This window comes from Streptomyces dysideae, assembly GCF_001514305.1.
Lineage (GTDB): Bacteria > Actinomycetota > Actinomycetes > Streptomycetales > Streptomycetaceae > Streptomyces > Streptomyces dysideae.
Window position 1 is genome coordinate 25,610 of record NZ_KQ949099.1, and the last position, 55,803, is coordinate 81,412.

53 protein-coding genes, 6 pseudogenes and 1 riboswitch (1 of these 60 running past the window's edge) are annotated in these 55,803 nt (G+C 72.7%); of the genes and pseudogenes, 27 read left to right on the forward strand and 32 right to left on the reverse strand.

The genetic code is table 11. From position 1 onward, the window contains the following. Positions 1–16: 16 nt before the first annotated feature. On the reverse strand, positions 17–874 hold the full coding sequence (locus tag AQJ91_RS31630; RefSeq protein ID WP_067028344.1) for a DMT family transporter: 858 nt from the start codon (positions 872–874) through the stop codon (positions 17–19). A gap of 106 nt (positions 875–980) precedes the next feature. On the opposite strand from AQJ91_RS31630, the gene AQJ91_RS31635 reads away from it, so the two are divergent. Together AQJ91_RS31635 and AQJ91_RS31640 are read left to right on the forward strand one after the other, a co-directional pair. Then, positions 981–1,553: an XRE family transcriptional regulator gene (locus tag AQJ91_RS31635; protein ID WP_067028346.1), complete on the forward strand. Its 573-nt coding sequence runs from the start codon at positions 981–983 to the stop codon at positions 1,551–1,553. Positions 1,554–1,597: 44 nt separating this feature from the next. Next, positions 1,598–2,155 carry a YbaK/EbsC family protein gene (locus tag AQJ91_RS31640; RefSeq protein WP_067028348.1) on the forward strand — a complete coding sequence of 186 codons (558 nt, stop codon included), beginning with the start codon at positions 1,598–1,600 and terminating at the stop codon, positions 2,153–2,155. 1 nt (position 2,156) lies between these two features. On the opposite strand, the gene AQJ91_RS31645 is transcribed toward AQJ91_RS31640, so the two are convergent. After that, a complete protein-coding gene (locus AQJ91_RS31645; protein WP_067028350.1) occupies positions 2,157–3,203 on the reverse strand; it encodes a cation diffusion facilitator family transporter in 1,047 nt (348 codons plus the stop codon). Between the two features lie 61 nt (positions 3,204–3,264). Between AQJ91_RS31645 and AQJ91_RS31650 the strand changes: the two genes are divergently transcribed. Next, a complete protein-coding gene (locus AQJ91_RS31650) occupies positions 3,265–3,624 on the forward strand; it encodes an ArsR/SmtB family transcription factor (protein WP_067028352.1) in 360 nt (119 codons plus the stop codon). Positions 3,625–3,630: 6 nt separating this feature from the next. On the opposite strand, the gene AQJ91_RS31655 is transcribed toward AQJ91_RS31650, so the two are convergent. The 3 genes and pseudogenes from AQJ91_RS31655 to AQJ91_RS31665 form a co-directional block, all read right to left on the reverse strand. Next, the gene (locus tag AQJ91_RS31655; protein ID WP_067028354.1) at positions 3,631–4,854 is read right to left on the reverse strand and encodes a 4-hydroxybenzoate 3-monooxygenase; all 1,224 of its coding nucleotides are present in this window, start codon (positions 4,852–4,854) and stop codon (positions 3,631–3,633) included. A 79-nt stretch (positions 4,855–4,933) separates the two neighbouring features. Beyond that, positions 4,934–5,554: pseudogene (locus tag AQJ91_RS58765) on the reverse strand (SUMF1/EgtB/PvdO family nonheme iron enzyme); the annotation flags it as partial. Between the two features lie 105 nt (positions 5,555–5,659). Continuing rightward, a complete protein-coding gene (locus AQJ91_RS31665; RefSeq protein WP_067028356.1) occupies positions 5,660–6,067 on the reverse strand; it encodes a CoA-binding protein in 408 nt (135 codons plus the stop codon). 81 nt (positions 6,068–6,148) lie between these two features. Next, positions 6,149–6,335, forward strand: a riboswitch (cobalamin riboswitch). 71 nt (positions 6,336–6,406) lie between these two features. On the opposite strand from AQJ91_RS31665, the gene AQJ91_RS31670 reads away from it, so the two are divergent. The 9 genes from AQJ91_RS31670 to AQJ91_RS31710 all read left to right on the forward strand — a co-directional run bounded on the left by AQJ91_RS31670 (position 6,407) and on the right by AQJ91_RS31710 (position 16,038). Then, entirely contained in the window at positions 6,407–7,429 is a 1,023-nt protein-coding gene (locus AQJ91_RS31670; RefSeq protein ID WP_067028358.1) for an ABC transporter substrate-binding protein, read from the forward strand. Then, positions 7,426–8,442, forward strand: coding sequence for a FecCD family ABC transporter permease (locus tag AQJ91_RS31675; RefSeq protein WP_067028360.1), 1,017 nt, complete (start codon positions 7,426–7,428; stop codon positions 8,440–8,442). Before AQJ91_RS31670 ends, AQJ91_RS31675 begins: the two co-directional genes overlap by 4 nt. A gap of 179 nt (positions 8,443–8,621) precedes the next feature. Continuing rightward, positions 8,622–9,344 (forward strand): ABC transporter ATP-binding protein, encoded by a 723-nt coding sequence (locus AQJ91_RS31680; protein ID WP_067028565.1) that lies wholly within the window; start codon positions 8,622–8,624, stop codon positions 9,342–9,344. A 27-nt stretch (positions 9,345–9,371) separates the two neighbouring features. Beyond that, complete coding sequence (locus AQJ91_RS31685) at positions 9,372–9,776, forward strand: DUF190 domain-containing protein (RefSeq protein WP_234383128.1); 405 nt, start codon at positions 9,372–9,374, stop codon at positions 9,774–9,776. Between the two features lie 55 nt (positions 9,777–9,831). Next, positions 9,832–10,551 carry a hypothetical protein gene (locus AQJ91_RS31690; protein ID WP_234383130.1) on the forward strand — a complete coding sequence of 240 codons (720 nt, stop codon included), beginning with the start codon at positions 9,832–9,834 and terminating at the stop codon, positions 10,549–10,551. Next, complete coding sequence (locus AQJ91_RS31695) at positions 10,548–11,096, forward strand: SixA phosphatase family protein (RefSeq protein WP_067028362.1); 549 nt, start codon at positions 10,548–10,550, stop codon at positions 11,094–11,096. Before AQJ91_RS31690 ends, AQJ91_RS31695 begins: the two co-directional genes overlap by 4 nt. Before the next feature lie 32 nt (positions 11,097–11,128). Further along, the gene (locus AQJ91_RS31700; protein WP_067028364.1) at positions 11,129–11,755 is read left to right on the forward strand and encodes a YigZ family protein; all 627 of its coding nucleotides are present in this window, start codon (positions 11,129–11,131) and stop codon (positions 11,753–11,755) included. A 129-nt stretch (positions 11,756–11,884) separates the two neighbouring features. Beyond that, a complete protein-coding gene (locus AQJ91_RS31705) occupies positions 11,885–13,048 on the forward strand; it encodes an exonuclease SbcCD subunit D (protein ID WP_067028366.1) in 1,164 nt (387 codons plus the stop codon). Next, positions 13,045–16,038, forward strand: coding sequence for an AAA family ATPase (locus tag AQJ91_RS31710; protein ID WP_067028369.1), 2,994 nt, complete (start codon positions 13,045–13,047; stop codon positions 16,036–16,038). The genes AQJ91_RS31705 and AQJ91_RS31710 overlap by 4 nt, the downstream gene beginning before the upstream one ends. Here AQJ91_RS31710 and AQJ91_RS31715 read toward each other — a convergent pair. After that, on the reverse strand, positions 16,032–16,478 hold the full coding sequence (locus AQJ91_RS31715) for an Lrp/AsnC family transcriptional regulator (protein WP_067028371.1): 447 nt from the start codon (positions 16,476–16,478) through the stop codon (positions 16,032–16,034). The two genes, AQJ91_RS31710 and AQJ91_RS31715, sit on opposite strands and share 7 nt — an antisense overlap. 95 nt (positions 16,479–16,573) lie before the next feature. On the opposite strand from AQJ91_RS31715, the gene AQJ91_RS31720 reads away from it, so the two are divergent. Continuing rightward, the gene (locus AQJ91_RS31720; protein WP_067028373.1) at positions 16,574–17,059 is read left to right on the forward strand and encodes a rhodanese-like domain-containing protein; all 486 of its coding nucleotides are present in this window, start codon (positions 16,574–16,576) and stop codon (positions 17,057–17,059) included. Between the two features lie 7 nt (positions 17,060–17,066). On the opposite strand, the gene AQJ91_RS31725 is transcribed toward AQJ91_RS31720, so the two are convergent. Then, positions 17,067–17,855 (reverse strand): ATP-grasp domain-containing protein, encoded by a 789-nt coding sequence (locus AQJ91_RS31725; protein ID WP_067028375.1) that lies wholly within the window; start codon positions 17,853–17,855, stop codon positions 17,067–17,069. A gap of 77 nt (positions 17,856–17,932) precedes the next feature. Between AQJ91_RS31725 and AQJ91_RS31730 the strand changes: the two genes are divergently transcribed. Beyond that, on the forward strand, positions 17,933–18,451 hold the full coding sequence (locus AQJ91_RS31730) for an immunity 21 family protein (RefSeq protein ID WP_067028377.1): 519 nt from the start codon (positions 17,933–17,935) through the stop codon (positions 18,449–18,451). 41 nt (positions 18,452–18,492) lie between these two features. Then, positions 18,493–19,326: an SDR family oxidoreductase gene (locus AQJ91_RS31735; protein ID WP_067028378.1), complete on the forward strand. Its 834-nt coding sequence runs from the start codon at positions 18,493–18,495 to the stop codon at positions 19,324–19,326. Positions 19,327–19,342: 16 nt separating this feature from the next. On the opposite strand, the gene AQJ91_RS31740 is transcribed toward AQJ91_RS31735, so the two are convergent. Together AQJ91_RS31740 and AQJ91_RS31745 are read right to left on the reverse strand one after the other, a co-directional pair. Further along, a complete protein-coding gene (locus AQJ91_RS31740) occupies positions 19,343–21,031 on the reverse strand; it encodes a DUF885 domain-containing protein (RefSeq protein WP_067028381.1) in 1,689 nt (562 codons plus the stop codon). Between the two features lie 32 nt (positions 21,032–21,063). Next, positions 21,064–21,558, reverse strand: coding sequence for an Lrp/AsnC family transcriptional regulator (locus AQJ91_RS31745; RefSeq protein ID WP_067028383.1), 495 nt, complete (start codon positions 21,556–21,558; stop codon positions 21,064–21,066). Positions 21,559–21,618: 60 nt separating this feature from the next. Here AQJ91_RS31745 and AQJ91_RS31750 point away from each other — a divergent pair, with 60 nt between their 5' ends. Next, positions 21,619–22,785 carry a trans-sulfuration enzyme family protein gene (locus tag AQJ91_RS31750; protein WP_407696955.1) on the forward strand — a complete coding sequence of 389 codons (1,167 nt, stop codon included), beginning with the start codon at positions 21,619–21,621 and terminating at the stop codon, positions 22,783–22,785. Between the two features lie 216 nt (positions 22,786–23,001). Here the strand turns inward: AQJ91_RS31750 and AQJ91_RS31755 are convergent, their stop codons facing one another. The 5 genes and pseudogenes from AQJ91_RS31755 to pdxR form a co-directional block, all read right to left on the reverse strand. After that, a complete protein-coding gene (locus AQJ91_RS31755; protein ID WP_067028387.1) occupies positions 23,002–23,232 on the reverse strand; it encodes a hypothetical protein in 231 nt (76 codons plus the stop codon). Positions 23,233–23,356: 124 nt separating this feature from the next. Continuing rightward, on the reverse strand, positions 23,357–24,760 hold the full coding sequence (locus tag AQJ91_RS31760; protein ID WP_234383132.1) for a GNAT family N-acetyltransferase: 1,404 nt from the start codon (positions 24,758–24,760) through the stop codon (positions 23,357–23,359). A gap of 161 nt (positions 24,761–24,921) precedes the next feature. Then, positions 24,922–25,444: pseudogene (locus tag AQJ91_RS50350) on the reverse strand (DUF6493 family protein); the annotation flags it as partial. Positions 25,445–25,596: 152 nt separating this feature from the next. Beyond that, entirely contained in the window at positions 25,597–27,171 is a 1,575-nt protein-coding gene (locus AQJ91_RS31765; RefSeq protein ID WP_067028389.1) for an alkaline phosphatase D family protein, read from the reverse strand. Positions 27,172–27,309: 138 nt separating this feature from the next. Then, a complete protein-coding gene (gene pdxR, locus AQJ91_RS31770) occupies positions 27,310–28,743 on the reverse strand; it encodes a MocR-like pyridoxine biosynthesis transcription factor PdxR (protein WP_067028391.1) in 1,434 nt (477 codons plus the stop codon). Between the two features lie 47 nt (positions 28,744–28,790). Between pdxR and AQJ91_RS31775 the strand changes: the two genes are divergently transcribed. After that, complete coding sequence (locus tag AQJ91_RS31775; RefSeq protein ID WP_067028393.1) at positions 28,791–29,732, forward strand: DMT family transporter; 942 nt, start codon at positions 28,791–28,793, stop codon at positions 29,730–29,732. Here the strand turns inward: AQJ91_RS31775 and AQJ91_RS31780 are convergent. Continuing rightward, complete coding sequence (locus AQJ91_RS31780; RefSeq protein WP_067028395.1) at positions 29,729–30,565, reverse strand: alpha/beta fold hydrolase; 837 nt, start codon at positions 30,563–30,565, stop codon at positions 29,729–29,731. The two genes, AQJ91_RS31775 and AQJ91_RS31780, sit on opposite strands and share 4 nt — an antisense overlap. A 116-nt stretch (positions 30,566–30,681) precedes the next feature. On the opposite strand from AQJ91_RS31780, the gene AQJ91_RS31785 reads away from it, so the two are divergent. Then, positions 30,682–31,578: an RNA polymerase sigma-70 factor gene (locus AQJ91_RS31785; RefSeq protein ID WP_067028571.1), complete on the forward strand. Its 897-nt coding sequence runs from the start codon at positions 30,682–30,684 to the stop codon at positions 31,576–31,578. Between the two features lie 678 nt (positions 31,579–32,256). Continuing rightward, positions 32,257–32,646, forward strand: coding sequence for a hypothetical protein (locus tag AQJ91_RS54650; protein ID WP_199848072.1), 390 nt, complete (start codon positions 32,257–32,259; stop codon positions 32,644–32,646). Here the strand turns inward: AQJ91_RS54650 and AQJ91_RS58445 are convergent. Both AQJ91_RS58445 and AQJ91_RS31795 read right to left on the reverse strand, forming a co-directional pair. Further along, on the reverse strand, positions 32,549–32,866 hold the full coding sequence (locus AQJ91_RS58445; RefSeq protein ID WP_199848069.1) for an FAD-dependent oxidoreductase: 318 nt from the start codon (positions 32,864–32,866) through the stop codon (positions 32,549–32,551). The genes AQJ91_RS54650 and AQJ91_RS58445 overlap by 98 nt on opposite strands. Continuing rightward, on the reverse strand, positions 32,863–34,107 hold the full coding sequence (locus tag AQJ91_RS31795; protein WP_234383134.1) for an amidase family protein: 1,245 nt from the start codon (positions 34,105–34,107) through the stop codon (positions 32,863–32,865). The genes AQJ91_RS58445 and AQJ91_RS31795 overlap by 4 nt, the downstream gene beginning before the upstream one ends. Between AQJ91_RS31795 and AQJ91_RS31800 the strand changes: the two genes are divergently transcribed. After that, on the forward strand, positions 34,058–34,582 hold the full coding sequence (locus AQJ91_RS31800; protein WP_234383136.1) for an Lrp/AsnC family transcriptional regulator: 525 nt from the start codon (positions 34,058–34,060) through the stop codon (positions 34,580–34,582). The genes AQJ91_RS31795 and AQJ91_RS31800 overlap by 50 nt on opposite strands. A 123-nt stretch (positions 34,583–34,705) precedes the next feature. Next, positions 34,706–35,467 (forward strand): GntR family transcriptional regulator, encoded by a 762-nt coding sequence (locus tag AQJ91_RS31805; RefSeq protein ID WP_067028399.1) that lies wholly within the window; start codon positions 34,706–34,708, stop codon positions 35,465–35,467. An 807-nt stretch (positions 35,468–36,274) separates the two neighbouring features. On the opposite strand, the gene AQJ91_RS31810 is transcribed toward AQJ91_RS31805, so the two are convergent. The 3 genes from AQJ91_RS31810 to AQJ91_RS31820 all read right to left on the reverse strand — a co-directional run bounded on the left by AQJ91_RS31810 (position 36,275) and on the right by AQJ91_RS31820 (position 39,377). Beyond that, positions 36,275–37,432 (reverse strand): ROK family transcriptional regulator, encoded by a 1,158-nt coding sequence (locus AQJ91_RS31810; RefSeq protein WP_067028401.1) that lies wholly within the window; start codon positions 37,430–37,432, stop codon positions 36,275–36,277. Positions 37,433–37,542: 110 nt separating this feature from the next. After that, positions 37,543–38,205: a response regulator transcription factor gene (locus AQJ91_RS31815; RefSeq protein ID WP_067028403.1), complete on the reverse strand. Its 663-nt coding sequence runs from the start codon at positions 38,203–38,205 to the stop codon at positions 37,543–37,545. Positions 38,206–38,219: 14 nt separating this feature from the next. Next, positions 38,220–39,377 carry a sensor histidine kinase gene (locus tag AQJ91_RS31820; protein ID WP_067028405.1) on the reverse strand — a complete coding sequence of 386 codons (1,158 nt, stop codon included), beginning with the start codon at positions 39,375–39,377 and terminating at the stop codon, positions 38,220–38,222. Between the two features lie 108 nt (positions 39,378–39,485). Here AQJ91_RS31820 and AQJ91_RS31825 point away from each other — a divergent pair, with 108 nt between their 5' ends. From AQJ91_RS31825 to AQJ91_RS31835, 3 genes are read left to right on the forward strand one after another with little or no spacing between them, the layout of a single operon-like run. Then, entirely contained in the window at positions 39,486–40,406 is a 921-nt protein-coding gene (locus tag AQJ91_RS31825) for an ABC transporter ATP-binding protein (protein WP_067028407.1), read from the forward strand. Positions 40,407–40,408: 2 nt separating this feature from the next. Continuing rightward, positions 40,409–41,131 (forward strand): ABC transporter permease subunit, encoded by a 723-nt coding sequence (locus tag AQJ91_RS31830; RefSeq protein WP_067028409.1) that lies wholly within the window; start codon positions 40,409–40,411, stop codon positions 41,129–41,131. Positions 41,132–41,187: 56 nt separating this feature from the next. After that, entirely contained in the window at positions 41,188–41,601 is a 414-nt protein-coding gene (locus AQJ91_RS31835) for a hypothetical protein (RefSeq protein ID WP_067028411.1), read from the forward strand. A gap of 4 nt (positions 41,602–41,605) precedes the next feature. Here the strand turns inward: AQJ91_RS31835 and mug are convergent, their stop codons facing one another. The 7 genes and pseudogenes from mug to AQJ91_RS31870 all read right to left on the reverse strand — a co-directional run bounded on the left by mug (position 41,606) and on the right by AQJ91_RS31870 (position 48,166). Continuing rightward, positions 41,606–42,151 (reverse strand): G/U mismatch-specific DNA glycosylase, encoded by a 546-nt coding sequence (gene mug, locus AQJ91_RS31840; protein ID WP_079085360.1) that lies wholly within the window; start codon positions 42,149–42,151, stop codon positions 41,606–41,608. Beyond that, positions 42,148–43,590: an adenylosuccinate lyase gene (gene purB, locus AQJ91_RS31845; RefSeq protein WP_067028415.1), complete on the reverse strand. Its 1,443-nt coding sequence runs from the start codon at positions 43,588–43,590 to the stop codon at positions 42,148–42,150. The genes mug and purB overlap by 4 nt, the downstream gene beginning before the upstream one ends. Positions 43,591–44,123: 533 nt before the next feature. Continuing rightward, positions 44,124–44,906, reverse strand: coding sequence for an SGNH/GDSL hydrolase family protein (locus tag AQJ91_RS31850; protein ID WP_067028417.1), 783 nt, complete (start codon positions 44,904–44,906; stop codon positions 44,124–44,126). Between the two features lie 61 nt (positions 44,907–44,967). Further along, the gene (locus AQJ91_RS31855; protein ID WP_067028419.1) at positions 44,968–45,990 is read right to left on the reverse strand and encodes a hemolysin family protein; all 1,023 of its coding nucleotides are present in this window, start codon (positions 45,988–45,990) and stop codon (positions 44,968–44,970) included. Then, positions 45,987–47,318, reverse strand: a complete 1,332-nt coding sequence (locus tag AQJ91_RS31860) for a hemolysin family protein (protein WP_067028421.1) — start codon at positions 47,316–47,318, stop codon at positions 45,987–45,989. The genes AQJ91_RS31855 and AQJ91_RS31860 overlap by 4 nt, the downstream gene beginning before the upstream one ends. Before the next feature lie 162 nt (positions 47,319–47,480). Further along, a pseudogene (locus AQJ91_RS31865) lies at positions 47,481–47,723 on the reverse strand (GNAT family N-acetyltransferase); the annotation flags it as partial. Between the two features lie 23 nt (positions 47,724–47,746). Beyond that, a complete protein-coding gene (locus AQJ91_RS31870) occupies positions 47,747–48,166 on the reverse strand; it encodes a GNAT family N-acetyltransferase (protein WP_067028423.1) in 420 nt (139 codons plus the stop codon). An 88-nt stretch (positions 48,167–48,254) separates the two neighbouring features. Here AQJ91_RS31870 and AQJ91_RS50365 point away from each other — a divergent pair. Next, positions 48,255–48,434: pseudogene (locus AQJ91_RS50365) on the forward strand (copper chaperone); the annotation flags it as partial. A 466-nt stretch (positions 48,435–48,900) separates the two neighbouring features. On the opposite strand, the gene AQJ91_RS31875 reads toward AQJ91_RS50365, so the two are convergent. Continuing rightward, a complete protein-coding gene (locus AQJ91_RS31875; RefSeq protein ID WP_067028425.1) occupies positions 48,901–50,454 on the reverse strand; it encodes a pectate lyase family protein in 1,554 nt (517 codons plus the stop codon). A gap of 44 nt (positions 50,455–50,498) precedes the next feature. On the opposite strand from AQJ91_RS31875, the gene AQJ91_RS31880 reads away from it, so the two are divergent. Further along, positions 50,499–50,708, forward strand: coding sequence for a hypothetical protein (locus AQJ91_RS31880; RefSeq protein WP_067028428.1), 210 nt, complete (start codon positions 50,499–50,501; stop codon positions 50,706–50,708). 613 nt (positions 50,709–51,321) lie between these two features. Here AQJ91_RS31880 and AQJ91_RS56240 read toward each other — a convergent pair. The 4 genes and pseudogenes from AQJ91_RS56240 to AQJ91_RS31895 form a co-directional block, all read right to left on the reverse strand. Beyond that, positions 51,322–51,399, reverse strand: a pseudogene (locus AQJ91_RS56240) (GNAT family N-acetyltransferase); the annotation flags it as partial. A gap of 28 nt (positions 51,400–51,427) precedes the next feature. Next, positions 51,428–52,006, reverse strand: a pseudogene (locus tag AQJ91_RS31885) (TIGR03621 family F420-dependent LLM class oxidoreductase); the annotation flags it as partial. 46 nt (positions 52,007–52,052) lie between these two features. Beyond that, the gene (locus AQJ91_RS31890) at positions 52,053–54,617 is read right to left on the reverse strand and encodes an ABC transporter permease (RefSeq protein WP_067028430.1); all 2,565 of its coding nucleotides are present in this window, start codon (positions 54,615–54,617) and stop codon (positions 52,053–52,055) included. Between the two features lie 4 nt (positions 54,618–54,621). Next, the gene (locus tag AQJ91_RS31895; protein ID WP_067028431.1) at positions 54,622–55,497 is read right to left on the reverse strand and encodes an ABC transporter ATP-binding protein; all 876 of its coding nucleotides are present in this window, start codon (positions 55,495–55,497) and stop codon (positions 54,622–54,624) included. 195 nt (positions 55,498–55,692) lie between these two features. Between AQJ91_RS31895 and AQJ91_RS31900 the strand changes: the two genes are divergently transcribed. Beyond that, positions 55,693–55,803: the beginning of a toxin-antitoxin system, antitoxin component gene (locus AQJ91_RS31900; protein WP_067028433.1), read on the forward strand. It continues 165 nt past the right edge of the window; 111 of the gene's 276 nt are visible here — the first part of the coding sequence; its start codon is at positions 55,693–55,695; the stop codon falls past the right edge of the window.

Consider the following 55,803-nt stretch of genomic DNA (forward strand, 5'->3'; position numbering starts at 1 on the left):
CGCCGGTCAGCCAGGCTCACCCCGTCGCCAACAGCAGCGTGCCCATCAGTGCCAAGCCCGCGCCCGCCGCCTGCACGGCCCGTAGCCGTTCGCTGAGGAAGCCGCGGGCGGCCAGGGCCGTTACCACCGGGTAGAGCGAGGCGAGTACGGCCGCCACCGTGACCGGGCCGTGCTGGGCGGCGACCACGTATGTGCCGTTCGCCGCGACGTCGGCCAGGCCGACGAAGGCCAGTGCCGGAAGCGAGTGCCATGGGAAGCCGGCGACCGGGAGGGCGGTGCCGCCTCGTCGTACGGAGGCGTACAGGGCGAGGCCGCCGGCCGCGACGTTGACCACGCGCTGGACGAAGAGGGCGAGGAACAGGCCGGTGACGGTCGTCGACGCCTCCGCGATCAGCGCGAACACCGTGCCGAAGCCGAAGGCGGCGATGAGTGTGAGCAGGATGGCCTGCCGTTGCACGGGTGCGCCCCGTAGTTGCGGTCCGCCCGCGAGCGCGACGCCAAGCACGGCGACCGCGATCCCCGCGAACTGCATCAGGCCCGGACGCTCGCCCAGGAGGAGCCCCACACCCACCGGGACAGCCACCCCTACCGTGCCGAGTGGGGAGACCACGCCCATCGGGCCCAGTGCGAGTGCCTTGTAGAAGCAGAGCAGGGCGACGGGGCCGACCAGGCCGGCCGCGACCGCGAACCACAGTCGTGGGCCCGCCTCGCTCCAGCCGCCGGTGGCCACAACCACCGCACCCAGGACGACCGCGGCGATCAGCTGCGACACGACCACCACCGTGAGTGCCGGGGTGCGCCGGGTCAGCAGTCCGCCGCCGAAGTCGGCCAGCCCCCACAACAGGCTCGTGGCCAGGGCGAAGAGTGCTGTCACGGGTCGCCTCGCAGTACAGTTCGGTGCACGATCAGGTGCACCACACCGTAGTGCAGTGAACTGAACCCTGTCATCCAGAATATTGGCCTCACCTTATGGATGGAATGTGTCGGACCTCGAACTGCTGACCCAGTCCCTGGCGCGCAACGTCAAGCGCTGGCGCACCGAGCGCGGCTTCACCCTGGACGCACTCGCCGCCCGCGCCGGAGTCAGCCGCGGCATGCTCATCCAGATCGAGCAGGCCCGCACCAACCCGAGCCTCGGCACGGTGGTCAAGATCGGCGACGCGCTCGGCGTCAGCATCACGACCCTCCTCGACTACGAACAGGGGCCGAAGGTACGCGTCGTCCCGGCCGAGCAGGTGGTACGGCTGTGGCACACCGACGCCGGCAGCTACAGCCGGCTCCTCGCGGGCACGGAGGCGCCCGGCCCGCTGGAGATGTGGGACTGGAAGCTGATGCCGGGCGAGGGCAGCGGATCCGACCCGCACCCCGTCGGCACGGTCGAGATCGCCCATGTCACGGCGGGTGAACTGACCCTGACCGTCGAGGGCGTGGAGTACCGCGTCCCGGCCGGCTCCAGCGTCACTTTCGAGGCGAACGCCCCGCATGCGTACGCCAATCAGGGCGACGTTCCGATGGAGATGATGCTGACGGTCTCGGTCCCGTTCGTGCACTGAGACGCCGGTCCCACGGAGCCCGGCGGTGCTGTTAGCGTGCGGCCATGGACGCACCCATCGGACACTTCGACACCGCCCTCGCCGCCCCCGACTGCCTCGACGAGCTGATCGGCCCGGTCGCCGACGCCGTACGCCACTGGAGCGGCAGCGTCCCCGCCGACCAGATCGTCTACGTCGAGACCGATCCCCAGTGGGCCGACACCGCCGTCTTCGTGGAGCACTACGGCCGGGAACTGCTCGAGCAGTCCGCGAACTGCGTGGTCGTGGCGGGCAGGCGCGGCGGCGAGACCACGCTCGCCGCGTGCGTCGTCCTCTCCACCACCCGCGTCGACGTCAACGGCGCCGTACGCCGCCAACTCGGCGCCCGCAAGGCCTCGTTCGCCCCGATGGACACAGCGACGGGGGAGACCGGCATGGAGTACGGCGGCATCACCCCGATCGGACTGCCCGACGGCTGGCCGGTGCTGGTGGACTCGGCCGTCGTCGACCTGCCGTACGTCCTGGTGGGCAGCGGGCGCCGACGCGGCAAGCTGCTGGTGCCGGGGAAGGCGTTCGCCGAGCTGCCCGGGGCCGTCGTACTGGAGGGGCTGGGGGTCGCGTAGGTCAGGCCGTCGTGTGGTGGGCCAGCACCAGATGCGGGTCCGCCTCGCCCGGCACCGGCGCCGGGTCCGCGTGGACGAGGGCCGCGGTGAGCCGCGGAACGGCATGCAGCAGGGCGTGTTCGGCGTCCACGGCGATCGCATGAGCCTGACGTACCGTCACCTCGCCGTCCACGACGACCGCCACCTCGGCGCGCAGTCGGTGCCCGATCCAGCGCAGCCGCAACTCGCCCACCCCGCGCACCCCGTCGACCTCCCGGAGCGCGTGCTCGGCCCGGTCCACCAGGGCCGGGTCGACGGCGTCCAGCACCCGCCTGAACACCTCCCGCGCCGCGTCCCGCAGTACCAGCGTGATCGCGGCCGTGATCGCCAACCCCACGATCGGGTCGGCGAGTTGCCACCCCAGCGCCGCACCGCCCGCGCTCAACAGCACGGCCAGCGAGGTGAATCCGTCCGTACGGGCGTGCAGCCCGTCCGCGACCAGCGCGGCCGAGCCGATGGACCGGCCGACCCGGATCCGGTACCGGGCCACCCACTCGTTCCCCGCGAACCCGACGAGCGCGGCCACGGCGACGGCCGGAAGATGCTCCACCGGCCGCGGATCGAGGAGCCGCTCGACCGCCGTCCAGCCGGCGAACGCGGCCGACGCCGCGATCGTCAGCACGATCACGATCCCGGCCAGATCCTCCGCGCGCCCGTAGCCGTACGTGAACCGCCGGGTCGCCGCGCGCCGGCCCAGCACGAAGGCGATCCCGAGCGGTACGGCCGTCAGCGCGTCCGCGGTGTTGTGCACCGTGTCGCCGAGCAGCGCCACCGACCCCGACACGGCCACCACGACCGCCTGCGCCAGGGCCGTCACGCCGAGCACGGCCAGCGAGACCCAGAGGGCGCGCATCCCGCGGGCCGAGGACTCCAGGGCGGAGTCCAGCTTGTCGGCGGTCTCATGGGAGTGCGGGGTGAGCAGATGGGCGAGGCGATGACGCCAGGGTGCCGGGGAGTGGTCGTGGTGATGGTTGTGGTGCTCGTGCTCGTGCTCGTGCCGGTCGCTCACGGCGGGCCCCTTCCGGTGCGCGGGAGTGGACGCGGGACGCCCACGACGCCATTATGTGCGTATGAGCGCACGCATGCACCTGTCACCTGCACACGATGCGCACCCGCGCACCCCGGGCGAGGAACAGTTCGTGCTCGCCGCCGAACTCCTCGCCCTGCTCGGCGACCGCACCCGCCTCGCGCTGCTGCACGCCCTGGCCGCGGGCGAGGCCGACGTCACGACGCTCACGGAGGCGTGCGGCGCGGCGCGGCCCGCCGTCAGCCAGCACCTGGCCCGGCTGCGCCTCGCGGGCCTGGTGAACACCCGCAAGGAGGGCCGCCGGGTGATCTACGCGCTCCGCGACGGCCATCTGCGCAGACTGGTCGACGAGGCCCTGAACGTCGCGGACCACCGGCTCAGCGACCGGCCCCCGCACGACTGAGATGTCTCAGTAGTCGGCGTTCTTGCCCAGGTACTGCTCCGCGAACGCCATGCCCGCCGCGGGGGAGCCGAACAGGCGGCGGAGCCGGGCGAGGGTGGTGCCCGCGCGGTACGGATCGCCCGAGGACGTGCCGTGGTACACCTCGGACAGCCACATGGAGAACTCCTGGTAGTCCCAGACCCGGCCCAGACAGGCCGCCGAGTAGCCGTCCAGGCCGGTCCCGTCGCCCTTGGTGAGATACGCGACGAGCGCGTCGCCGAGCAGGAAAGCGTCGTTCAGGGCGAGGTTCATGCCCTTGGCGGCGATGGGCGCGGTGAGATGTGCGGCGTCGCCGGCCAGGAAGAGACGGCCGAACACCATCGGTTCGATGACGTAGTTGTGCATGTCGAGGACGCGCTTCTCGATCAGCCGTCCCTGCGTCAGGGGCGGCCGGTCCTCGACTCCGAGCCGTGCCTGCAGTTCGGTCCAGACGCGGTCGTCCGGCCAGTTCTCCGGGGCGTCGCCGGGCGGGCACTCCAGGTAGTAGCGGGTCACCTCGGGGCTGCGGGGCATGTGCCCGGCGAACCCGCGCGGATGCATACCGAACAGGACGCAGTCCGAGGACGGCGGCGCCTCGGCGAGCAGGGCCAGCCAGCCGATGCCGTAGTCCTGCCGTGAGATGTGGGCCCGCTCCGGCGGCAGCGCGGTGCGTGTCACCCCGCGCCCGCCGTCGCAGCCCGCGACGAAGTCGCAGCGGACCACCTGCTGTTGACCGGTCTCGGGGTCGGTGTACGTGACCGAGGGGTGGTCGGTGTCCAGGTCGTGCAGCGCGACGTCGCGCACCTCGAACCGGACGGCCCCGCCGCGCACGTCCGCGTACTCCCGTACCAGGTCGGTCACCAGCAACGGCTGTGGATAGACCCAGTGGTGAGTGCCCGTCAGCTGGGCGTACCCGAACCGGTACCGCCGCCCGCCGAACCGGAACTCGCACTCGGTGTGCCGTTCCGCCCGCGCCAGCAGGTTCGTCGCCAGTCCGCGCTGTTCGAGCCCGCGTACGGCCCACTCCTCGATGACCCCGGCCCGCGGGCGCCGCTCGATGAACTCGCGGGTCTCCATCTCCAGGACCAGGCAGTCGACGGACGCCGCCCGCAGGATGTTGCCGATGGTCAGCCCGGCGGGCCCGGCACCCACGATGACGACCGGAAAGTGTTGCGGGGCACCGGAGTCGGGGTGGAGGGTGGGGGAAGTCACCCGAGCATTATGGAGGCCGTCCAGGCGCTGGGGGGGAGGACCGGGTCCGGGATCGCGGACGCAGCGGAAGCCCGTGTGAGCGGTACGCGCCGCCGGGATCGAACTCGTCGCCCCAGGGGTGGCGCTTCTGCTCCAGGTCGCCGCGCGCCGCGTACTCCCACTCGGCCTCGGTGGGCAGCCGCTTGCCCGCCCTGGCCGCGTACGCCGCGGCATCGTGCAAGGACACGTGCACCGCCGGATGGCCGCCCCGGCCGGCGAGCGTGCTGCCGGGACCCTCCGGCCGGTTCCAGACCGCCCCCGCGACCGCGCACCACCAGGGCGTCTCCTCGGGCCGCGGAGCGTCGCGCCGCGGCGCGCCGGGCAGGAAGCCGGCGAAGACATACGGCCACCCGAGGCGCTCGGCGTCGGTGACGTACCCGGTGCCGGCGACGAAGGCCGCGAACCCGTCGTTCGTCACCGCGCATACCTCGATACGGAACGGGTCGGGTCCAGCCGCACCGCCCGCACCGCCCCCTCACCGTCGCCCGGAAACCCCCTCCGGGTCCTCGGCACCCATCAGAAACTCACCGCCGGACAGCAGCACCATGCCCGCCACCGAACCGCCGTCGGCCGCGGGCGGCGGCGCGATCAGCCGCGCCCCGCCCGGACCGCCGCCCGACGAGGGCATGCAGCAGCGGGCGGCCGACGGGGACTCGGACATCGGGCTTCCTCGGGGGCGCGTGGACGGGGCGGGACACATGTCTACGCGACGTTCTTGCGAGCCGAGCCGAGCCGAGCCGAGCCGACTCTCTCGTGGTGCGTGCGGCTAACCCAGGCGCGGGATCTCTATCGCCGGGCAGCGGTCCATGACCATGTGGAGGCCGGCGGCGCGGGTGCGGTCGTACGCGGCTTCGTCGATGACCCCGAGCTGGAACCACACCGCCTTGGCGCCCTTCGCCACCGCCTCGTCGGCGACCGGACCGGCGAGGTCGCTGTTCACGAACACGTCGACGACGTCCACCTCGAAGGGGATGTCCGCGAGGGAGGCATACCCCGGCTCGCCGTGCACCGTCTCCGCCTTGGGGTGGACCGGCACGACGCGCTTGCCGTAGCGCTGCAGCACCTCGGCGACGCCGTACGCCGCGCGCCGCTGGTTCGACGACAGGCCCACCACCGCCCAGGTGTCGCCGAGCCCGGTGAGGATCTCGCGGACCGTTGCCTCGTCGCCGTACACGCCGGCCTCCCTGCGCCTCGTAAAAGTGCTGTCGTGTGCGACAACGGCTGACGGTCCGCGGGGATTCCCCGACCGGCGCCGTGATAGCTTGCCGAAGCCAGTCGAACCCATGTACGTGGGTCAGGGAATCCGGTGCGAATCCGGAGCTGACGCGCAGCGGTGAGGGTGACGGGCGGGGCCTCGGCCACTGGATGTCGTACGACGTCTGGGAAGGCGCCCCGACCGGAGGAACCCGAGTCCGAAGACCTGCTGGCGGCCTCCGCGGTCGGCGTACGGCGGGGGAGCACCGTACGACCGGGCTCCGCGTTCGAGCCCTCGACGACTGAGGACCAACTCCCCGTGTCCATCACACGTTTCGTCCGTCCCGCCGCCCTGCTCGCGGCCGGGTCCCTCCTTCTGACCGGCTGCGGCGGCGACTCCGGCACGGCCGACGCCAAGCCCGCCGCCGTCACCCTGAAGAACTGCGGTCACACCGTGCGCGTCGACGCGCCCCCGAAGCGTGCCGTCTCCCTCAACCAGGGCACCACCGAGATCATGCTCTCCCTCGGGCTCGCCGACCGCATGGCAGGGACGGCGACCTGGACCGACCCCGTGATGAAGGGGCTGGCGAAGGCGAACGCCGAGGTCCCGCGGATCTCCGACAACAACCCGTCCTTCGAGCGGGTGCTGGAGGACGAACCCGACTTCGCCGCCGCCTCGTTCGTCTCCACGCTGGGCAAGGGCGGCGTCGCCACCCGCGAGCAGTTCGAGAAGCTGGGCGTCCCGACGTACGTCTCCCCGTCCGACTGTGTCGGCAAGGACAACTCCGGCGACGGGGACGGCGTCCGCGACACTCCCCTGGCCATCGACGACGTCTACGGCGAAGTCCGCGATCTCGCCAAGGTGTTCGGCGTGGCGGAGCGGGGCGAGCGGCTCGTCGCCTCCTTGGAGAAGCGGGTGGCCACGGCCACCCAGGGCGTCCACGCCTCCGACGTCACCCTCCTGTACTGGTTCGCCAACTCCGAGTCCCCCTACATGGCGGGCTGCTGCGGCGCGCCCGGCGTCATCACCCGCTCCCTCGGCGCGAAGAACGTCTTCGACGACACACACGACGAGTGGCCGCAGATCAACTGGGAGACGGTCGCCGACCGCAACCCCGACGTGCTCGTCATCGGCGATCTCACACGCAGGCTGAAGACCGCCGAGACGGCCGAGAAGAAGATCGAGTTCCTGGAGTCCAACCCGGCCACCAGGAACATGGATGCCGTCAAGCACAAGCGGTACGTGATCCTCAGCGGGCAGGCCATGAATCCGACCATCCGTACCGTCGAGGGCGTGGAGCAGGTCGCGGCGGGGCTGCGTGAGTTCGGGCTGGTGAGGTGACCGCCCGACGCGCGGTCGCCTTCGGCGCGGTCGGCGTGCTGCTGCTGTGCTGCTCCCTCGCCGTCGCGATCACCATCGGCCCGGCCGACATCCGGGTCGGTGACGTGTGGGCGGCCGTCGGCTCTCATCTCGGCTTCGGGACCTCGGAGTTGACGCCGATCCGGGACGGCATCGTCTGGCAGCTCCGGCTGCCCCGCACCCTGCTCGCCGCCGTGTGCGGGGCCGGGCTCGCGGTGTGCGGCGCGGTGATGCAGTCGCTGCTGCGCAACCCGCTCGCCGATCCGTTCGTGCTCGGGGTGTCCTCAGGGGCGTCGACTGGGGCCGTGATCGTGGTGGTGCTGGGCGTCGGCGGCGGCCTGGTGTCCGTGTCCGCGGGCGCGTTCGCCGGCGCGCTGGTCTCCTTCGCGTTGGTGCTGCTGCTCAGCCACACCTTCGGCGGCACCACCGACCGGGTCGTCCTCGCGGGCGTCGCCGCCATGCAGCTGTTCTCCGCGCTCACCTCCTTCATCGTGCTGACCGCGGCCGACGCCGAGACCACCCGGGGCGTGCTGTTCTGGCTCCTCGGCTCGCTCGGCGGCGTGGGCTGGACCGACGTATGGGTGTGTACGGCCGTGCTCGCCGTGGCGCTGGTGGTGTTCCTGTCGTACGGCCGGACCCTCGACGCCTTCGCCTTCGGCCAGGACGCGGCGGCCACCCTCGGCGTCTCCGTCGCCCGCACCCGGCTGGTGCTGCTGTGCGCCACGGCCCTGCTCACGGCCGCGCTGGTCAGCTCGGCCGGGGCCATCGGCTTCGTCGGCCTGGTCCTGCCGCACGCCGCCCGCGCCCTGGTCGGCCCGGGCCACACCCGGCTGCTGCCGCTCACCGCGCTGGCCGGTGCGGTGTTCCTGGTGTGGGTCGACACCCTCGCCCGTACCGTCCTCGACCCGCAGGAGGTGCCCGTGGGCGTCGTGACCTCGCTGATCGGGGTGCCGGCCTTCGTGGTCGTGCTGTACCGGACCCGGGGGGTGCGGTGACGAACCCCGGCCTCCCTGTCGACCCCGGCCTCCCTGTCGACCCCGGCCTCCCTGTCGACTCCGGCCTCCCTGTCGACTCCGGCCTCCCTGTCGACTCCGGCCTCCCTGTCGACTCCGGCCTCCCTGTCGACTCCGGCCTCCATGCCGACCGCGTCTCCCGCCGCACCGACGGCCGCCTCATCCTCGACGGCGCCTCCCTCGCCCCCGAACCGGGCTCCACCGTCGGCCTCCTCGGTCCCAACGGCTCCGGCAAGTCCACCCTCCTGCGGCTGCTGGCGGGGCTCCTCGCGCCGACGGCCGGAGTCGTCACCCTCGACGGCACTCCCGTGGCCGACCTGCCCCGCCGCGACATCGCCCGCCGCCTCGCCGTGGTGGAGCAACAGGCGGACACCCAGATCGAGTTGACGGCCCTCGACGTGGTACGCCTGGGCCGCGTCCCGCACCGCCGCGCCTGGACCCCCGCCTCCGCCCACGACGACGAGGCCGTGCACGCCGCCCTGGACCGCACCGGGCTCACCGACCGCGCCGGCCAGCCCTGGCAGACCCTCTCCGGCGGCGAACGCCAGCGCGTCCAGATCGCCCGCGCGCTCGCCCAGGAACCCCGCGAGCTCCTCCTCGACGAGCCCACCAACCACCTCGACATCCACCACCAGCTCGACCTGCTCGCCCTCGTCACCGCCCTCCCGGTCACCACCGTCGTCGCCCTGCACGACCTCAACCTCGCCGCGATGTACTGCGACCAGGTCGTCGTCCTGCACACGGGCCGCGTCGTGGCCTGCGGCGCTCCCGGCGACGTCCTCACCGAGCAGCTCATCGCCGACGTGTACGGAGTGCGGGCCGCCGTCAGCAAGGACGGCCCCGACGGGCGGCCCCACGTGCGGTTCCTCGGAACCCTGGCCTGAAGTCCTGTCCGGCCGGGCACCGGCGCAGTGGGCGCGGGCAGTCCGCACGGCAGGGGTGGCCCATGCCCGGCTACGACACACGCGCCGCACGCCTCACCGTCCATCTCGACGCCTCCGTGCTCTGGCACCATCGGCGCCTACGCCGAACTCGTCCACCGCGCCCGCCACCCGGGCCTCATCGGCGCGAGCGTCTTCCGCGGCCTCACCGGCTTCGGCGTCGGCGACCCCAGGTCGTCACCCTGGGGGACGAAGGGCCCGTGCGCGGTCGTCATCGTCGACGAGGAGCCGCGGCTGTGCTCCTTCCTGCCGCAGGTGGCGGACGTCCTGGGCGAGACCGCGGCGGTCGCGGTGCTGGACCGGGTGCGGATCCACACGCCCCACGCCCATGAGTGGCCGACGGGCTCCGCGCGGGCTCGACGCGCGCCACGGTGACCGGAATCCGCACAGCCTGCCTGCGTCCGACCGCCCGTACGCCTACGCTCAGCCCGTGCTCCGCATCACCGACGCCCGAACCGGCGAGACCGTCGACGCCGCTCCCGCCCGCCGGGGCCTGACCCGCGTCGAGGCGCACGCCCCGGCCTTCGACCCCACAGCCCTACGGGTGCTGCTGGTCGCCGACCTGCTCGTCCGCGCCCTGGAACTCGGCGGCACACCCGTCTGGGCCCTGCTGATCGGCGAGCGCGACCAGGCGGAACTCCGCGCCGGCGCCGCCGCCCTCGGCATCCGGCCCTTCGAGGACAGCCGGGACGCCGCCTCCGGACTGGGGGAGGCCCAGGTCATCCATGTGGTGGCCGAGGGCGGCCCGGAACCCGACGGCGTCCGCATCACCGTCGCCCCCGTCCACACGGCACCACCACCCGAGGGCGCCGACCCCGCCGCCCTGCGCCTCGCGCTGCTCGCCCGGCGCCGCGGCGAACCCGCCCAGCTCGACACGGCCTCCCTCGCCGACGCCCACGACACCCTCGTACGCTGGCGCCGCGCCGTGTCCCGCTGGGCGCACCAGCCGTCCCGGCCCGTCCCCGACGAGGTGCGCGGCGAACTCCGTACCGCCTGGGAGGACGACCTGGACATCCCCGCGGTCCTCCGCGTCCTGACCAAGGTGGAGACCGAGCCCGACCTTCCGGACGGCGCCCGCTTCGAGACGTACGCCTACGCCGACCGGCTCCTCGGCCTCGAACTCACCCGCGACCTCGGAGCCCCCGCGTGATCGCCCGCGCGGGAGCGGGCCCGCTGCGCCGCCTGGTCGTCCTCCGGCACGCCAAGTCCGCCTGGCCGGACGGCGTCGCCGACCACGAACGTCCCCTCGCACCGCGCGGCCGCCGGGACGCCCCCGCCGCCGGCCGCGCGCTCGCCGACTCCGACTGCCTGCCCGACCTCGCCCTGTGCTCCACCGCCGTACGCGCCCGCCAGACCTGGGAACTCGCCTCCGCGCAGTGGGGCACCCCGCCGCCGGTCCGGCACGATCGACGGCTGTACGCGGCCGACGTCGCCGACCTGCTGGAGATCGTGCACGAGGTGTCCACCGAGGTCGACACCCTGCTGCTGGTCGGCCACAACCCGGGCCTGGAGGAGCTCGTCCTGGAACTCGCCGGGGACAGCCTCGACGACGCGCTGGACGAGGTCCGCGTGAAGTTCCCCACCTCGGCGATCGCCGTCCTGGCCTGGCGCGGCACCGGCTGGGACGCGCTGACACCGGGCACGGCACTGCTGACGAGCCTGACGGTGCCGCGCGGGAAGAAGAAGGGCAAGTGAGGCGGCCGGGACACTGCGCATAGGCTGGCCCGATGCAGGACGAGTACCGCACAGTCGCCCGCGCCGGTGAGCACGAGACCGAGGTCAACCGCTCCCGGTTCATCTGCGCGCTGGCGCCCGCCGCCACCGAGCGGGAGGCACAGGACTTCGTCGCGGCCATCCGCAAGGAGAACGCGGACGCCACCCACAACTGCTGGGCCTACGTCATCGGCGCCGACGCCGCGGTCCAGAAGGCGAGCGACGACGGCGAACCCGGCGGCACCGCCGGCGTCCCCATGCTCCAGATGCTGCTGCGCCGCGACATGCGGTACGTCGTCGCCGTCGTCACCCGCTACTTCGGCGGGGTCAAACTGGGCGCGGGCGGACTCATCCGGGCCTACGGCGGTGCGGTGGGTGAGGCGCTGGACGAGCTCGGCACGATCACCCGGCGCCGCTTCCGGCTGGCCACGGTCACCGTCGACCACCAGCGCGCGGGCAAGGTGCAGAACGACCTCAGGTCGACCGGCCGCGTGGTGCGGGACGTGCGGTACGGGGAGGCGGTGACGATCGAGATCGGACTGCCGGCCGCGGACGTCGAGTCGTTCCGGGCGTGGCTCGCGGACGCGACCGCGGGGACGGCCGGGTTCGAACTCGGCGGAGAGGCGTACGGGGACGCGTGACGTATCGGGTGTTCTGCGCATAACGGACTTGCGTGGGTGCGTTCATGACGGACGGCACGACCGGGCAAGAGCGGCTGATACGGGAGTAACCGCCCGTGATGTCAGACCCGGCCGTTAGTCTCGGGGATCATGAGACTGCTGCACACTTCCGACTGGCATCTCGGCCGGGCGTTCCACCGGGTCAACATGCTCGGCGCGCAGGCCGAGTTCATCGGCCACCTCGTCACGACCGTGCGGGAGCGCGGCGTGGACGCGGTGGTCGTGTCGGGAGACGTGTACGACCGGGCGGTGCCGCCGCTCGCCGCGGTGGAGCTGTTCGACGACGCGCTGCACCGGCTGGCCGACCTCGGTGTGCCGACGGTGATGATCTCCGGCAACCACGATTCGGCGCGCCGACTCGGGGTGGGCGCCGGGCTGATCGGACGGGCGGGCGTCCATCTGCGGACCGAGCCGTCGGCGTGCGGGACGCCGGTGGTGCTCGCCGACGCACACGGTGACGTCGCCTTCTACGGACTGCCGTATCTCGAACCCGCCCTGGTGAAGGACGAGTTCGGGGTGCAGAAGCCGGGCCACGAGGCCGTGCTGGCCGCTGCCATGGACCGGGTCCGCGCCGACCTCGCCGCACGCGCGCGTGGCACCCGATCCGTCGTCCTCGCGCACGCCTTCGTCACCGGCGGCGAGGCCAGCGACAGCGAGCGCGACATCACCGTCGGCGGAGTCGCCGCCGTGCCCGCCGGGGTCTTCGACGGCGTCGACTACACCGCGCTCGGGCATCTGCACGGCTGCCAGACCATCACCGACCGCGTCCGCTACTCTGGCTCCCCGCTGCCGTACTCCTTCTCCGAGGCCGAGCACCGCAAAAGCATGTGGCTCGTCGACCTGGACGCCGACGGCGCGGTCACCGCCGAGCGCGTCGACTGCCCGGTGCCGCGGGCGCTGGCCCGGATCCGCGGGAGACTGGAGGAACTGCTCGCCGACCCCGGGCTCGTACGGCACGAGGAGGCGTGGGTCGAGGCGACGCTCACCGACCCGGTCCGCCCGGCCGATCCCATGGCTCGCCTCACCGAGCGGTTCCCGCACACGCTCAGTCTCGCCTTCGACCCCGAGCGGGAGCCGGACGACCTCGACGTGTCGTACGCCAGGCGGCTCGCGGGGCGGAGCGACCAGGAGATCGCCGAGGACTTCGTGGCGCATGTGCGGGGCGCCGGGCCCGACGCGCACGAGCGGGGTGTGCTGCGGGACGCGTTCGACACGGTGCGCGCGGACGAGGCCGTGCGGGAGGTGGCGCGGTGAGGCTGCACCAACTGGACATCACCGCCTTCGGGCCGTTCGGCGGCTTCCAGACCGTCGACTTCGACGACCTGTCGGCGGCCGGACTGTTCCTGCTGCACGGACCGACCGGCGCGGGCAAGACCTCCGTGCTGGACGCCGTGTGCTACGCGCTCTACGGCGCGGTCCCCGGCGCCCGGCAGAGCGGCCAGGGCATGACCCTGCGCAGCGACCATGCCCCCGTCGGCGCGCGCACCGAGGTCCGCCTCGAACTGACCGTCGCCGGACGCCGGCTGGAGATCACCCGGCAGCCGCCCTGGGAGCGCCCCAAGAAGAAGGGGCGTCCCGGAACCACCGTCGACAAGGCCCAAAGTTGGCTGCGCGAGTACGACGCGCAGGACGCGTCCTGGAAGGGCCTCAGCCGCTCCCACCAGGAGATCGGCGAGGAGATCACCCAGCTGCTCGGTATGAGCCGCGAGCAGTTCTGCCAGGTCGTGCTGCTGCCCCAGGGCGACTTCGCACGCTTCCTGCGCGCCGACGCCGAGGCCCGCGGCAAGCTCCTGGGCCGCCTCTTCGACACCCAGCGTTTCGCGGAGGTCGAGAAGCGCCTCGCTGAGCGGCGTCGCGCCGCCGAGGCCCGGGTGCGGGACGGCGACGCCGCGCTGCTCGCCGACGCGCACCGCATGCAGCAGGCGGCGGGCGGGGCCATGGAGCTGCCCGAGCTGGCGCCGGGCGAGCCGGGCCTGGCCGAGGCGATCCTCGGCGCGGCCGCCGTCGCCCGCAGCACCGCCCGGGAACAGCTGACCGTCGCCCACTGCCGCCTCACGGCCGCCGAGTCCGCCCAGGCCGACGCCGACCGCGCGCTGGCCGACGTACGCGAACTGGCCCGGCTGCAAAGGCGGTTCGAGGAGACCCGGGAGCGAGCCGCGCGGCTGGAAGAACATGCCGACGGCCACCGGGAGGCGCAGGCGCGGATGGAGCGGGCCCGCAAGGCCGAGGCGGTGGCGCCCGCCCTGGAGCTGCGGGACGCCGCCGACGCCGAGCACCGGCGGGCGGCCTCGGCACAGGCACACGCGCGTGCCCCACTGCCGGAGACCTTCGCCGACGCCGGTGCCGCCGGGCTCGCGGCCGCCGCCCGCCGGGCCGCCGAGGAGCTGGGCGGGCTGGAGTCGGCCCGGCGCGCCGAGCAGCGGCTGGCCGCACTCGTCGACGAGCGCGCCGACCTGGACCGCCAGGAGCGCGCCGACGAGGACATCCTCCAGGAGGCGGAATCCTGGCTCGCCGGGTGGGAGACGACCCGCTCCGCGCTGCACGCCCGAATCGAGTCCGCGCAGGAGGCCGCCGGACGGGCCGAACAACTCGCCGTACAGCGTGACCCCGCGCAGCGGCGGCTCCAGGCAGCCCGGCAGCGGGACGAGTTCGCCGGTGACACCGACGCCGCGCAGCAGCGGGCCCTGAAGTCGGCCGAACGCGCCGTGCAGGCCCGCGCCCACTGGCTCGACCTCAAGGAACAGCGCCTGAACGGCATCGCCGCCGAACTCGCCGCGAACCTCACCGACGGCGAACCCTGCGCCGTCTGCGGAGCCACCGAACATCCCGCGCCCGCCCGCAAGGTCGCCGGACACGTGGACCGCGAGGCCGAGGAGCGCGCCCTCGCCGCCTACCAGCAGGCCGACGAACGACGCGCCGAGGACGAGCGCCGGCTGGGCCTCGTACGGGAGGCACTGGCCGCGGCCTCGGCGGAGGCGGGCGACACGCCCACCGACCAACTCGCCCGGGAGGTCGAGGAGTTGGAGCAGGCGTACGCGCAGGCGCGCGGTGCCGCCTCCGAGCTGCACGCCGCGAACGAGGAGCTGCGCCGGGCCGAGCAGGAGCACGAGCGGCGGACCGCGGCCCGGCAGCAGACCGCCGTACGGGCCGCCTCCCGAGTGGGGCATCGCGAGCGACTCGACCGTGAAAAAGCCTCCCTTCAGGAGGAGTTGACGCAGGCGCGGGGTACGGCGGTCAGCGTGGCCGTGCGGGCGACCCAGCTGGAGCGTCAGGTCGCGCTGCTCACCGACGCAGCCGACACCTCGCGCGTCGCCGAGGAGAGCGCGGAGCGGCTCAAGAGCGCCGACGCCCGGCTCGCCGACGCCGCCTTCCGGGCCGGCTTCGACACCCCGCGGGCCGCGGCCGACGCGCTCCTCGACGACGCTGCCCACCGTGAGCTCCAACGGCGGCTGGACGCCTGGCAGTCCGAGGAGGCCGCCGTACGCGCCGTCCTCGCCGAAGCCGACACCGCGGCCGCCGCCCAGCAGCCGCCCGCCGACCTCACCGCGGCGGAGCGCTCCGCCGCCGCGGCGGCACAGCGGCTGCGCGCCGCCGCCTCCGCACGCGACGCGGCCGCCCGGCGCTGCACCGAACTCGACCGGCTGTCCGCCCGAGTGGCCGCAGGGGTACGCGAGTTGGCGCCGCGGCGGGCGGAACACGACCGCGTGGCCCGCCTCGCCGGCCTCGCCGCGGGCACCTCGGCGGACAACGAACGCAAGATGCGCCTGGAGTCCTACGTCCTCGCCGCCCGCCTGGAACAGGTCGCCGCCGCCGCGACCGTACGGCTGCAGCGCATGTCGTCCGGCCGCTACACCCTCGTCCACTCCGACGACCGCACCGGCCGTGGCCGCAGCGGGCTCGGGCTGCATGTCGTCGACGCCTGGACCGGGCGCGAGCGGGACACCGCGACCCTGTCGGGCGGCGAGACCTTCTTCGCCTCCCTCGCGCTCGCCCTCGGGCTCGCGGACGTCGTGACGGACGAGGCCGGCGGGATTCGCCTGGACACCCTTTTCATCGACGAGGGCTTCGGCAGCCTCGACGACCAGACCCTCGACGAGGTCCTCGACGTCCTCGACTCACTGCGGGAGCGGGACCGCAGCGTCGGGATCGTCAGCCATGTCGCCGATCTGCGCCGGCGTATCCACGCGCAGCTGGAGGTCGTGAAGGGGAGATCGGGGTCGGTGCTGCGGCAGCGGGGTCACTGACCGAGGGGGCGCCGGGGGAGCGGCGAGGAGTAGACGACGCTGGTCGTGACCGAGCCCAGCGCGCCGATCTTTCCCGACACCTCCTCCAGGTGCCGCATGGAGCGGACCGCGACCTTGATGACGAAGCAGTCGTCGCCCGTGACGTGGTGCGCCTCCAGGATCTCGGGCGTCACGGCCACCAGGTCGTGGAACGGCTTGTAGTTGCCGTTCGGATAGCGCAACCGGACGAACGCGAGGATCGGCAGGCCGAGACGCTCGGGGTCGACGACCGCCGCGTAGCCCTGGATGACCCCCGCCTCCTCCAGCCGCCGCACCCGCTCGGTGACGGCACTCGCGGACATGGAGACGGCCCGGGCGAGCTCGGCGAAACTGGCCCGGCCCTCCCGCTGGAGGACATCGAGGATGCGCCAGTCGGTGGCGTCCGGGGAATACGCGGTCATGAGTGAGGAATAGCAGGGGAATCCCCGGCGGATCAAGAGGAGTCCCGGGGATCTCCCCTTCAGGGAGGAGGTTGACCAGCCATAGATTTCTGGCCATGACGACCACTGCCGCCACGGCCGCCAACCCTGTCCTGCGTGTCGCACCCGCCGCCCCGGCCCAAGCCGCCGCCCACTTCCGTGCGAGCCTCGCCTTCCACGCCGACGTGTCCGACGTCGCCGCCGCCCTCGCCGCCGGCGGTGACCCCGGGTTCGTCGTCCTTGACTCCCGCTCCACCGAGTCCTGGGACCAGGGCCACATCCCCGGCGCGATACACCTCCCGACCGCACTGATCCCCGAACAGGCCGAGCAGCTCCTCGACAGGTCCGTGCCGGTCGTGACGTACTGCTGGGGCCCCGGCTGCAACGGCGCGACCCGTGCCGCCCTCGCCCTCGCCGAACTCGGCTACCAGGTCAAGGAGATGCTCGGCGGCTTCGAGTACTGGGTGCGCGAGGGCTTCGCGTACGAGACCTGGCAGGGCAGCGAGCGCCGCGACGCCGACCCGCTGACGGCGCCGGTGGATGCGGCGGACTGCGGCTGCTGACGTCGACTCAGTCGTGTACGACCTCGGGCAGCGGGCGCAGGAACCGGCGGTCCGCCGACGCGACCTCGGCCTCGGGGAGGGCCGCGTGCAGCACCACGTCCAGGGCTGCGTCCGCGTCGCAGGCGTAATGCCCGCTGGCCCAGGCGGCGTTGGCCTCGACGACCGCCCACCCGGAGTCGGTCAGCCCGATGTCCACGACGACGGCGCTCGGCAGTCCGGTCGAGGCCAGGTGCTCGGCGAAGGCCAGCACCTCGCCGCGGTGCGGGTCCGCCGCCAGCGGGGCCACGTCGAGGTCGCCGCGGGTCGCGTACCGGCTGCCCGTGCGGACCTCGCCGTCGCGGAGGAACAGGCGGTACTCCACGGTGAACGACACGATGTCGCTCACCAGCACCTGCACATCGTCGTCGACCGCGTCGGGACCCGGCAGTCGGCTCCCGTCGACGTACACGCGCGCGGGGAAGCTCTTGTCGTTGGGCGGCTTCACGAAAGCGGGCCGTCGCAGCCGCCGCGCCTCGGCGAGCGTAGTGAACTCGACGTCCCTGAGGGTGAGTTCGTACGGCAGACGCGCGAGCCAGTCCGGCGGTGCCTCCAGCAGCCCGAGACCCAGTTCCCCGGCCACGGCGTCAGCGAACAGCGGCCCGGCGTACAGCGAGGCTCCGGCGGACTCGCGCGCGTGCTCCGGCACCCGCCAGTCGCGCAGCGTCTCGACGCGCATCGCGCGCCGCCGCGCCGCGTCCGTCAGCGCGTGTCCGGTCGCGGTGACGCGAGGGGAGAGGAAAAGGATCCGCGTACTCATGGGAGACGAGAGTGGCGTACGAGGAGGAGTTGGGCAGAGTGATTTTGTGAGGTGCCTGTGCGTGTAGGTTCTGCGCCATGGTGCGATACGTGGATCCGGGCACGGTGGAGTGGGTGGAGTCGGGCGGCGGCCCCCTCATAGCGGTACCGGAGACGGTCCTGCCGTTCTGGGCGGGGGCCGACGGCGACGAGACGGCCTCCGACTACGACCGGGCCTGCGAGATCGAGGGCTACGTCGGTCTTCTCCCGGTCGGCGACTCCGCGGCCCTGGTCCTCGGCGACGAGCCCGCCTCCACCGCGTATCTGCCCGAGCACGGCACCTTCGTACGGTGGTGTGCCGCCGACTCCGAGGCCGAACTGCTGGCCGGCGTACCGGACGCCCTCGCCACAGCGGTCTGGGACGACGAGGTCCGCTGGAACGTGCCCGGCACCGTGGTGCTGTTCGACCCGGCCTGGCCCGGCAGCGAGACGGAGCGGACCGAGCATGTGCGGGTGGTCCTGAAGCCGGGCGCCTACGCGGTGCGCGCCGCCCAGGTGCAGCCCGGGCCCGAGACCTGGCTGGGGCTCGTCCAGCTGAGACGGCTGCCGACCGGATAATCACGTGCGTCGCGGCCGGACGATCCCCATCATGGTCGTCCATGCCCCGACTCCCGCACCCCGCACCCGAAGACCTGCGCGGTGACCCCCTGCCGCTGCGCGGCCGGACCGCTCTGGTCACCGGGGCCAGCAGACGCGGCGGCATCGGTCACGCCGTGGCCCGGCGGCTCGCCGCGTACGGCGCGAGCGTGTACCTCCACCATCATGTGCCGCACGACGTCGCCATGCCCTGGGGCGCCGACCGGCCCGAGGAGGTCCTCGCCTCCGTACGCGCCGCGCTCGGCGACCCGGACGCCCGGGTCGTCGCCGGCCCCGGCGACCTCACCGATCCGGCCGCGCCCGCCGAGTTGATCGCCACCGCCGCCTCGGCGGTGGGCGGACGGCTCGACATCCTGGTCGCCAACCACGCGTTGAGCGGCTCCGACGGCACCCTCGACACCATCGACGCCGCGATGCTCGACGCGCACTGGGCGGTCGACGCCCGCTCGGTGCTGCTCCTCGTCCAGGCCCACGTCCGGCTCCGGCCGCCCGCTCCCGGTGGCCGCGTCGTGATGATGACCTCCGGCCAGGACATCGCGGGCGGCATGCCCGGCGAGATCGCCTACGCCCTCCAGAAGGGCGCCCTCGCCTCGATCACCCGCTCCCTGTCGACCGCGCTCGCCGAGCAGGGGATCACGGTGAACACCGTCAACCCCGGCCCCGTCGACGCGGACTACCTGACCGGAGCGGACTACGAGGCCGTGGCGGCCGGCTTCCCCGCCGGCCGGTGGGGCATGCCCGACGACCCCGCCCGCCTCATCGCCTGGCTGGCGACGGACGAGGCGGGCTGGATCACCGGTGAGGTCATCAACTCCGAGGGCGGTTTCCGGCGTTGACCCTTCCGACTCCTCGTCAGAGCTGGGACAGCTCGTCCACCAGGTCGTCCAGGCCCAGCGAGCCCTGCGACAGGGCCGCCATGTGCCAGGCCTTGAGGTCGAAGGCGTCGCCGTGCCGCTCGCGCGCCTTCTCGCGGCCCAGCAGCCAGGCCCGCTCGCCGAGCTTGTAGCCGATCGCCTGGCCCGGGATCGTGAGGTAGCGGGTCAGCTCGCTCTCCACGAAGTCCGCCGGACGGCTGCTGTGCGCGCCGAAGAACTCCTGCGCCAGCTCCGGAGTCCAGCGCTCGCCCGGGTGGAAGGGGGAGTCCGCCGGGATCTCCAGCTCCAGGTGCATGCCGACGTCGACGATGACCCGGGCCGCCCGCATCATCTGGGCGTCGAGATAGCCGAGCCGTTGCTCCGGGTCCGTCAGGAAGCCCAGCTCGTCCATCAGCCGCTCCGCGTACAGCGCCCAGCCCTCGGCGTTGGCGCTGACCCCGCCGATGCTGGCCTGGTAGCGGGAGAGGCTCCCGGCGACGTACGTCCACTGCGCGAGCTGGAGGTGATGGCCCGGGACGCCCTCGTGGTACCAGGTCGAGACGAGGTCGTAGACGGGGAAGCGGGTCTGCCCCATCGTCGGCAGCCAGGTGCGGCCGGGGCGCGAGAAGTCCTCCGACGGGGGCGTGTAGTAGGGGGCCGCCGCGCCGCCGGGCGGGGCGATGCACGACTCCACCTTCCGGACCGGCTCGGCGAGTTCGAAGTGCGTGCCGTCCAGCTTCTCGATCGCCTCGTCCATCAGGCCCTGGAGCCACTCGCGGACCTCGTCGACGCCCTCGATGTGCCGGCCGTGCTCGTCGAGGTGCGCCAGCGCCACCCACGGCGTCGCGGCGCCGGGCAGGATCTTCTCGGCCTCCCGCTTCATCTCGGCGAGCAGCCGGTGGTACTCGGACCAGCCGTACGCGTACGCCTCGTCCAGGTCGAGGTCCGTGCCGTTGAAGTAGCGGGACCAGCGGGCGTACCGCTCCCGCCCCACCGTGTTCGGCGCGCCCTCGATCGCCGGCGCGTACACGTCGCGCATCCAGTCCCGCAGCTCGGCGACGGCCGCGGTGGCCGCGCGGGCGGCCTCGTCGAGCTCCGCGCGCAGCGCCTCGGGGCCCGCCGACGCGAAGTCCTCGAACCAGCCGCGGCCGTCGCCGGTGTCCGCCCACTCGGTGAGCTGCTCGACGAAGGTGGCGGTCGGGCGCGGGCTCGCGTACAGCTTGCGCTCCAGGCCCAGTGCGAGGGACTCGCGGTAGCCCGCCAGCGCGGCTGGCACCGCGCGCAGCCGCTCGGCGATCGCGGCCCAGTCCTCGTCGGTCTGGCTCGGCGTGACGGTGAAGACCTCGCGCACCGAATGCGCGGGCATGCCCAGGTTGCCGACGGCACGCAGGCCCTCGTCGGCCCCGTGCACGGCGAGCTCCGCGGTCAGCCGCTCGCGCAGCAGGCGCGCGCACCGGCGCTCGATGTCACTGTCCGCGCCGGGCTGCCGCTCGGCCTCGTCGAGTCGCGCGAGCGTGGCCCGCTGGAGTGCCGCGAGCGCCTCCTGGCCCGCAGGTGAGAGGTCCGGGAGCCGGCTCGAACTCTCCTTCACGCCGAGATACGTACCGGTGACCGGGTCGAGGGCGATGAGATCGTCGACATAGGCGTCGGCGACCTGGCGGGGCAGCGGGCTCTTGGTCTCAGACATGCGGACCATCCTGATAGGGAGGCCGCCGCACGTCACCCGGATTGCGCCGAGGGCGTATCCGGCGGCAGCAGGGGTCCGCAGTCCCACTGCTGGAAGATCAACCGGGTCTCCACGCGGGCCACTTCACGCCGGGACGTGAACCCGTCGAGGACCAGCCGTTGCAGATCGGCCATGTCCGCGACCGCCACATGGACGAGGTAGTCGTCCGGCCCGGTCAGATGGAAGACGGTCCGCGACTCCGGCAGTGCCCGGATCCGGTCCACGAACGGCCCCACCAACTCCCGCCGGTGTGGCCTGACCTGCACGGACAGCAGCGCTTCCAGGCCCCGGCCCAGCTTGGCCGGGTCGATCCGGAGCTGGTGGCCGAGGATCACGCCCGCGCGGCGCAGCCGGGTCACCCGGTCCAGACAGGTCGACGGGGCGACGCCGACCTGGGCGGCGAGGTCGCGATAGGTGGTCCGGGCGTCGTTCTGCAAGAGCCGCAGCAGGTGCAGGTCGACCGGATCCAGTACGACGGTTTCGGCCATTGCCCGAACGTAACACGGAGCGGAGAGGTCCAGCCCCGGCCGATGTTCACCATTCCCGTCATGGACTCAGCGAGAGCACTGGCCACCGAGGCCGTCCACGCCGGCCGCGACGACCTCGCCCGGCAGGGACTGCACGCCCCTCCGATCGACCTGTCGACCACGTACCCCTCGTACGACAGCCGCGGCGAGGCCGCCCGCATCGACGCCTTCGCCACCACGGGCGCCGAACCGGAGGGCCCGCCCGTCTACGGCCGCCTCGGCAACCCGACCGTCGCCCGCTTCGAGACCGCCCTGGCCCGGCTGGAGGACACCGAGGCGGCGGTCGCGTTCGCGAGCGGGATGGCGGCGCTGAGCGCGGTGCTCCTCGCACGCTCGGCGATGGGTCTGCGCCACGTCGTCGCCGTACGCCCCCTGTACGGCTGCAGCGACCACCTGCTGACCGCCGGGCTGCTCGGCTCGGAGGTGACGTGGACCGATCCGGCCGGCATCGCGGAGGCGCTGCGTCCGGACACCGGGCTGGTGATGGTCGAGTCCCCGGCGAATCCCACGCTCGCCGAGGTGGATCTGCGGGCCGTCGCCCACGCCTGCGGGTCCGTCCCGCTGCTCGCCGACAACACCTTCGCCACGCCGGTTCTGCAGCGTCCCGCCGAACAGGGTGCGCGGCTCGTCCTGCACAGCGCCACCAAGTACCTCGGTGGCCACGGGGACGTGATGGCGGGCGTCGTGGCCTGCGACGAGGAGTTCGCCGGGCGGCTGCGGCAGGTGCGGTTCGCCACGGGCGGCGTCCTGCATCCGCTGGCCGGCTATCTCCTCCTGCGGGGCCTCTCCACCCTGCCGGTGCGGGTCCGGGCCGCGTCCGCCAACGCCGCCGAACTCGCCCGCCGCCTCGCCGCCGACCCGCGTGTCAGCGGCGTCCACTATCCGCGCATCGGCGGCGCGATGATCGCGTTCGAGGTCGAGGGCGACCCGCACGAGGTGATCGCGGGCGTCCGCCTGATCACCCCGGCCGTCAGCCTCGGCAGCGTCGACACCCTCATCCAGCACCCCGCGTCCATCAGCCACCGCATCGTGGACGCGGACGACCGGCGTGGCGCCGGCGTGAGCGACCGGCTGCTGCGGCTGTCGGTCGGGCTGGAGGACGTCGAGGACCTGTGGGCGGACCTGGACGGGGCGCTGGGGGAGCGGACGGGGGCGCGCTTGAGGGAGCGTGCGGTGACGGGCGTCTGAGTGTTCGCCGGCGGGGGCTGTTGGGCGCGGCGGGAGCGGTGTCGGTCGGCGGGTGATACGGGACGAAGGCGGTGCTGGAGGGGGGCGGTGCTGTGCTGGGGGCGGGGGCTGGGCTGGGCGGCGGGTGATGGCGGTCGCGGGTCGGTTGCCGGTGGGGAGTGGCGTCGATCAGGGCTGTGCTGGGCGGGGGTGGCGCTGGTCGGCGGGTGGTGCCGGTCAGGGGTGGTGCCGGTCAGGGGTGGTGCCGGTCAGGGGTGGTGCCGGCGCGGAGCGGTGCCGGCCTGCCCGGCACGCGCACCAGTCGCCCGCGCGGATCCGGGACGGCGTACGGCTGATGGCCGGGGACTCGACCATCATCAGCCCGGTGTCCGGACGCAGCGCCTCCGAGATGCCGTCGAGGGGGGTGTTGAGGGAGGGCTGTGCCGAACGGGGTGCGGCGCCGGACAAAGGGCCGTGCCCGGCGGGCGATGCCCGTCGGGAGTGGTGCCGGGCAGGGCGCCATGCCGGGCCCAGGGACGGCAACGGCCCGGCGGATCCCGCCGGGCCGGTCGCCGTGTACGGACCGGATCCGCTACTCCCGGCCGATCCGCTCGCCGTCGAACTCCTCCCGTGCCTGTCGCGAGCCCACCGGCGTCGCGTCCAGGCGGGCCGTGATGACCAGGGTGCCCTCCTCGATCTGGTAGTCGAGGGGGAGGCCGAGGCCGCGCATCGCGGCGACCATGCCGGTGTTGGACGACTGCGTCACGGCGTACACGCTCGCGCAGCCCGTCTCGACCGCCATCGCCACCAGCCGGCCCAGCAGTTCGCTGCCGATGCCGCGCCGCTGCCAGGCGTCCTCGACGAGCAGTGCGACCTCCGTCTCGTCGCCGTCCCACAGCAGATGGCCGAGCCCGACGATGCGTCCCGACGCCGTCTGCACGGCGAGCGTCCGCCCGAAGCGCGGGCTGAGCAGGTGGTTGAGGTAACGGTCCGCGTCACCGACGGGCCCGTGGTACCGCATCCTCAGCGTCCGCGCAGAGCACCGCTCGTGCATCTCCTTCGCGGCCTCCAGATCGCCCGGGGCGGCCCGCCGTACGGTGATGTCGCTGCCCTCGGACAGCGTCAGCACGTCCTGGCTGCGCGGCACCCGCGGACCCAGCCGGGCGTCCAGTTCCACCAGCGCCCGCGCCCGCGCGAACTCGGTCGGCGTGAACGGCAGATACGGCCGCTCCACGGTGATCACTCCACCTTCCGGCGCCCGCAGCCGCATCACGGTGTCCTCCAGAGCGCCCTCCACCGGCACCGCGTCCGGCCCCAGGCCCCCGCCGACCGGCGTGGCGGGCAGCGACCGGATGGTGCACCGGCCCAGCAACTGCCGCAGTGCCAGCGGCAGTTCCGCCGCGTCCAGCGCGGTACGGGTGGCCAGGCCCAGTACCCGGGTCGGCGCGTCCACCAGGTCGTGGGCGTCGGCCCGTTCGATCCAGGTGCCGCTGCCGCCGGCCACCGCCACCGCGCGGGTGATCTCGGCCGCCGCGAGCGCACCGGGTGCCCGCAGCAGGAACTCGTCCACCGTGCCCTCGGCCAGCGGATGCGTCTGCAGGCTCAGGATGTCGACCCGGTGCTCGGCGAGCGCCGTGCACAGCGCGGCCAGCGACCCCGGCTCGTCCTTCACCGTCGTCCGCATCCGCCACAGCGCACTCTCGGCCGGGTGTTCGGACGGCCCGGCCTGCTGTCCCGTGGACGGCGGCCGGGCACCGGTATCGTCCGTCGGCGGTGCGTGACCGTGGCGCCGTGCCCACCATGTGTGGAACCCCGCCGTCCCGACCAGCACACCCGCCGACACCAGCAGCAGCGCCGGTCCGTCGGGCCCGTGCCCGATCAGGTTGGCCACGGCGTCGGCCACCGCCACCGCCGTGAAGAGGGCGGCGAGTTCGACGATGTCCCGCCGCCAGTGGTGCACGGGACGACCGCGTTTCGCACGCGTCACATCAGACATGTCTCGACTCATGCAGCCACTGTGAAGGAAGGGTGTTGCGTGATCACGAACGCTTTGTGACCGGGCGGTAAAGAACCGATCTGCACCTTTTGCTGACTTTTTGCAGTTGTGTTGCGCGGGCCGCCATGAGTGACCGAAGACCCCAGCCGTCCGGGTCCACGTCAGGCGGCCAGCTCCTCCGCCGCCAGTGCGCCGCGCAACCGCCGGGCCTGCGCCACCAGCCGGGACGAGCCGCGCCGGGCCGCGGTCTGCGCCAGGTGCGGCAGTTCACCCCGTGCCCCGACCGCTCGGTGCGCTCCGCGGCAACGCCCAGCAGATCCGCGAGCCCACGCGCCGGCGCGGCCGCGCCACCGGCCGCGAGGTCGGCGAGCAGGACGGGCAGGGTGTGGCGGAGCATTCCCCAGACGGTGGCGTAGGCGCCGGTGGCCGCCGCCGTCCGCGCCGACTCGGCCAGCCGCGACGGCTTCACGGCACCCCGCCGCACCAACTGCCCGAGATCCGCGCCCAGCCGGTCCGCGTCGAGCTGCCGTGCGCCGCCAGCACCAGCAGGGCGTCCACGGCGGCGAGCCGGTCCTCCTCATGCCGGGCGCCGAGCCCGTACGCCACGCACAGGTGCACGGCATCGCCCGCCTCGCCGCCCGACTCGGCGAGGAGGGGCAGTACGGCGGCGGCGCCCCGGGTTTCGTGCGTGCGAGGCCACCACCGAGACGGGGTCCGAGGCCAGCGCCACGAAAATCGGCTCCGACCTGCGGAAACGCCCTGCGGGAGCGGGAGTTCGCACGGCCGCGCACCGGAGGATGACGCCGGTGCGCGGCACGTGTCCCACGTTACGGGAGTTACTGCCCGACCAGCCCCGGCCGCAGCACCTGCGTGAACAGCACGGTGCCGTCCTGCTCGCGCAGCCGCACCGTCAGCTCGCCGCTGCCGCCGTCGATGTCGACCTCGCCGAAGAACTGGTAGCCGCCGGCCGGGGAGACGTTCGCGGTGGCCGGCGCCTTCACGAACACCCGCTCCGGGCCGAAGGTGTTGTCGAGCGTGTTCGCCGGGAACGCGCCCGCGTTCAGCGGTCCGGACACGAACTCCCAGAACGGCTCGAAGTCGGTGAAGGCGGCCCGCGACGGCTGGTAGTGCTGGGCCGAGGTGTAGTGCACGTCGGCCGTCAGCCACACGGTGCCGGTGATCCGCCGGTGCTTGATGTACCGCAGCAGCTCGGCGATCTGCAGCTCCCGGCCCAGCGGCGCGCCCGGATCGCCCTGCGCGACGGCCTCGATGTTGGGCTTCCCGTCCGTGCCGTCCGGCACCACCAGACCGAGCGGCATGTCCGAGGCGATCACCTTCCACACCGCCCTGGAACGGGCCAGCTCCCGCTTGAGCCAGGCCAGCTGCTCGGCGCCCAGGATGCCCTGCGGGTCGGTGGTCTGGTCGTCCGGCGAGTTGGCGTTGCGGTAGGTCCGCATGTCCAGCACGAACACGTCCAGCAGCGGACCGTGGTGGACCACCCGGTGCACCCGGCCGTCGGGGCGGCGCAGGGTCGAGATCGGGAAGTACTCCGAGAACGCCTGCCGGGCGCGCGCCGCGAGGACGTCGATGTTCTTCTCGGTGTAGCGGGAGTCGGCGAGGATCTCGCCGGGGAACCAGTTGTTGGTCACCTCGTGGTCGTCCCACTGGATGATGGCGGGGACCTGGGCGTTGAACCGCTTGAGGTTCTCGTCGAGCAGGTTGTAGCGGAAGTTGCCGCGGAACTCGGCCAGGGTCTCGGCGACCTTGGACTTCTCCTCGGTGGTGACGTTCCGCCAGGTGCTGCCGTCGGGCAGGGTGACGGACGCCGAGAGGGGGCCGTCGGCGTAGATGTTGTCGCCGCTGCAGAGGAAGAAGTCGGGGTCCAGCGCGCCCATCGCGTCGTAGATCCGGTAGCCGCCGCGGTCCGGGTTGATGCCCCAGCCCTGCCCGGCCAGGTCGCCCGACCACAGGAAACGCACCCCGTCGCGCCGGCGGACCGAGGCGGTGCGGAACGTGCCGGTGACCGGCTCGCCGGTGCGGCGCGGGTCGTCGGGGTCGGCGAGCAGCACCCGGTAGTGGATCTGCTCTCCGGGCGGCAGGCCGCGCAGCCGGGTCGTGCCGGTGAAGTCGGTGTCCGCGCCGAGCAGCGGGCCGTGCGATCTGCGCGGGTTGCGGAACGACTCGGTCGCCGACGTCTCCACGATCATCCGGGCCGGGCGGTCGGACCGTATCCACACCAGACCGGAGTCGGAGGTCACGTCTCCCGTCTGTACGCCCCAGCTCGCCTTCGGCCGTCCGGACAGGGCGAAGGCGGGCGCCGAGCCGAGGGCGGTGGGCAGGGTCAGGGCCGCCGAAGCGGCCAGCGAGCCGCGCAGGACGCTGCGGCGACCGGGGAGCGGACGGTGGGACATGGATGCGCCTCCAGGGACGGGATCCGGCCAGTGTGCAGTGCCACACCTACTGGGGCGGCGCAGCGCACACGGAAACCACAAGTGAACAACTGACCGCGGGCACAAGGGAACCGGTGAGCCGGAGGCGCCTGGTCTCGGTCACGCCTCCGTCGCCTCGGCCATCAGCCGTACGCCGTCCCGGATCCGCGCGGGTGACTGGTGCGCGTACCCCACGACCAGCCGTACGGCGCCGTCCTGCCCGGCACGCGCGTGCGTGTACGCCGTCAGGGGGCGCACCGCCACCCCGGCCTCCGCCACGCGCGCCAGGAACCGCTCGAGCGGCCCGTACCGCTCCGGCAGCGCGACGATGACGTGCAGGCCCGCGGCGATCCCGGTCACCTCCGCGCCCGGGAAGTGCTCCGCCAGCGCGGCGACGAGGGCGTCACGGCGCTCGCGGTAGGCGCGCTGGCAGCGGCGCAGCTGACGGTCGTAGTCGCCGCGTTCCACGAACCGGGCGAACAGCGCCTGGTCGAGCGTGGGATGGCCGAGATCCATGGTCCGCTTCCGCTCGACGACCTCGTCGGCCAGCGCCTCCGGTACGAGCAGCCAGCCGAGCCGCAGCCCCGGTGCCAGGGACTTGCTGACCGACCCGGCATAGGCCACATGGTCCGGGTCGAGGCCCTGGAGCGCGCCCACGGGGGCACGGTCGTAGCGGAAGTCGCCGTCGTAGTCGTCCTCCAGGACGAAACCGTCCACGGATCGCGCCCAGTCGAGCAGTGCGGTGCGGCGCCGCGCGGAGTACGCGATCCCGGTGGGGAACTGGTGGGCCGGAGTCACCACCACGGTCCGTACGCCCGACGCCCGCAGCGGCCCCAGGGCGAGCCCCTCGTCGTCCAGGGGCACCGGAATCGTCGTGACGCCGGCCGCGGCGTAAAGGGCGTTGTGCTGGGGGCTGCCGGGGTCCTCGACGCCGACGGTGCGCATCCCGCGCGCGTGCAGCGCGAAACCGAGCAGTGTCGTCGCCTGCGCCACGCCGGAGACGACGACGATCCGCTCCGGGTCCGCGACCACGCCCCGGCGACGCGCGAGGAGCTCGGCCAGCGCCGTACGCAGCCGGGGCAGCCCGCGCGGGTCCGGATAGCCGAGGTCGTGGTGCGGCAGCTCGGCCAGCACTCCGCGCTGTGCCGCGGCCCAGGCGGTGCGCGGGAACAGCGACAGGTCCGGGGTCCCGGCCACGAAGTCGGCCCGCGAGCCCGGAGCGCGCGGCGCGAGGTCACGCGCGCGTGGGCGCGCCTCCCGCACGGCGCCGCCCACCCACGTCCCGGCACCGCGCCCACTGCGCAGATACCCCTCGGCCGTCAGCTGCTCGTACGCCTCCGTGACCAGCCCGCGCGACACACCGAGATCGGCGGCCAGCTCACGGCTGGACGGCAGCCGCGTCCCCGGCGCGAGCCGTCCCGACCGCACCGCCTCGCGCAGTGCCGCCTGCAACGAACGTCCACGCGTGCGTGCCGGTGCGGACGCGGCGGGCAGCAGCAGCTCCCAGGCGGGAGAGGCCGCGTGCCGATCCGGATTGGTCCCCGAAGCCGTCATGAAAGTGGACCTTAATGCGGACCGCCCCGCTTCCTAACGTCGCTGCCATGAACGCCACCACCACGCGCGGCTCCCTCCTCGCCGCGCTCGCCTGTGTCCTCGTCGGAGGGTCCTTCACCGCCAACAGCCTGCTCGGCGACTACCCGTACGCGGGCGGCCAGTTCCTCCGCTACGGCCTGGCCTGTCTGCTGCTCCTTCCCCTGGCCGGACGTGGCGCCACGGCCCGGCTGCGGGCGCTCACACCCTGCCAGTGGGCCCGCCTCGGACTGCTCGCGGCCGTCGGCATGGTCGGCTTCAACCTGGCCGTCATCGCCGCCGAACGCACCGCCGAGCCCGCCGTCCCCGGCGTCTTCGTGGGCTGCGCGCCCGTGGTCGTGGCCGTCGTCGTACCCGCCCTGGAGGGGCGTCGGCCCCAACGGATGGTCCTCTACGGGGCGTTGCTCGTCGCCGTCGGCGCGTTCACCGTCCAGGGGTGGGGGCGTACGGACGGCGCGGGCATCGCCTTCTCGGTGTGCGCGCTGGCCGGCGAGGTCGGCTTCGCCGTCCTGGCCGTGCCCGTACTGCGGCCCCTTGGACCGCGGCTGCTGTCCGCCACGGTGTGCGGCATCGCCGCGGCCGAGTCCGCGGCGGCCGGACTGCTCGTCGACGGCGCCGGGTGGCTGCGCCGGCCCGACGGCACCGAGGCGACCGCGCTGCTGTGGCAGGCGGCCGTCGTCACCGTCGTCGGGTTCGTGTGCTGGTACATGGGCATGCAGCGGATCGGCGCGGAGCGCGCCACGCTGTTCTCCGGCCTCATCCCCGTCGCGGCCGCCTGCACCGCCCCGCTCGTCGGCACCGGCTCCTACGGCGCCGCCCAGGCCGTCGGCAGCGCCCTCGTTGGCGCCGGAGTCGCGCTGGGATCCGGGGCGTTGACACCGGCCCGCAAGCAATTGCCCCCGCAGTACGAGGGGTTGCACCCGCTGGCGCGTAAAGAGCAGTGTGGACGCTAAGAACGGCGGCTGCCGTCGAGCAGGACGCGCGCGACCAGCGCCGGGTCGTCGTTCATCGGGACGTGACCGCAGCCGGGCAGCCGGACCAGCCGAGCCCGGGGAATGATCCGCTTGGCCCGGACGCCCTGCCGGGGCACGAGCAGCCGGTCCCTGCTGCCCCACGCCACGGTGACCGGCAGGCCCGGTATGTCGTCGGTGAACCGGACCTCTCTGCCCGACCGCAGCGTCTCGGAGAATCCGGCGGCGCGGGCCAGGCCGAGCGTCTCGGCGACCACCGCCTCGGGCGAACGGCGGCCCGGGCGGGCGTAGATGGTGCTCGTCAGGACCGCACGCCCGGCCGCCGACCGGGACAGCGTCTCGACCAGGGGGAGCGGCATGCGCTGCGCGGTCTGCCGCATCCCCGCCAGCACGGTGAAGGCGTAACGGCGTTCGAGCTGTGTCCAGAAGCCGGCCGGGGACAGGGCCGTGACGGACCGTACGAGCTGCGCGCGGGCGAGGTCCAGAGCCAGCAGGCCGCCCAGCGAATTGCCCGCGACATGCGGCCGGTCGAGCTCCATGGCCGTCAGGAAGGCGCCGAGCACGGTGTTCATCGTCGCCAGGTCGTGTGCCAGCCCCTCCGGGAGGGACGGAGACTCCCCGCAGCCGGGCAGATCCACGGCGATCACATCGCGCTCGGCCGCGAGTACGGGTATCACCGGGTCCCACACCTGCCGGTGGTGACCTATGCCGTGCAGCAGGACCAGCGGCTCACCGGCGCCCACGCGCGCGTAGGAGACGCTCATGCTCTGCGGGCCGTACGGGGTGGGGACTTTGAAGGAGACGGTGGCGGACATGCTGCTCCTCATGGGGGACTTGCCGGGACGTCGGGTAGACACCTTGTCAGCAATTGCTACCGACGGGTAGCCCCTGGTGCCTGGACATGGCCCCGGGCCTGGGCTGGGATGGACCCGTGACCATCGACACCGTGACCGACGTCTTCCTAGAGCACCGTCCCGTCCTGCTGGGAGTCGCCTACCGCATGCTCGGCCGGGTCGCGGACGCGGAGGACGTGGTGCAGGAGGCCTGGCTGCGCTGGTCCGGCGCCGACCGCTCCGACGTGCGCGAGCCGCGCGCCTATCTGGTGCGCATCACCACCCGCCTCGCCATCGACCGGCTGCGCCAGGTCAAGGCGCGCGGCGAGACCTACGTCGGCCCGTGGCTGCCGGAGCCGTACGTCACCGACTTCGGGGACACCGTCGACGACACCGCCGAGCGGGCCGTGCTCGCCGACTCCGTCTCCCTCGCAGTCCTCGTCGTCCTGGAGTCGCTGTCGCCGCTGGAGCGCGCGGTGTTCGTGCTCCGGGAGGCCTTCGGCTACCCGCACGGCGAGATCGCCGTGATGCTCGACCGCGGTGAGGCGGCGGTCCGTCAGCTGGCCGGCCGGGCCCGCAGGCACGTCGACGAACGGCGGCCCCGCTACGAGGTCGACCCCGCCCAGCGCCGCGACCTCACCGAACGGTTCCTCGCCGCCGCGGCGGAGGGCGACCTGGAGGGCCTCATGTCCCTGCTCGCCCCCGACGTCCGGCTGGTCGGCGACAGCGGCGGCAAGTCCAAGGCGCCGCGGCGGGTCCTGGAGTCCGCGGACAAGGTGGGCCGCTTCCTCATCGGCGTCGCCGAGAAGGGCGGCATCCAGGACATGTCCCTCCACTTCCTGGAACTCAACGGCGGCCCCGCAATCTTGATCCTCTCCGGCGACAAGCCCGACTCCGTCTTCCAACTGGACGTCCATGACGGTCGCATCCAGTCGGTGTACGTCATGCGCAACCCTGACAAGCTGCGGCACCTGGAGGCTGACGACTGGGGGTGAGCGTGCAGTGTGCGCGCGGGTGGCCGGCGACCGGTGCACTGCGCGGTGGAGCCGACTCCCGGCCGGCTCGTGGCGTTGACGTCCACGAGCGACGCGGTCGACCGAGAGGCAAACCGACCGGGCCCTCTGACACCGCGCCGAGCGGAGCCACGGGTTCCGCATCACTGCACGACGCGGCAGGCGTTATCCCCCGGTGCCCGGTGCCCGGTGCCCGGTGCCCGGTGCCCGGTGCCCGGTGCCCGGTGCCCGGTGCCCGGTGCCCGGTGCCCGGTGCCCGGTGCCCGGTGCCCGGTGCCCGGTGCCCGGTGCCCGGTGCCCGGTGCCCGGTGCCCGGCGGTGCCGTGGCGGGCGGCCGGTGCGGCGGGGCGCACACCGAGCTGGGCGACACGGACCGGGCCGGCCCCCAGCCCCCGGCGGCTGCCCTCACCACCGGGCAGCCCTCACCGCCTAGTTCGTTCCGACCGCCGGGATCGTCCCGGCCCGCCGGTCGCTTGGACTGCCCGCATCGCCTGGCAGGCCCTGCACCCGGACTGCCCAGGCAGCCGGCCCCCGCCGCCGAGATTGCCCCCGCAGCCCCCTCAGCCCCAGCGCCCCAGCCGCCCTACCTGCCCCAGCCGCCCTACCTGCCCCAGCCCCCAGCGTCTCCACCTGCTCCAGCCGTCCGCACCGCCTGCCCGCGTGAACTCCCCGGGCGGCTTGGCTTGCCACGATCTTGCCGCCCCGGTCGCGGACCGCGTCTTCCCCCAGCGCCGGATCCTCCTGCCGTGCCTCGGTGCCGGTGAGCAGGTCGTAGGCGACGTCCTGGCCCGCCGCGCGCACCGCCTCCAACTCCGCCACGAACGGCTTCCGATCGGCCGGCCCGCCGAAGGCGGTCAGCACGTCGGGCCGGTCCGCGTCGGCTCGGGGATCCCGCCCCGGGCGAGCTCGTCGTACGCCGCGAGCGCGTTCCGGTTCAGCGCGGCGAAGGCGCTCATGGCCACCCCACCGCCGGGTCGTGCAGTTGCGGGTGAAGGACGTCAGGAACCGGGCGAGCCGCAGGTCGGCGCGGGGCGGGACGTACAGCGGTGACGTGGGGGAGAACAGCGTGCGTACGCCAGGCGCAGGGCGCTCGGTTCGGGCAGCGGCACCTGCAGGGCGGGGGACAGCCAGCCCGCGTTGCCCAGGACGCGCCCGCCGCGACGCCCGTGCGGTCCACGACGGTGACCTCCACCCCGGCCTCCCGAAGGAACCAGGCGGTGGCCGGCCCGGCCATCCCCGCGCCGACCACGACGGCACTGCGCGGGCTCATGACCGGACCCCGTCCGGCACGGCGACCGCGGGCCTGCTTTCCCCCACCCTCGTCGCCCGCTCGAACGCGTACCCGGCCTCCAGCACGGCCCAGTCCTGCCGGTGCGGGCCCACGATCTGCAGCCCCACCGGCAGCCCACCCGGTGTGAAACCGGCCGGAACGGACAGCGCGGGACAGCCGGTGACGGAGACCAGATAGGCCGAGCGCATCCAGTCCGGGTAGGTCTCCATGGCCACGCCCTCCACCGACGACGGACAAGGCAGCCGTACGTCGAACGGCGCGACCTGACTGACGGGCAGCAGAAGCAGGTCGTACGTCTCGAAGAACGTGCGCACCCGCTGGAACAGCGCCGCGTGCCGCAGCTCCGCCGCCCCGAGCGCGGGCCCGGAGAGCTTGCGGCCCTCCTCGATGGTCCACACCACGTCCGGCGCCAGCGACTCCCGGTGCCGGTCCAGCAGTTCGCCGTAAGCCAGCTCCATCTGCCAGGCCCGCAGCGTGAGGAAGACCTCGTCGGCGCCGGACACGTCCGGGCATGCCTCCTTCACCTCGCAGCCCAGCCCCGCGAACACCTCGACGGCCGGACGCAGCGCCTCACGCACCTCCGCGTCCACGGGCACGGCCCCGCCCAGATCCGGCGACCAGGCGACCCGCAGTCCGCGTACGTCCCCCCGCAAGGGCCAGCCGAACACGGAGCCCGGCGTGTCCAGGGCGAGTGGACTGCGTGGATCGGGACCGGCCAGCACGGACAGCATCAGGGCGGCGTCCGGCACGGTCCTGGCCATCGGGCCCTTGACCGACAGCTGCCCCCAAGGCGCCTTGTCGGGCCAGGACGGGACGCGGCCGGGCGACGGGCGCAGCCCCACCACGTTGTTGAAGGACGCCGGGTTGCGCAGTGAGCCGCCGGTGTCGCTGCCGTCGGCGACCGGCACCATCCCGCAGACCAGGGCCGCCCCGGCGCCGCCGCTGCTGCCGCCGGCGCTGCGCGAGAGGTCGTACGGGTTGAAGGTCGCCCCGAACACCGGGTTCACGGTGTGCGAACCCATGCCGAGCTCGGGCACGTTGGTCTTGCCGACGCTGATCGCCCCGGCCCGCTTCAGCCGCTCCACGACCAGGTGGTCGGCGTCGGGCACCCGGTCCGCGAAGACCGGTGAGCCGTACGTCGTACGGATGCCGGCGGTGTCGTGCAGGTCCTTGTGCGCGATCGACGCGCTGGCCCCCGCGTCACCACAAGGGAACGTCACGGAGCCCGGCGACGCGGCCTGGGAACCCTCCCGCGAGGACCGGCTGATCCTGCACGCCCTCGCCGAGGACGGACGGTGCACCTACGACGAACTCGCCCGGGTGGCGGGCGTGTCGGAGGCCACGGCCCGCAGGCGGCTCGGCGCGCTGCGGCGCGAGGGCCGGGTGCGGGTCCGGGCCGTGATCGAGCCGGCACTGCTGGGGCTGCCGGTGGAGGCGGTGCTGCGGATCCGCGCCGTACCGTCCCGGGCCGAGGCGGTGGCGGCCGCGCTGGTCGAGTCCGCCCACGTCCGGTACGTCAGCTTCGTGACCGGCGAGCACCAGCTGCTGGTGCTGGCGGCGTTCCCCGACGAGCCGACGCTCCACGACGTCGTCACCCGGTCCGCCTGGCTGCGGGACGCGGTCTCCGTGGATGTCGCCCTCGTCCTCGCCACCCTGAAACGCGGCGGCATGCTAGCCCCCTGGCTGCGCGACTGACGAACGCCTGGATTGGTCTTGACCAAGGGTGAGGGCCGCCTTATGGTCGCAGAGAAGTGCAACAACCTTTAATAAACAAGGGCGCTAAAACGCCGATGGGCCACGGCGATTGCGGAGGACAGGGTGGGGACCACGCAGCTGGAATCGGTGCCGGAACCGAAGTACTGGCATCTCAGGACCGTGCTCAGTGAGGCACTGGACTCCGAGTTCTCCGTGGGCGAGATCCTGCCCAACGAGCGCGACCTGGCAGCGCGCTTCGGCGTCGCCCGCGCGACGCTCCGCCAGGCCCTGGAACAGCTCGAACTGGAAGGCCGGCTGCAGCGCCGCCGCGGTGTCGGTACGACCGTCGCCCCGCCGCGCGTGGGCGTGTCCGTCGGCACCGAGCAGCACGCCTGGCCGGGCACGGTCGGCGACGACTGGCAGCCCGCCGACTGCAGGCTGGAGGCCGCGTCCGCGTCCGTCGCCGACGCCCTGGAGATCAGGCACGACGAACTCGTGCACACCGTGCGCCGCTCCCGTGTGACGCACGGCCAGCCGGTCGCCGCCGAGCTGCTCTACGTCCCGCAGTCCTCGGTGCCCGCTCTCCCCGCCATCGACGCCCCGTCGGGGGCGGCACGCGCGCGTGCGGTACTGCGCGAGCTGCAGCGGCTGGAGCTGGAGGGCCAGGACAACGCCGTCGAGCTGGGCTCGGCCCGCGCGGACGACGCCAAGCAGCTGGACCGGCTCCCCGGGGCCCCTGTCCTCGTCGTCACGACCCGCTTCCTCACCGCAGGCCGCACCGCCGCGCTCTCCGTCGCGACATACCGGGCCGACACCTGCCGCCTGACCTTCGGCGACTCCGGCGGAGTGGAAATCCACCAGGCCCCGGAACGCCGCGCGTCCTGACCGCACCGCAGCACGACTCCACCTGCCGCGCTTCCGGAACTCGTCCGGGGCGCGGCACGTTTGTGTTTCGTGCCGCGCGAAGGCGGCGCGCTGGTGTGAGCCGTGTACTGCGGTAGTCGGGCGCGGCTGGTAGGTCGTGCCGGGCGCAGGGGGGCGGTCCCCTCCCGCGGGGTGGGCCTATGGACCGCGCGGCACCGCCGGGCGCCGGGCCGGAGAAGCCGGTCGGTTCGCGTCTCGGCCGGCCGCGTTGTTCGCGGGCCTCAGTGCCGCGACCCGGAGGAAGCCGGCTGGCCCCGCCTCGATGACCTGCGGAGCCACGAACTCCGCACCGCTGCACCACCTCGCCCACCCGGAGGCCACGCGCAGGTGGTGTGCCGGGCCGGGCGGAGGCCGGTGTTGTTGACGTGCCGCGCCGCACGGGAGCCGGGTGTCGCCGATATGCCGTGGCGGGCGGCCACCGTGCTGCCTCGGTCTTCGCCCACGCACCCGCGTACTCCGCCTCGGCCACGTCGCGTCTCACCCACCCGCGTTGAGCCCCTCGCCGGAGCCACGCACGGCTCGCGGATCGCCCGCCGGCGCGGAAGCGGTCGACGTATCCCCGTGGGGAGTGGCCGTCAGCGCGGCAGCCGTCGCAGTGCCCGCTGTGGAGTCGTACGGGTCGCTGTGTCCCTCGGGGACCGGTCGCGAGAGCCGAAGCCTGCGCCGCACCCCTCGGGGATCGAGCCGTGAATTCGAACCCTGCGCCATGCCCCGCAGGGACCGCTCGCCGGAGCCGCAGCAGTCACCCGGCCCCCCGCGGAGCGCCCGTCACCGACGCCCCGTAACCGTGCCCTCCACCGCGAACAACTGCTCCTCCACATGGTCGAGAGCGAGCCGTAGCGCCCCCGTCGCCACCGCTGCCTCGCCGAGGAGGGACAGGGCGACCTTCGGCGGGCGCAGGCAGTAGCGGGCCAACTCGCGACGCAGCGGCTCCAGCACGCCGTCCAGGCCCGCCGCCCAGCCGCCCACGACGACCAGCTCGGGGTCGAGGGCCAGGACCAGGGCGGTCACGTCGTGGACCAGCCGTTGGATGAAGCGGTCGACGGCCGCGCGGGCCCCCTGGTCGCCCTCGCGGGCCCGCGCGAACACCTCGGCGACCGCGTGCTCGTCGAGCGGACGCAGGGGCTCGTCCGTGGTGGACAGCAGGGTCTCGGGGGTCACCTCGCGGCCCAGCAGATGCAGCGCGCCGATCTCGCCGGCCGCCCCGCCGTACCCGCGGTGCAGCTTCCCGCCGATCAGCGAACCGGCCCCGGGACTCAGCCCTGCCAGCACGAACACCACGTCGTCGGACTCGGTGGCGGACCCCTTCCAGTGCTCGGCGACGGCCGCGGCGTTGGCGTCGTTCTCCACCAGGACCGGACACTTGAAGGAACGGCTCAGCCGCTCGCCCAGCCGCAGCCCCGTCCACTCGGGCAGCGCGGCGCCCAGCCGTACCGTGCCGTCCGCCTCGACGATCCCCGGCGTGGCCACCCCCACGGCCCGCAGCGAGCCGCGCGCGACGCCGGCCCGGCGCAGCAACTCGGCCACCGCGGTGCGCAGCCGTTCCAGCCGCTCGTCGGCAGAAGCCGTCTCGTCGACGTCCTTGGCGATGGCCCCGAACACCCGCCCGTCCAGGTCGGCGAGGAGCGCGGCGACCCGGTGCGACCCGATCTCCAGGCCCAGCAGATGCCCGGCCTCGGCCCGGAACCGGTACCGTCGCGCGGGCCGCCCCTGCCGCCGTACGACACTCTCGTCCGCCGCCTTCTCGACGACGTACCCCGCCTCGATGAGCCCCTCGACGACGCCCTCGACGGTCGGCCGGGACAGCCCGGTCACCCGGGTGATCTCGGTCAGTGTCGCGGCATCCGTGGCACGCAGCGCGTGCAGCACCACCGCGGAGTTGATCCTTCGCAGCAGCGACGGATCCCCGCCGGTCAGCCGAGCCACCGTCCGTCCTCCCAGCTCATGCGGATGTTGGCCGGATCGTACTCGTCGCGGCAGGCCCCGGCGAGTGCTGGGCGCACTCCGCCCCACGGCCCGGCCCGGCCGGGCCCGGCTCAGCCCGGCGCCACGAACCCCGACTCGTACGCAGCGATCACCGCCTGCGTGCGGTCCCGTGCCCCCAACTTCGCCAGTACGGAGCTGACATGGGACTTCACGGTCTCGGTCCCGACGACCAGCCGGGCCGCGATCTCCGCGTTCGACAGCCCGCGCGCCATCAGCCGCAGCACCTCCGCCTCCCGCTCGGTCAGCCGGGCCCGCTCCATCACGGCCCGAGCCGCCCGGTTCCCGCCCTCGTCGCCGTACTGCGCGGCGAGCTGCCGCACCGAGGCCGGAAACAGCAGCGACTCGCCCTCGGCGACCAGCCGCACGGCGTGCACGATCTCCGCCGGCCTGGCCCGCTTCAGCAGAAACCCGTCGGCACCGGCCCGCAGCGCCTCGTACACGTACTCGTCGTTCTCGAACGTCGTGATGACGAGGATCTTCGGCGGCGCGTCGACCGTCCGCAGCACCGCGCGCGTGGCCTCGATCCCGTCCAGCAGCGGCATCCGTACGTCCATGGCGACCACGTCCGGCCGCAGCTGCCGCACCAGCGGGATCACCCCCGCCCCGTCGGCCGCCTCCCCGACGACCTCGATGTCGGGCTGCGCCTCCAACACGGCCCGCAGACCGGCGCGTACGAGGGGTTCGTCGTCGACGAGGAGAACGGTGACCGGCATCCGGCCAGCGTAGATCAGCGCAACGGCAGCTCGACCTGTACCTGCCAGTCGCCGTCCGCCGGGCCGGTCCGCGCACAGCCGCCGAGCAGGGCCGCGCGCTCACGTATCCCGCGCAGGCCACTGCCCCGGCCAGGGCCGGGTATCCCGGCCGTCAGCGGATTGCGGACCTCCAGACCGAGCGCACCGTCCGCGACGTCGATGCGGACCCGGACGGGAACGGCGCCCGCGTGCCGCAGCACGTTGGTCAGTGACTCCTGGAGGATGCGGTAGCCCTCGCGGGAGACCGGTCCCGGCACGGTGTCCAGCGGCCCGGTCAGCTCGGCGTCGACCTTCGCCCCGGAGGCGCGGGCGGAGTCCAGCAGCCCGTCGGCGTCCGCCAGCGTCGGCCTGCTGCTGACCGGCCGCTCCGACTCCCGCAGGACGCCGAGTACGCGCTCCAGATCGTCCAGTGCGGCCCGCCCGGTCTCCTCGATGGCCTCCAGGGCCCGATCGGTGAACGCGGGATCCCCGGCCGCCCGCGCGGCGCCCGCCTGCACCACGGCGACGGTCAGCGCGTGCCCGATCGAGTCGTGCAGCTCACGGGCGATGCGGTTGCGCTCCAACAACTGCTCGGTGCGCTCCTCGAGAGCGGCGAGGCGCTCGGCGGCGGACGGGCCGAGAAGCCGGCGGGCCACCGCTGTGACCAGTTCGCCGAGGCCGACCACCAGCGCACCGAACGCGATGAGGGGGAGCAGGGCCAGGACGGCGTAGGACCAGTGCGGGTCCGCGTCGCGCAGCACGGGCATGTCCTGTGGCACCTGGCCGAACGCCGTCGCGACCAGCTCGTAGGCGATGCCGGGCAGCCAGACGGTGCTGAACACCGCCCCCGCCCCCAGCAGCATGCGCACCTCCAGCCACAGAACGGTGCGCAGCCGGTCCCGCCAACTCGCCGACGGCGCCAGCGAGATCCCCGAGCCCTCCTCCTCGCCCGGCGTCAGCAACAGCCGCGCCTGCACGCCCTCGCCCATCCGCACGGCAGGGATCAGTCCGACCGGGATCAGCACGGCCGCGGGCACCCACGGCGTCGACGGGTCGATGAACATCCACACGCTGACCATGAGCATCGGCACCCAAAGGTGCAGAAAGCGCGTGTAGGTCGTCCCCCGAATCAACGGGCGCAGAATGCGGGCCATTTGGACATCGTGCCACCCGCCACTGACAACCGGCCTCCCCCGGGCGGGGGAGACGATCTCCACCGGCGGGGGAGGACCCGACCCCGCCCGGACCGTCACGCTGCTGCCATGACCAGCATCGACGTCCAGGACCTCACCAAGGAGTACGGCACCCGGCGCGCCGTGGACGCCCTCACCTTCAGCGTCCGCCCCGGCCGCGTCACCGGCTTCCTCGGCCCCAACGGCGCCGGAAAGTCCACCACCATGCGGCTCGTCCTCGGCCTCGACCGGCCGACCTCCGGGACCGCCACCCTCGCCGGCCGCCCCTACGCCACACTCACCGAACCCCTGCGCCATGTGGGCGCCCTGCTCGACGCCCAGGCCGCCCATGGTTCCCGCACCGCCCGCGACCATCTGCGCGCCCTGGCGGCGAGCAACCGTATCCCGCGGGGCCGGGTCGACGAGGTACTGGAGGAGACCGGCCTGGCGTCGGTCGCACGGCGCCGGGTGAAGACGTACTCCCTGGGCATGCGCCAGCGACTGGGCATCGCCGCCGCCCTGCTGGGCGACCCCGAGATCGTTCTGCTCGACGAGCCCTCCAACGGCCTGGACCCCGAAGGCATCATCTGGATCCGGCAGTTGCTGCGCCGACTCGCGGCGGAGGGCCGCACCGTCCTGGTCTCCAGCCATCTCATGAACGAGACCGCGTCCTTCGCCGACCACCTCGTGGTCCTCGGCCGGGGACGCCTGCTGGCCGACACCCCGATGCGGGAGTTCATCCACGCGCGCGTACAGCCACGCGTCCGCGTCCGCACGTCGGACCCCACCGCCCTCAAGCACATCCTCGCCCAGCACGGTCACGACGCCGCGGAGCACGAGGACGGGCACTGGACCGTGCGCCACGCACGCGTGGACGACATCGGCCTCCTGGCCTCCGCCTCGGGCGTCCCGCTCCTCGAACTGGCCGCGGAAGAGGGCACGTTGGAGCAGGCCTACCTCGACCTGACGGCAACCGAAACCGAGTTCACCGCACCGTCCCAGGAGGCCTGACCATGGCATTCACGCCCGTGCTCCACTCGGAGTGGATCAAGATCCGTACCCTGCGCTCGCTGGTCGGCGGCCTGTGCGCGGTCCTGCTCGTCACCGCCGCCATCTCCGCGCTCGCCGGAGTGGACAGCGACGGCGCCGACTTCGACGCGCTGTCCTCGGTCTTCTTCGGTGTCAGCTTCGGACAGATCGCGGCGATCGCGTTCGGTTCGACGGCCGTCTCGTCCGAGTTCCAGGGCGGCGCCCTGCGCGTCAGCCTCGCCGCGGTGCCGCATCGCGGACGCTGGTTCGCGGCCAAGGCGGTGGCTGTCGCCGCACCCGTTCTCGCCGTCGGCCTCGTGACCGGGGGCGTGTGTCTGGCCGTGGGTCGGGCCGTCCTCGGGGCCAAGGCCGACGGGCTCACCTGGAGCGAGGGGCTGCGCGGAGTCGTGGGCTGCGGTGTCTACCTCACGCTGATGGCGTTGCTCGCGGCCGGACTCACCGCCCTGCTGCGCAGCGGCGTCGCCACGCTCAGCATCCTGATCCCGTTCCTGCTCATCGTCTCCTTCGTGATCGGCGACCTGTCGGGCACGGTCGCCGACGTCCTGCCCGACAGGGCCGGCCAAGTGGTGTTCGACGAGACGTGGGACGGCCCCCTCGGCCCCTGGGCCGGCCTGGGGGTGACCGCGCTCTGGTCGGCGGCCGCGCTGCTCGCGGGCGCGTGGAGCGTGCGGCGCCGGGACGCCTGACCCCGAGGTGCCTGACGCCACGCCAATTGTCAGTGCCGGCCGCTTTACTGGATCACATGGACATCGCGAACGACCTCGCCCTGATCGACCTGCTGTGCACCCGGGACTTCCCGGCGGCGCGCACCGGGCCGGACGAGGACACGGGCGGACCCGGCTACCACATGGCCGGGTTAGGGCAGCGAGACTGGCCGGACGCGGACGACTGCTACGCCTACGAGGCGGCGGTCACCGAGCGGTTGACCACGCGGTGGGGAGAGCCGTCGCGTTGGGGGACCGTGACCCTCGCCGAGCGCATCGCTCGTGGTGAACACATACCCGAACCCTGGTCGAGGCTCAGCGCCCTGGCGGTCGAACTGCGTACCTGGGAAGCGAGCGACACCGGCCGCTGGGTCACCGTGGCGGTCGCCGACCATGACGCCGAGGAACAGCCCCACGTGTTCGTCGTCGTCACGAACACCGCCCCGGCATGACCCACTAGCCCTCCGCGGCCACCCGCAGCCGCGCGAACTCCTCCGCCATGGTCGCTGCCGTCCAATGCGCGTTCAGCCCGCTGGGGTTGGGCAGCACCCACACCCGCGTGTCCCCGATCATCCGCTCCTGCGGCCCCACCTGGGCCTTCCGGTCGTCAAAGGCCGCCCGGTACGCGGTGACCCCCACCACGGCCAGCCACCCCGGCCGCGACCGCGCGACCTTCGACGCCAGCAGCCGCCCGCCCTCGCGGTACTCCTCCGCGCTCAGCTCGTCGGCCCGGGCGGTCGCCCGCGCCACGACGTTCGTGATGCCGAGGCCGTACGACAGCAACTCGCCCTGCTCCGATGGCTTCATGAGCCGCGGCGTGAAGCCGGACAGCTGCAGCACCGGCCAGAACCGGTTGCCGGGGCGGGCGAAGTGATGGCCCGTCGCCGCCGTCATCAGGCCGGGATTGATCCCGCAGAACAGCACGCGGAGGCCGTCCGCGATCACGTCCGGTACCAGACGGTCGCGGGCGGCCTCCAGCTGCGCCGGGGTGAAGCGGGTCAGAGGATTGCTCCGGGGGTGTAGCCGGCGGCCTCCGGGTGCTGCTTGACGAGTTCCTCGATGCGGCCGACGACGATGCCGACCTGGTCGGCCGCGGCGCCCGTGAAGGACAGCTTGTCGGCCATCAGGGCGTCCAGCTGGTCCCGGTGGAGCGGGATGCGCTCGTCGGCGGCCAGCTTGTCGAGGAGTTCGTTGCGCTCGGCGCCCTGCTCGCGCATCGCCAGCGCGGACGCGACGGCGTTCTCCTTGATCGCCTCGTGCGCGACCTCACGGCCGACGCCCGCGCGCACCGCGCCCATCAGCACCTTGGTGGTGGCGAGGAACGGCAGGTAACGGTCCAGCTCACGGGCCACGACCGCCGGGAACGCCCCGAACTCGTCGAGCACCGTCAGGAACGTCTCCAGCAGACCGTCGAGCGCGAAGAACGCGTCCGGCAGCGCGACCCGGCGCACCACCGAGCAGGACACATCGCCCTCGTTCCACTGGTCGCCCGCCAGCTCGCCGGTCATCGAGGCATAGCCGCGCAGGATGACCATCAGGCCGTTGACGCGCTCGCAGGACCGCGTGTTCATCTTGTGCGGCATCGCGGAGGAGCCGACCTGGCCGGGCTTGAAGCCCTCGGTCACCAGCTCGTGCCCGGCCATCAGCCGGATCGTCTTCGCCAGCGACGACGGCGCCGCCGCGAGCTGCACCAGCGAGGTCACGACCTCGTAGTCCAGCGACCGCGGGTACACCTGACCGACCGAGGTGAACGCCTCGGAGAAGCCCAGGTGCCGGGCGATCCGCCCCTCCAGGTCCGCCAGCTTGGCGGCGTCCCCGCCGAGCAGGTCGAGCATGTCCTGAGCCGTGCCGACCGGGCCCTTGATGCCGCGCAGCGGGTAGCGGCCGAGCAGTTCCTCGACCCGGCCGTACGCGACGAGCAGCTCGTCGGCGGCGGTCGCGAAACGCTTGCCGAGGGTGGTGGCCTGCGCGGCGACGTTGTGGGAGCGGCCGGCCATGACCAGCTCGGCGTACTCGCCGGCCAGCTTGCCGAGGCGGGCCAGCACGGCCACCGTACGGTCGCGCACCAGCTCCAGCGAGAGCCGGATCTGGAGCTGCTCGACGTTCTCCGTGAGGTCGCGGGACGTCATGCCCTTGTGTACGTGCTCGTGCCCGGCGAGGTCGTTGAACTCCTCGATCCGCGCCTTCACATCGTGCCGGGTGACCTTCTCGCGCTCGGCGATGGAGGCCAGGTCGACGGTGTCGAGGACACGCTCGTAGTCGGCGATCGCCGCGTCCGGCACCTCGATCCCGAGGTCCTTCTGGGCCCGCAGCACGGCGAGCCAGAGCTGACGCTCCAGTTTCACCTTCTGCTCGGGCGACCAGAGCGTGGCGAGCTCGGCGGAGGCGTAGCGTCCGGCGAGGACGTTCGGGATGCGGGGCTTGGCGGGCGCAGAAGTCACGTGTACGGATTCTACTGGCGATTCGTGCAGGCCAGCGCCACGGTTGCCTTCGGCGGAACCTACGAGACCTGCGTCACGCCCCCGAGGTGTCTTGCGACACGGCCGGAAGGTCCTCGCCCCCGCCGCCCCTACTCGTCCCATCCTCCAGGGGCTCCGCCCCTGGAGGATGGGCTGGGGCAGCCGGGTCGGCTGGAAGGCGGGGTGGGGTGCGCGAGGGCACTGGGGCTCCGCCCCGTACCCAGGCGGGGACTGCGTCCCCTGCACCCCTCGCTGGGCTCCGCCCTCGTATCCCGCGCGACGCTTCGGCCCGGCGCCCCTCGCTGGGCTGCCTCCCGTACTCCGGCGGGGACTGCGCACCCCTGTCCCCCTCGCTGGGCTCCGGCCCTCCGTATCCTCGTATCCTCGCGCGGAGCTTCGCCCCTGCATTGCGCTGAGCGCTCTGCCTCTGCACGTCATGCTGAGGGCTCCGCCTCTGCACGCCCTGGGGGATTCACCCCCAAGCCCCCCGCTTCGACCCGCATCGCCTCGTGGGCCTACGCCGCCGGACCCTCGTACGGCAGCAGTTCGGGCCGCTTCGGTGGCAGACCGTCGCCTGACGAGCGGCCCGTCAGGCGCCGCCCTATCCAGGGCAGCAGGTGCTGCCTGGCGAACCGCGCGTCCGCGACCCGGCGCGCGGCCCACCCCGGTGGCAGTGTGGCCGGCATCGGTGTGCGCCACTCGGTGTCCTCGGGGTCGTAGCCGAGCGTCTGCCACACCGCCTCCGCGACCCGGCGGTGGCCCTCGGCCGTCAGATGCAGCCGGTCCACGTCCCACATCCGCGGGTCGCCGAGCGACGGCGCCCCGTACAGGTCGACGACGACCGCGCCGTGCCGCTCCGCCAGGTCGTCGACGCAGGCGAACAGCTCCTCCATGCGCGGCCGGAACCGCTCCAGGACCGGACCCTGGCGCCCCGGGCTGCGCATCAGCACCAGCTGCTTGCACGCCGGGGCCAGCCGCTCCACGGCCTGCTCCAGGAGCCCGCGCACACGGTCCATGTCGCACTGCGGCCGCAGTGTGTCATTGAGCCCGCCCACCAGGGTGATCACGTCGGGCTCCATGGCCGCCGCCACGTCGACCTGCTCGTCGACGATCTGTCCGATCAGCTTCCCGCGCACCGCGAGGTTGGCGTACCGGAAGCCGGGTGTGCGGGCGGCAATCCGTCCGGCGAGGAGGTCGGCCCAGCCCCGGTAGGAGCCGTTCGGGAGCAGGTCCGACATGCCCTCGGTGAAGGAGTCGCCGACGGCGACCAGGCTGGTGTGAGTGGGGTTCGTCTGCATGGCGACAGAGATGGTATCCCGTGCACATACCCGTCGGTCGGTCGGCCTGGTCGCCCGTGCTTCACGCCTGCTGCCCGAACAGCTCCTGCAGCACGTCCTCCATCGTCACCAGCCCCGACAGCAGCCCGTCGTCACCGAGCACGGCCGCCACATGCGTACGGCTGCCCCGCATCGCGGTGAGGACGTCGTCCAGCGGTGTGCTCTCCCGCACGCGCGCGATGGGCCGCATCTCCCGGACCCGGAACGGCACGTCCCGCGGGGAGGCGTCCAGCGCGTCCTTGACGTGCAGATAGCCGACGATCCGGCGGGTCTGGTCGACCACCGGGAAGCGGGAGAACCCGGACTCGGCCGACAGCCGTTCCAGTTCCTCCGGCGTGACGCCCACGCGCGCGTAGACGACGTGTTCCAGCGGGAGTACGACATCCCGCACCGGCCGGCGGCCCAGCTCCAGGGCGTCGTGCAGCCGCTCCCGCGCCCGGTCGTCGATGAGGCCTGCCTCGCCTGCGTCCTTGACGATCTGGGCCAGTTCCACGCCGGAGAAGGTCGCGGTGACCTCGTTTCTGGTCTCGACCCGCATCAGCTTCAGCAGGGTGTTCGCGAAGGCGTTGATCGTGAAGATCACCGGACGCAGGGCCCGGGCCAGGGCGACCAGCGGCGGGCCGAGCAGCAGCGCGCTGCGCACCGGTTCCGCGAGCGCGATGTTCTTCGGCACCATCTCGCCGAGCAGCATGTGCAGATACGTCGCCAGGGCCAGCGCGATCACGAAGGACACGGCGTGCCCGGCCCCGGCCGGGATGCCGACCGCGTGGAACACCGGCTCCAGCAGATGCTCGATCGCCGGTTCCGCGACGATACCCAGGACCAGCGTGCACAGCGTGATGCCGAGCTGCGCGGCCGCCATCAGCGCGGACACGTGCTCCAGGCCCCACAGCACCGCCTTGGCCCGCCGGTCGCCCTCCGCCCCCTTTTCGACGTATGGCTCGATCTGCGAGCGCCGCACGGAGATCAGTGCGAACTCGGCGCCCACGAAGAAGGCGTTGGCGACCAGCGTCGCCAGACCGACCAGCAACTGGACGGCGGTCATCGGGCCTCCTCCTCGGTCGCGTTGTAGAACGGCGCGTGCAGCAGTACGCGTGCGGCCCTGCGGCCGACGGCGTCGACCACGTCGAGGCGCCAGCCGACGACCTCCACCGAGTCGCCGACCTCCGGGATTCGGCCGAGCTTCGTCGCGACGAGCCCGGCGAGCGTCTCGTACGGGCCCTCGGGCGCCTTCAGGCCGACGCGCGCGAGCTGGTCCACTCGGGCCGAACCGTCGGCCGAGAACAGCGCGCGGCCCTCGTCGTCGCTGCCCGCCGGGGCCAGGTCGGGCGTCTCGTGCGGGTCGTGCTCGTCCCGTACCTCGCCGACGACCTCCTCGACGATGTCCTCCAGCGTGGCCACCCCCGCCGTACCGCCGTACTCGTCGATGACCACGGCCATGGTGCGCTTGCCGGACAGCCGGTCCAGCAGCCGGTCGACGGTGAGCGACTCCGGGACGAGCAGCGGCTCACGCATCAGCTCGGAGACCCGGACGCGGAGCCGGCGCTCGGCGGGCACCGCCAGGACGTCCTTGATGTGCGCGGTGCCGACGACCGAGTCGAGGCTGCCGCGGTAGACCGGGAACCGGGACAGGCCCGTCGCCCGCGTCGCGTTCGCCACGTCCTCGCAGGTCGCCTGCGCCTCCAGGGCGATCACCTGGACGCGCGGCGTCATCACGTTCTCCGCGGTCAGGTCGGCCAGGTTCAGGGTTCGTACGAACAGCTCCGCGGTGTCCGCCTCCAGGGCGCCCTGCTTCGCGGAGTGCCGGGCGAGCGCCGCGAGCTCCTGCGGTTCGCGCGCGGCGGCCAGTTCCTCGGTCGGCTCGACGCCGAAGAGGCGCACCACACGGTTCGCGGTGTCGTTGAGGTGGGTGATGAAGGGGCGGAAGGCGGCGCTGAACCAGCGCTGCGCGTTGCCGACCGTCTTGGCCACGGCCAGCGGCGACGAGATCGCCCAGTTCTTCGGCACCAGCTCGCCGACGACCATCAGGAACACGGTCGACAACGCCGTACCCAGCACCAGCGCGATCGACGACGACGCCGAGCGCGAGATACCGGCCGACTCCAGCGGGTCCGCGATCAGCGCGGCGATGGACGGCTCGGCGAGCATGCCGACGACCAGGTTGGTGACGGTGATGCCGAGCTGGGCACCAGAGAGCTGGAACGTCAGGTTCCGTACGGCCTTCAGGGCGCCGGCCGCGCCCCGCTCGCCGCGCTCCACGGCGCGTTCCAGCTCGCTGCGCTCGACCGTGGTCAGCGAGAACTCGGCCGCGACGAAGGCACCGCAGGCGAGCGACAACAGGATCGCCACCAGCAGGAGGAGCACTTCGGTCATCGGGTCACCTCCGTCCCATGGTCGGACAGGGTGAGGAGGATCGCGCGATGTCGCGTACTGGGAGGCTCGCCCATGGGCGGACGCTCACACCTTTCACTTGGAGGACCGAAGTGGTCCCTCAATAGTAAAGGACGGGTAAAGTTGTTTGGTCGGCAGAGCTGATCAGTCGGCGAGGGGCTTCACCCAGCGCCGCCACTTCTCCTCGGGCGTGTACCCCGCCGCACGCCAGGCGTGCTGCGCGGTCTCGTTGCGCTGCAGCACCATCGCGTCACCACGGCGTCCGCCCAGCCGTACGAACCGCTCCTCGGCGGCGGTGAGCAGCGCCGAGCCGATGCCCCGGCGACGGCGCTCCGGGTACACCGCGAGCCGGTACAGGTGGCAGCGCCAGCCGTCGAATCCTGGCAGCTCACAAACGCCCCTGCCCGCATCTATAGGGGCTTGACCCAGCGTCGCCAGTGGTCCTCGCGATGGTAGCCAGAGGCGGCCCACGCGTGGTGGGCCCGTTCGTTGGCCTCCAGGACCATGGCGTCGGCGCGTCGTCCGCCCAGGGTGGCGAAGCGTTGTTCGGCGGCTTCCAGCAGGGCGGTGGCGATGCCTTGCCGTCGGTGGTCGGGGTGTACGGCGAGTCGGTAGGCGGAGCACCGCCATCCGTCGAAGCCGGCTATGACGGTTCCGGTGAGGAGGCCGTCGCGCTCTGCGATGAGTAGGGCTTCGGGGTCTCGTGTGATGAGTCGCGCCATTCCGTCGTGGTCGTCGCTGATGCTGGTTCCTTCCGCGGCGTCTTGCCAGAACTGCAGCACGGTGTCGATGTCCGAGAGGGTGGCGCAGCGGATGTGAAGATCACTCATGGGGTGAGCCAAGCAGAGCACCAGCCTGTCTGGCGAGCGGTTTCCCTGGCGGGGAACCGAGGGAGGGGTGGGCTTGGTCGCGGTTTCCCGCAAGCCGCAAGCCGCAAGCCGCAAGCCGCAAGCCGCAAGCCGCAAGCCGCAAGCCGCAAGCCGCAAGCTGCGGGTGGGCGTCCACCACGGCGCCTACTGCGTTGGATGCTGCGCCGGGCTGATGGTCGTCCTGATCCCGCTCGGCGTGATGAACGTGGCGGCGATGGCCGGACTGGCCCATACTCTGCGCCCGCTCTGCGGGCGAATGGCGCAGGCGGATGTGACTGGTGATGCTGGTGAGACGGACACTGGTCGTGGAAGCCCTCACGCCAAGGCGTTCTCTGTCAGAGCTTCCGTGCCGAGGAATCGAGAGAGGAGCGGGCCTGGTCCCGGGGCCGTGCAGGCCACGCGCCCGCCGGCCGATTCCTCGTGGCTCACGGGTTCACGTGGTGAATGACCAAGCCATCCAGGACGGCGCCCCGGCGAGTCGGACTGCGTCCTGCCCAGGCGCGCGGCGCGGTGATGGCGGCGTCGTCGAGGCCGTGGGCGGCGGGACGGTTCGAGGCCGGGGGCCGTCGCATCTGACGGCCCCCGTTCCGGGAGAACAGCAGTGGGTAGCGGTCCCGTCGTCGATGCCGGGTGCGTTGCTGCTGCCCGGTGGGTCCGGGGTATGCCGGACCTGGGCGGACAGCGGGACCGTGCTGCTACCCGGCGTAGGTCTCGTACTCAGCGACCTGCGGCGTGCCGGTCGAGCTGGTGATCTCGAAGGTGATCTTGTGCAGCAAGGTCCGGGAGAAGGTGATGACGCCCGCCCCGCTGCCGGAGGCCAGGACGGCGCCGGTGTCCTGGTTGATGACCCTCCAGGACCCGATGCTGCCTGCGGAGCCTGACGCCTCCCGGATGTTGATCACGGACACTGTGGTGGCGGAGCCCCACTTGATCGAGATGGAACCGGTCGAGCCGGTCGGCGACCAGTAGGTGCTCATGTCGCCGTCCCGCACGTTGCCGTAGCTCGTCCCGCTGGCCTTGCTGGAGCCGTCGGAGTCGGCCCCGATGCTGAGGTTGGTCCCGCTGGGCTGGGTCGGTCCCGGCGCGGGGTCGGTGGGTGTCGGCGTGGGGCTGGTCGGTGTCGTTGTCGGCGTCGGTGTCTGCGGCGAGCAAGTGCCGTTCGACACCTGCAGACCCTTGTTGGCGCCTGCCGTCTGGCTCACGACGGTCGGCACACAACTGGCCTCATCGAGACTGTAGGGGTAAGGGATGCTGACGGTGGTGTTGGACTGCGGGTCGGGGCCGGCCGGGTTGTTCTCGCTACCGGGGCTGGACCAGGTCACGTTGTCGAAGATGTTGCCGCTGACCTGCCAGTAACCGGCCGCGTCGGTGTAGAAGGTGCCCAGGACGTCCTTGGAGTCCTTGAAGTAGTTGTTGTCCACCTTGGCGCGAGCTCCGGCTCGGGAGTTGATGCCGGACTCGTTGAGGCTCACGTAGTGGTTGTTGTACATGTGGGCCGTGCCGCCACGCAGCAGGGGCGCGCGGGAGTCGATGTTCTCGTACAGGTTGTGGTCGTACGTGATGAAGCCGTTCGAGAGGTCGGTCTCGCTGGACCCGACGAGGCCACCGCGGCCGGAGTTGCGCAGGATGCTGTAGGACAGGGTGACGTACTGGGTGTTGTTCTTCAGGTCGAAGAGGCCGTCGAACCCCTCCGACTCCCCACCCGACGCCTCCAGGGTGACGTGATCGACCCAGACGTTGCGGACGTTGCTCTCCATGCCGATGGCGTCACCACCGTTGGACGTGGGGGAGCCCGACTTCTTGACGTTCCGGACGGTCACGTTCTGGATGATGATGTTGCTGGCGTCGCGAACGTGGATGCCCAACTGGTCGAAGACGGCTCCGCTGCCGACTCCGATGATCGTGACGTTGCTGATCTGCTTGAGCTCGATCACGCCAGCGGCGGTGTTGCAGCTGTCGCCCGACACCTGGCTGGTGTTGCCGTGGTTGATGGTCCCCTCGACCTCGATGGTGATCGGGGTGCTGCTACTGGCCCGGCCGCACAGGGCCGCATGGATCGCGGTTCCCGTGGTGGCCCGCACCGTCTGCCCGCCCGCACCGCCGGTGGTCCCGCCGTTCTGGGTCGCGTAGCCGGTGGCGCTACCGGTCGCTGCCGATGCCTCGGGTATGGACAGAACCGCACCGGTCGCGGCCGCAAGGGCCATCGTGGCCAGCGCCGCAAAGAGTCGCAGTGCGACTGGTCGTCTCATCCTCGTCTCCCCATTCGCCTTCGAATGCTGGGTGTTGCTGCTCCATGCCGTGGTCGTTTCGGCAGGCCGTTGAGGCTGCCGACCTGTCGCTGGGCCGGTCGCTGGTCGGCCCGGATGTGAGTGCTCTTCTCGATGTGGATCGGGTCGGTGGCTCCGCTGTGGCCTGGGCCTTCGAGGTCGTCAGTGCCGGCCGCGAGGTCATCGTGATCGTGTGGTCCGGCGCGTTCTTCCCAGCGGTGAGAACGCTGGGGTGACCAGGCCCGGCGCCAGGAGGGCAGATGCATGTGGCTGACCCCTTCCATGTCGGTTCCTGCGACGATGCGGTTGGTTCGAGAACATGAATGGCCCGGATGGCCGAATACCGCATCGCGGCTGGGGAAAGCGCTTTCCCTGGAACGTAAGTGCTTGCTGCGAACGCGTCAATAGACCTGTACTTGATCATTATTCACAAGTATGAACAGTCGACGTCACGAATCCACTGGGCGAACCCGACCTGGGTGACCAGCTTCGGGTGGCCCTGGCGGGTCCCGTCGGGGAAGGTGAGGCGTCGTGCGTGGCGGGGCCAGTCCGGAGCTGTCGAGGTCCGCCTCGTACCGGTCGGCGTCGTGGCGGCTATCGTGCCGAAGAACTTCCCGCGGGCACTTGCCACACTCCCGCGATGGCGGCCGGATGCGCCCTGGAGGCCAAGCCGTCGGAGACGGTGCTCGACGCTTAGGGCCCTTCTGATGGATCTCCGCGGCGTCGCGGCGTCGCGGCGTTCGGCACGCACGCTCGCCGCACCGGAGCACGTACCGAACGCCGCTCGTTCTCCCACGGAGATCCATCAGAAGGGCCCTACCTGCCGGCCGAGGCTGTCGAGGGCGCAGGTAGGGCGGTGGCGATGCCTTGGCGACGGTGGTCGGGGTGCACGGCCAGTCGGTAGGCGGAGCATCGCCATCCGACGAAGTCATGCCGTCGTGGCGTTGGCCGGGAGCGAGGTGCGTTCGTCGAGTTCCCCGGCCGTGATCGGCTCCAGCTGTCCTGTCGTACTGCCCGGCACCGAGCGGCCGCCGGTGAAGGCCGCGATGTCCGCGTGCTCGGCGGTCGGGCGCAGCATCCGGTCACCGTCGGCGCCGACGAGCAGAGGCACCCGCGTCGGCGGCTCCGTGGGCGTCGAGCAGCCGGCCCAACTCCTCGACCGTGCACCGGAGACGGTCCACGCGCTCGCCCGGCGAACCCCCGGGCAGACCCGCAGCGTCGTGCTCGGCCTGGACGTAGCCGGTGCCGAGCCCGAGTTCGAGGCGCCCGCCCGTCAGCGCGTCGGTCGTGGCGACCTCACGGGCGAGCAGAGCCGGGTTCCGGAAGCCGGCGTTGAGCACGAACGTGCCCAGGCGCGGCGGTTCGGTCGACCCGGCCCCGCTACCAGGGCCGGGAACGGCGCCGGCATGCCCAGATGGTCCGGGACGAGGATGACGTCGTAGCCGAGTTCCTCGGCCCGGCGGCACTTGGCCCGCCACTCGTCGGCGGGGGACGGGTTGACCAGACTGACTCCGAAGCGGAACGGACGCGGCATGAACTCTCCTCATCTGTACGGGACTTGAGCGCCTGCCGCGATTCCATCACTCGTGCGCGATCGCCGCCAGGACGTTCATACGGGACGCCCGCAGCGCGGGCAGCAGTGCCGCCACGATGCCCACCACCGCCGAGCCGATCACCACCGCGACGATCGTGCCCCACGGGATCGCGAGCGCCGTCATGCCCTGCAACGCCAGTACCTGCTGCGTGCACACGCCCCACACCAGGCCCAGCGCGAGGCCGAGCACCGCGCCGAACACCGCGATCACCACCGACTCCAGCCGGATCATCCGGCGCAGCTGACGGCGGGCGAGGCCGATGGCCCGGAGCAGGCCGATCTCCCGGGTGCGTTCGACGACGGACAGGGCGAGGGTGTTGACCACGCCGAGCACCGCGATGACGATCGCGAGGCCGAGCAGGGCGTAGACGAGGTAGAGCAGTACGGCGATCTGGTCGTGGATCAGTTCCTTGTAGTCGGCCAGGTCCCGCACGTCGACCTGCGGATACGGGTCGAGCGACCGCTCCAGGTTCGCGCGCAGCTCGTCCGCGCCCGTGCCGGAGGCGGCGTTCACGTACAGCACGGAGTCCTGGCCGCCCGGCGCGAACTTCTCCAGCGTGGCCAGAGCGAAGTACAGGCCGCCCGTCGTGCCGAACCCCTCCGCGGACTCCTGGTCGGTGAGGGCGCCGACCTTCAGCTCGGTCGAGCGGCCGCCCTGGAACTCGACGGGGATCGTGCTGCCCAGCCGTACGCCGTGGTCCCGGGCGAAGTCCAGGTCCATGGCCATGCTGCCGTCCGCGAGCGCGGCCGCCGAGTCGCCTTGCGCGTACGTGATGTTGGCGACCTCGTCGAGCTGCGGGTCGTAGCCCGCCGCCGTCGACTGGACGCGGTCGCCGTCGGGGAGCCGTACCGCGACCGGCGTGAACCGCGACCGGACGACGAGCCCTGCGCCCTCCGTGTCGCGCACCTTGTCCGTGACCTCCCGCGGGAACGGCACGAAGTTGCTGTTCTGCACCACGAAGTCGGCGCCCAGCGTGTCGTCGATCTGCTGGTCGAAGGACTCGGTCATGGACGCGCTGGCCACCGACATCCCGCCGACCAGGGCGAGCCCGACCATCAGCGCGGCGGCCGTGGCCCCGGTACGGCGGGGATTGCGCAGGGCGTTGCGCTGGCTCATCCGCCCGATCGAGCCGAACAGGGCGGGGAAGGCCCCGCCCAGGACGCGGATCACGGGGCGGACCAGGAGCGGGCCCGCGATCACGGTGGCGATGAGCGTCAGGACCACACCCAGGCCCAGCAGGGACGAAGCGGTCGCGGTCTTCGACGAGAGCACGCATCCCACGAGCGCGGCCACGCCCGCCGCCCCGACCACGCCGCCCACCAGCGCACGCACCCTCAGTGGCCGCCCGGTGCCCGCGATCTCCGCGTCCGCGAGCGCCGCCATCGGCGAGACGCCCGCAGCGCGCCGGGCCGGGAGGTACGCCGCGACGAAGGTCACCCCGAGGCCGACGCCGTACGCCGCGACGGGCGTCGCCCAGCCGACGACCATCTCGGAGGCCTTGATGTTCATGCCGAGCGCGTTCATCAGTTCGATGAGCCCGGCGGCCAGCCCGATGCCGACGGCGAGGCCCAGCGTGGAGCCGACGAGGCCGAGCAGCACCGCCTCGGTGAGGACCGAGCGGCGGACCTGGCGCCGGTCGGCGCCCAGCGCGCGCAGCAGGCCCAGCTCGCGGGTGCGCTGGGCGATCAGCATCGAGAAGGTGTTGACGATGAGGAACACGCCCACCAGGACGGCGATACCGGCGAAGCCGAGCATGACGTACTTGATGACGTCGAGGAATCCGCCGAGCTGCTCGACGTCCGACTCGGCCTGCTCGTCGGCGGTCCGGATGTCGTGGTCCGTGCCGATCGCGGCTGCCACGCGCTCCTTCAGTTGCGCGTCGCTCACGCCCTCCTCGGCGTCGACGGAGATACTGCTGGCCGCCCGCGCGTCGCCCAGCAGCCTGCTCTGCGCGGCCGGGGGGTCGAGGAAGAGCAGGGCGGCGCCCGGGTTGGTGGTGGTGAACGTGACGATGCCGACGACCTCGACCTCGAACGAGCCGGGCGGCGCGATGACCGTGAGGGTGTCCCCGACGCGTACGTCCTTGTTGTCGGCGGTCTCCGAGTCGAGCAGCGCCTCGCCGGGGCCGCGCGGGGCGTGGCCGGAGGTGAGCTCTACGGGGCTGCGCTCGGTCGGGTTCCAGGCGGTGCCGATCGTGGGGGCGCCGGTGGTCGGGCCCACGGACTCGTTCTCGTCGTCGGCGACCGTGATGTTGGCGACCTCGGCGTCCACGCGCGCGGCGGCCACCCCGTCGATCCGGGCCACCCGGTCGGCGAGCGAGGCCGGCAGGGTGGGCGTCATGCCGGAGGGCACCGCCTCGTCGAGGTTCTCCCGCGGGCTGACGGTGACGTCGGGCGCGGTCGAGGCGAACAGCCGGTCGAACGTGCGGCTGAGCGTGTCCGAGAAGATCAGACTGCCCGCGACGAACGCCACGGACAGGACGACGGCCAGCGCGGACAGCAGCAGCCGCCCCTTGTGCGCGAGGAAGCTGCGGAGGGTCGCCTTCAGCACGGCCTCAGTCCTTGTCGCGAGTGACGTCGGCCGTCGGAATCGCCCCGGGTGCGGGGCCGTCGCCTTCGAACTGGCTGCGGATCACGTCGAAGCCGGGGGTCTGGGGGTTTCCCCCGGTAAAAAGACGCATGCGCTCCAGCACCGCCTCCGCCGTCGGCCGCTCCATCTCGTCGACGATCCGCCCGTCCCCGAGGAAGAGCACCAGGTCGGAGTGGGCGGCGGCGCCCGGGTCGTGGGTGACCATGACGACGGTCTGCCCGAGGTCGTCGACGGCGTTCCGCAGGAAGCTCAGGACCTCCAGACCGGCCCGCGAGTCGAGGTTGCCGGTCGGCTCGTCCGCGAAGATCAGCTCGGGCCGGGATGCCAGCGCCCGCGCGCAGGCGACGCGCTGCTGCTGGCCGCCGGAGAGCTGCGCGGGCCGGTGCTTCAGGCGGTCCCGCAGCCCGAGCGTGTCGATGACCTGGTCCAGCCACTTCTCGTCGGGCTTCTTGCCCGCGATGTCCATGGGCAGGGTGATGTTCTCGGCCGCGTTCAGGGTCGGGATCAGGTTGAACGACTGGAACATGAACCCGATCCGGTCCCGCCGCAGCCGGGTCAGCTCGCGCTCCTTCAGCCCCGTGATCTCGGTGTCGCCGAGCCAGACCTGCCCGGCGGACACGTTGTCCAGGCCGGCCAGACAGTGCATCAGCGTGGACTTCCCGGAGCCTGATGGCCCCATGACCGCGGTGAAACGGCCGCGCGTGATGTCCACGTCCACCGAGTCGAGGGCCAGCACGGTCGTCTCGCCCGAGCCGTACGCCTTGGTCAGACCGCGGGCGCGAGCCGCGATCCCGTCGGCCGACGCATGGCCGGGTGCGTGCTCCGCAGCAGGTGTGGACAAGGCCGCCTCCTCCTGGACAATCGCGACTCCCTCGTCTCGCCGAGGGTAGTGTGATCCGTCCCATATCTGGTATCCGCCATTGGTCCCGGTCCCTCTCCGTCCCAGGTAGGGCCCCTGGTATCGATGTAAGGGGCACATTCCACCCGAGGGGTGGCCCCCTTGCCGGTGCTAGCATCACGGCGCTAGCTTCTAGGTATGGCGAAGACCCAGCTGAACGTGAGAGTGGACGAGGGAACGGCCCGAGCGGCCCGCGAACGCGCCCTGGCCCGTGGCATGAGCGTCAACCGCTACATCGAGGAGCTGGTC

Coding starts and splice junctions, on each gene's coding strand:
- AQJ91_RS31640 (WP_067028348.1), top strand. CDS start 1,598: ATGGACGCACCCATCGGACACTTCGACACCGCCCTCGCCGCCCCCGAC.
- AQJ91_RS31650 (WP_067028352.1), top strand. CDS start 3,265: ATGAGCGCACGCATGCACCTGTCACCTGCACACGATGCGCACCCGCGC.
- AQJ91_RS31700 (WP_067028364.1), top strand. CDS start 11,129: ATGCAGGACGAGTACCGCACAGTCGCCCGCGCCGGTGAGCACGAGACC.
- AQJ91_RS31705 (WP_067028366.1), top strand. CDS start 11,885: ATGAGACTGCTGCACACTTCCGACTGGCATCTCGGCCGGGCGTTCCAC.
- AQJ91_RS31715 (WP_067028371.1), bottom strand. CDS start 16,478: ATGACCGCGTATTCCCCGGACGCCACCGACTGGCGCATCCTCGATGTC.
- AQJ91_RS31720 (WP_067028373.1), top strand. CDS start 16,574: ATGACGACCACTGCCGCCACGGCCGCCAACCCTGTCCTGCGTGTCGCA.
- AQJ91_RS31725 (WP_067028375.1), bottom strand. CDS start 17,855: ATGAGTACGCGGATCCTTTTCCTCTCCCCTCGCGTCACCGCGACCGGA.
- AQJ91_RS31730 (WP_067028377.1), top strand. CDS start 17,933: ATGGTGCGATACGTGGATCCGGGCACGGTGGAGTGGGTGGAGTCGGGC.
- AQJ91_RS31735 (WP_067028378.1), top strand. CDS start 18,493: ATGCCCCGACTCCCGCACCCCGCACCCGAAGACCTGCGCGGTGACCCC.
- AQJ91_RS31740 (WP_067028381.1), bottom strand. CDS start 21,031: ATGTCTGAGACCAAGAGCCCGCTGCCCCGCCAGGTCGCCGACGCCTAT.
- AQJ91_RS31745 (WP_067028383.1), bottom strand. CDS start 21,558: ATGGCCGAAACCGTCGTACTGGATCCGGTCGACCTGCACCTGCTGCGG.
- AQJ91_RS31750 (WP_407696955.1), top strand. CDS start 21,619: ATGGACTCAGCGAGAGCACTGGCCACCGAGGCCGTCCACGCCGGCCGC.
- AQJ91_RS31760 (WP_234383132.1), bottom strand. CDS start 24,760: ATGTCTGATGTGACGCGTGCGAAACGCGGTCGTCCCGTGCACCACTGG.
- AQJ91_RS31765 (WP_067028389.1), bottom strand. CDS start 27,171: ATGTCCCACCGTCCGCTCCCCGGTCGCCGCAGCGTCCTGCGCGGCTCG.
- pdxR (WP_067028391.1), bottom strand. CDS start 28,743: ATGACGGCTTCGGGGACCAATCCGGATCGGCACGCGGCCTCTCCCGCC.
- AQJ91_RS31775 (WP_067028393.1), top strand. CDS start 28,791: ATGAACGCCACCACCACGCGCGGCTCCCTCCTCGCCGCGCTCGCCTGT.
- AQJ91_RS31780 (WP_067028395.1), bottom strand. CDS start 30,565: ATGTCCGCCACCGTCTCCTTCAAAGTCCCCACCCCGTACGGCCCGCAG.
- AQJ91_RS58445 (WP_199848069.1), bottom strand. CDS start 32,866: ATGAGCCCGCGCAGTGCCGTCGTGGTCGGCGCGGGGATGGCCGGGCCG.
- AQJ91_RS31815 (WP_067028403.1), bottom strand. CDS start 38,205: ATGCCGGTCACCGTTCTCCTCGTCGACGACGAACCCCTCGTACGCGCC.
- AQJ91_RS31820 (WP_067028405.1), bottom strand. CDS start 39,377: ATGGCCCGCATTCTGCGCCCGTTGATTCGGGGGACGACCTACACGCGC.
- AQJ91_RS31825 (WP_067028407.1), top strand. CDS start 39,486: ATGACCAGCATCGACGTCCAGGACCTCACCAAGGAGTACGGCACCCGG.
- AQJ91_RS31830 (WP_067028409.1), top strand. CDS start 40,409: ATGGCATTCACGCCCGTGCTCCACTCGGAGTGGATCAAGATCCGTACC.
- AQJ91_RS31835 (WP_067028411.1), top strand. CDS start 41,188: ATGGACATCGCGAACGACCTCGCCCTGATCGACCTGCTGTGCACCCGG.
- AQJ91_RS31850 (WP_067028417.1), bottom strand. CDS start 44,906: ATGCAGACGAACCCCACTCACACCAGCCTGGTCGCCGTCGGCGACTCC.
- AQJ91_RS31855 (WP_067028419.1), bottom strand. CDS start 45,990: ATGACCGCCGTCCAGTTGCTGGTCGGTCTGGCGACGCTGGTCGCCAAC.
- AQJ91_RS31860 (WP_067028421.1), bottom strand. CDS start 47,318: ATGACCGAAGTGCTCCTCCTGCTGGTGGCGATCCTGTTGTCGCTCGCC.
- AQJ91_RS31870 (WP_067028423.1), bottom strand. CDS start 48,166: ATGAGTGATCTTCACATCCGCTGCGCCACCCTCTCGGACATCGACACC.
- AQJ91_RS31875 (WP_067028425.1), bottom strand. CDS start 50,454: ATGAGACGACCAGTCGCACTGCGACTCTTTGCGGCGCTGGCCACGATG.
- AQJ91_RS31880 (WP_067028428.1), top strand. CDS start 50,499: ATGCCGTGGTCGTTTCGGCAGGCCGTTGAGGCTGCCGACCTGTCGCTG.